This is a genomic window from Flavobacterium sp. ZB4P23, from assembly GCF_003970375.1.
In the GTDB taxonomy this organism is placed as follows: Bacteria; Bacteroidota; Bacteroidia; order Flavobacteriales; family Flavobacteriaceae; genus Flavobacterium.
The window spans coordinates 230685-281503 of sequence record NZ_RYDK01000006.1; the positions used below are offsets into that span (position 1 = coordinate 230685).

General features: G+C 36.0%; 42 protein-coding genes and 2 pseudogenes (1 of these 44 only partly in view). 13 read left to right on the forward strand and 31 right to left on the reverse strand.

The annotated features are described in order from the left end of the window. From EKL99_RS11515 to EKL99_RS11535, 5 genes are all read right to left on the reverse strand, one after another. A protein-coding gene (locus tag EKL99_RS11515; RefSeq protein WP_126457950.1) for an SGNH/GDSL hydrolase family protein crosses the window boundary here: on the reverse strand, nucleotides 1-607 show its 5' end (the start). It extends 863 nt beyond the left edge of the window; the window shows 607 of its 1470 coding nt (coding positions 1-607); the start codon lies at nucleotides 605-607; its stop codon lies off the left edge, out of view. A gap of 33 nt (nucleotides 608-640) precedes the next feature. After that, the gene (locus tag EKL99_RS11520; protein ID WP_126576987.1) at nucleotides 641-3466 is read right to left on the reverse strand and encodes a carboxypeptidase-like regulatory domain-containing protein; all 2826 of its coding nucleotides are present in this window, start codon (nucleotides 3464-3466) and stop codon (nucleotides 641-643) included. Between the two features lie 387 nt (nucleotides 3467-3853). After that, on the reverse strand, nucleotides 3854-5701 hold the full coding sequence (gene glmS / locus EKL99_RS11525; protein ID WP_126457944.1) for a glutamine--fructose-6-phosphate transaminase (isomerizing): 1848 nt from the start codon (nucleotides 5699-5701) through the stop codon (nucleotides 3854-3856). 9 nt (nucleotides 5702-5710) lie between these two features. Further along, a complete protein-coding gene (locus tag EKL99_RS11530) occupies nucleotides 5711-7300 on the reverse strand; it encodes a DUF4270 domain-containing protein (protein ID WP_126576988.1) in 1590 nt (529 codons plus the stop codon). Nucleotides 7301-7320: 20 nt separating this feature from the next. Further along, entirely contained in the window at nucleotides 7321-8127 is an 807-nt protein-coding gene (locus EKL99_RS11535) for a glycogen/starch synthase (RefSeq protein WP_126457938.1), read from the reverse strand. A gap of 108 nt (nucleotides 8128-8235) precedes the next feature. Between EKL99_RS11535 and panC the strand changes: the two genes are divergently transcribed. From panC to EKL99_RS11555, 4 genes are all read left to right on the forward strand, one after another. Next, nucleotides 8236-9084: a pantoate--beta-alanine ligase gene (gene panC, locus EKL99_RS11540; protein WP_126561311.1), complete on the forward strand. Its 849-nt coding sequence runs from the start codon at nucleotides 8236-8238 to the stop codon at nucleotides 9082-9084. Between the two features lie 14 nt (nucleotides 9085-9098). Then, a complete protein-coding gene (gene panD / locus EKL99_RS11545) occupies nucleotides 9099-9449 on the forward strand; it encodes an aspartate 1-decarboxylase (RefSeq protein WP_126451936.1) in 351 nt (116 codons plus the stop codon). Nucleotides 9450-9684: 235 nt separating this feature from the next. Then, entirely contained in the window at nucleotides 9685-11046 is a 1362-nt protein-coding gene (gene radA, locus EKL99_RS11550) for a DNA repair protein RadA (RefSeq protein ID WP_126576989.1), read from the forward strand. Nucleotides 11047-11424: 378 nt separating this feature from the next. Further along, nucleotides 11425-13392: a biosynthetic peptidoglycan transglycosylase gene (locus EKL99_RS11555; RefSeq protein ID WP_126576990.1), complete on the forward strand. Its 1968-nt coding sequence runs from the start codon at nucleotides 11425-11427 to the stop codon at nucleotides 13390-13392. Nucleotides 13393-13443: 51 nt separating this feature from the next. Here EKL99_RS11555 and EKL99_RS11560 read toward each other — a convergent pair whose 3' ends face one another. From EKL99_RS11560 to EKL99_RS11570, 3 genes are all read right to left on the reverse strand, one after another. Further along, nucleotides 13444-14481, reverse strand: coding sequence for an aldo/keto reductase (locus tag EKL99_RS11560; RefSeq protein WP_126576991.1), 1038 nt, complete (start codon nucleotides 14479-14481; stop codon nucleotides 13444-13446). A gap of 355 nt (nucleotides 14482-14836) precedes the next feature. Further along, nucleotides 14837-15778, reverse strand: a complete 942-nt coding sequence (locus tag EKL99_RS11565) for an OmpA family protein (RefSeq protein ID WP_126457923.1) — start codon at nucleotides 15776-15778, stop codon at nucleotides 14837-14839. Between the two features lie 172 nt (nucleotides 15779-15950). After that, on the reverse strand, nucleotides 15951-16712 hold the full coding sequence (locus EKL99_RS11570; RefSeq protein WP_126457920.1) for an exodeoxyribonuclease III: 762 nt from the start codon (nucleotides 16710-16712) through the stop codon (nucleotides 15951-15953). Nucleotides 16713-16911: 199 nt separating this feature from the next. On the opposite strand from EKL99_RS11570, the gene EKL99_RS11575 reads away from it, so the two are divergent. Then, a complete protein-coding gene (locus tag EKL99_RS11575; RefSeq protein WP_126457917.1) occupies nucleotides 16912-18714 on the forward strand; it encodes a lysophospholipid acyltransferase family protein in 1803 nt (600 codons plus the stop codon). 275 nt (nucleotides 18715-18989) lie between these two features. Here the strand turns inward: EKL99_RS11575 and EKL99_RS11580 are convergent, their stop codons facing one another. Together EKL99_RS11580 and EKL99_RS11585 are read right to left on the reverse strand one after the other, a co-directional pair. Further along, the gene (locus tag EKL99_RS11580) at nucleotides 18990-19271 is read right to left on the reverse strand and encodes a TM2 domain-containing protein (protein ID WP_126451929.1); all 282 of its coding nucleotides are present in this window, start codon (nucleotides 19269-19271) and stop codon (nucleotides 18990-18992) included. A 443-nt stretch (nucleotides 19272-19714) separates the two neighbouring features. Next, entirely contained in the window at nucleotides 19715-20662 is a 948-nt protein-coding gene (locus tag EKL99_RS11585; RefSeq protein WP_126576992.1) for a 2-hydroxyacid dehydrogenase, read from the reverse strand. Nucleotides 20663-20806: 144 nt separating this feature from the next. On the opposite strand from EKL99_RS11585, the gene nhaA reads away from it, so the two are divergent. Further along, nucleotides 20807-21976 (forward strand): Na+/H+ antiporter NhaA, encoded by a 1170-nt coding sequence (gene nhaA / locus EKL99_RS11590; RefSeq protein ID WP_126576993.1) that lies wholly within the window; start codon nucleotides 20807-20809, stop codon nucleotides 21974-21976. A 70-nt stretch (nucleotides 21977-22046) separates the two neighbouring features. On the opposite strand, the gene EKL99_RS11595 is transcribed toward nhaA, so the two are convergent. From EKL99_RS11595 to serS, 11 genes are all read right to left on the reverse strand, one after another. Beyond that, nucleotides 22047-22463 carry a hypothetical protein gene (locus tag EKL99_RS11595; RefSeq protein WP_126576994.1) on the reverse strand — a complete coding sequence of 139 codons (417 nt, stop codon included), beginning with the start codon at nucleotides 22461-22463 and terminating at the stop codon, nucleotides 22047-22049. Between the two features lie 75 nt (nucleotides 22464-22538). Then, on the reverse strand, nucleotides 22539-23135 hold the full coding sequence (locus EKL99_RS11600; protein WP_126576995.1) for a hypothetical protein: 597 nt from the start codon (nucleotides 23133-23135) through the stop codon (nucleotides 22539-22541). A gap of 55 nt (nucleotides 23136-23190) precedes the next feature. Next, complete coding sequence (locus EKL99_RS11605; protein WP_126576996.1) at nucleotides 23191-23571, reverse strand: Dabb family protein; 381 nt, start codon at nucleotides 23569-23571, stop codon at nucleotides 23191-23193. A gap of 143 nt (nucleotides 23572-23714) precedes the next feature. Then, nucleotides 23715-24491: a pyrroline-5-carboxylate reductase gene (proC, locus tag EKL99_RS11610; protein ID WP_126576997.1), complete on the reverse strand. Its 777-nt coding sequence runs from the start codon at nucleotides 24489-24491 to the stop codon at nucleotides 23715-23717. Nucleotides 24492-24660: 169 nt separating this feature from the next. After that, nucleotides 24661-26013, reverse strand: coding sequence for a magnesium transporter (gene mgtE, locus EKL99_RS11615; protein WP_126552959.1), 1353 nt, complete (start codon nucleotides 26011-26013; stop codon nucleotides 24661-24663). Then, complete coding sequence (rsmA, locus tag EKL99_RS11620; RefSeq protein WP_126457893.1) at nucleotides 26003-26782, reverse strand: 16S rRNA (adenine(1518)-N(6)/adenine(1519)-N(6))-dimethyltransferase RsmA; 780 nt, start codon at nucleotides 26780-26782, stop codon at nucleotides 26003-26005. Before rsmA ends, mgtE begins: the two co-directional genes overlap by 11 nt. Before the next feature lie 116 nt (nucleotides 26783-26898). Continuing rightward, the gene (locus tag EKL99_RS11625; RefSeq protein ID WP_126567941.1) at nucleotides 26899-27189 is read right to left on the reverse strand and encodes a hypothetical protein; all 291 of its coding nucleotides are present in this window, start codon (nucleotides 27187-27189) and stop codon (nucleotides 26899-26901) included. A gap of 138 nt (nucleotides 27190-27327) precedes the next feature. Beyond that, nucleotides 27328-27639, reverse strand: coding sequence for a DUF4286 family protein (locus EKL99_RS11630; protein WP_126451918.1), 312 nt, complete (start codon nucleotides 27637-27639; stop codon nucleotides 27328-27330). A 69-nt stretch (nucleotides 27640-27708) separates the two neighbouring features. Beyond that, entirely contained in the window at nucleotides 27709-29487 is a 1779-nt protein-coding gene (locus EKL99_RS11635; RefSeq protein WP_126576998.1) for a tetratricopeptide repeat protein, read from the reverse strand. 53 nt (nucleotides 29488-29540) lie between these two features. Further along, on the reverse strand, nucleotides 29541-30122 hold the full coding sequence (locus EKL99_RS11640) for a TIGR00730 family Rossman fold protein (RefSeq protein ID WP_126576999.1): 582 nt from the start codon (nucleotides 30120-30122) through the stop codon (nucleotides 29541-29543). 29 nt (nucleotides 30123-30151) lie between these two features. Beyond that, on the reverse strand, nucleotides 30152-31423 hold the full coding sequence (gene serS, locus EKL99_RS11645) for a serine--tRNA ligase (protein ID WP_126577000.1): 1272 nt from the start codon (nucleotides 31421-31423) through the stop codon (nucleotides 30152-30154). A gap of 353 nt (nucleotides 31424-31776) precedes the next feature. Here serS and EKL99_RS11650 point away from each other — a divergent pair, with 353 nt between their 5' ends. Both EKL99_RS11650 and EKL99_RS11655 read left to right on the forward strand, forming a co-directional pair. Further along, nucleotides 31777-33597: a DUF1800 family protein gene (locus tag EKL99_RS11650; protein ID WP_126552951.1), complete on the forward strand. Its 1821-nt coding sequence runs from the start codon at nucleotides 31777-31779 to the stop codon at nucleotides 33595-33597. Between the two features lie 12 nt (nucleotides 33598-33609). Further along, nucleotides 33610-35217, forward strand: coding sequence for a DUF1501 domain-containing protein (locus tag EKL99_RS11655; protein WP_126552949.1), 1608 nt, complete (start codon nucleotides 33610-33612; stop codon nucleotides 35215-35217). Nucleotides 35218-35339: 122 nt separating this feature from the next. On the opposite strand, the gene EKL99_RS11660 is transcribed toward EKL99_RS11655, so the two are convergent. The 4 genes from EKL99_RS11660 to EKL99_RS11670 all read right to left on the reverse strand — a co-directional run bounded on the left by EKL99_RS11660 (nucleotide 35340) and on the right by EKL99_RS11670 (nucleotide 38348). Beyond that, nucleotides 35340-35879: a DUF4375 domain-containing protein gene (locus tag EKL99_RS11660; RefSeq protein WP_126552947.1), complete on the reverse strand. Its 540-nt coding sequence runs from the start codon at nucleotides 35877-35879 to the stop codon at nucleotides 35340-35342. Nucleotides 35880-35983: 104 nt separating this feature from the next. Next, complete coding sequence (locus EKL99_RS14545) at nucleotides 35984-36154, reverse strand: hypothetical protein (RefSeq protein ID WP_197037238.1); 171 nt, start codon at nucleotides 36152-36154, stop codon at nucleotides 35984-35986. 452 nt (nucleotides 36155-36606) lie between these two features. Beyond that, nucleotides 36607-37146, reverse strand: a complete 540-nt coding sequence (locus tag EKL99_RS11665) for a 3-hydroxyanthranilate 3,4-dioxygenase (RefSeq protein ID WP_126451913.1) — start codon at nucleotides 37144-37146, stop codon at nucleotides 36607-36609. Between the two features lie 89 nt (nucleotides 37147-37235). After that, nucleotides 37236-38348, reverse strand: a complete 1113-nt coding sequence (locus tag EKL99_RS11670; RefSeq protein ID WP_126567873.1) for an endonuclease/exonuclease/phosphatase family protein — start codon at nucleotides 38346-38348, stop codon at nucleotides 37236-37238. A 162-nt stretch (nucleotides 38349-38510) separates the two neighbouring features. Here EKL99_RS11670 and EKL99_RS11675 point away from each other — a divergent pair, with 162 nt between their 5' ends. The 3 genes from EKL99_RS11675 (at nucleotide 38511) to EKL99_RS11685 (ending at nucleotide 40801) form a co-directional block, all read left to right on the forward strand. Further along, entirely contained in the window at nucleotides 38511-39512 is a 1002-nt protein-coding gene (locus tag EKL99_RS11675; protein WP_126567872.1) for an LD-carboxypeptidase, read from the forward strand. Between the two features lie 164 nt (nucleotides 39513-39676). Further along, nucleotides 39677-40036: a YraN family protein gene (locus EKL99_RS11680; RefSeq protein ID WP_126577001.1), complete on the forward strand. Its 360-nt coding sequence runs from the start codon at nucleotides 39677-39679 to the stop codon at nucleotides 40034-40036. A 108-nt stretch (nucleotides 40037-40144) separates the two neighbouring features. Further along, complete coding sequence (locus EKL99_RS11685; protein ID WP_126451909.1) at nucleotides 40145-40801, forward strand: aspartate kinase; 657 nt, start codon at nucleotides 40145-40147, stop codon at nucleotides 40799-40801. 56 nt (nucleotides 40802-40857) lie between these two features. Here the strand turns inward: EKL99_RS11685 and mfd are convergent, their stop codons facing one another. Together mfd and EKL99_RS11695 are read right to left on the reverse strand one after the other, a co-directional pair. Further along, on the reverse strand, nucleotides 40858-44226 hold the full coding sequence (gene mfd, locus EKL99_RS11690) for a transcription-repair coupling factor (RefSeq protein ID WP_126577002.1): 3369 nt from the start codon (nucleotides 44224-44226) through the stop codon (nucleotides 40858-40860). Then, nucleotides 44219-44824, reverse strand: a complete 606-nt coding sequence (locus tag EKL99_RS11695; RefSeq protein WP_126515243.1) for a hypothetical protein — start codon at nucleotides 44822-44824, stop codon at nucleotides 44219-44221. The genes mfd and EKL99_RS11695 overlap by 8 nt, the downstream gene beginning before the upstream one ends. A 312-nt stretch (nucleotides 44825-45136) precedes the next feature. On the opposite strand from EKL99_RS11695, the gene EKL99_RS11700 reads away from it, so the two are divergent. Next, nucleotides 45137-46075 (forward strand): L-threonine 3-dehydrogenase, encoded by a 939-nt coding sequence (locus EKL99_RS11700; protein WP_126457859.1) that lies wholly within the window; start codon nucleotides 45137-45139, stop codon nucleotides 46073-46075. 600 nt (nucleotides 46076-46675) lie between these two features. On the opposite strand, the gene EKL99_RS11705 is transcribed toward EKL99_RS11700, so the two are convergent. Continuing rightward, the gene (locus EKL99_RS11705; RefSeq protein WP_126552939.1) at nucleotides 46676-47464 is read right to left on the reverse strand and encodes a hypothetical protein; all 789 of its coding nucleotides are present in this window, start codon (nucleotides 47462-47464) and stop codon (nucleotides 46676-46678) included. A gap of 24 nt (nucleotides 47465-47488) precedes the next feature. After that, nucleotides 47489-48847, reverse strand: a complete 1359-nt coding sequence (locus EKL99_RS11710; protein ID WP_126577003.1) for a hypothetical protein — start codon at nucleotides 48845-48847, stop codon at nucleotides 47489-47491. Nucleotides 48848-48933: 86 nt separating this feature from the next. On the opposite strand from EKL99_RS11710, the pseudogene EKL99_RS14695 reads away from it, so the two are divergent. Continuing rightward, nucleotides 48934-49053: pseudogene (locus EKL99_RS14695) on the forward strand (NAD-dependent epimerase); the annotation flags it as partial. Nucleotides 49054-49217: 164 nt separating this feature from the next. Here EKL99_RS14695 and EKL99_RS11715 read toward each other — a convergent pair. Continuing rightward, nucleotides 49218-50027: a hypothetical protein gene (locus EKL99_RS11715; protein WP_126577004.1), complete on the reverse strand. Its 810-nt coding sequence runs from the start codon at nucleotides 50025-50027 to the stop codon at nucleotides 49218-49220. 12 nt (nucleotides 50028-50039) lie between these two features. Continuing rightward, a pseudogene (locus EKL99_RS11720) lies at nucleotides 50040-50819 on the reverse strand (hypothetical protein); the annotation flags it as partial.

The window sequence follows — 50819 nt, forward strand, 5'->3', positions numbered from 1 at the left end:
TAGCGTACGTCAAGACATCATTCCCGCCAATCCACAAGGAGAAGAACGTTGGTGCTTGAGTCAGGGCATCTGCTAAAACAGTCGTTCCTGAAGCTGAAGCAAAACGAGCAAAATACGGGTTAGCCGCACCAGAAGCCACTCCGGCTACGTTTCCATAGCCCGGGGCTACTAAATGAAAACTTTTAGCCCCTGGAATTCCTAGGTTGTTAATAGGCCCAGCTACTTTATTTGTAACTACTGTGGTAGGAGTACCGCTTACCTGAACAGGTCCTGAACCATTAAAATACAACCTATTTGTTGCAATTACATTCCCTCCCAACAATAAGCCACCAATATTATCATTGGTGTATGGCGTTTTAAATTCACCACCACCTGCTAAAGCGAACTGTTGCGACAGGATGTTTACATACGAATTTTCTTGTCCTTTTTTGAAAAGAGCGCCATCACTATATCCTGCGGCAAATGAATCTCCTAAAGCAACGTATTTTGAAAAACTTGCTGTTCCGGAAGTTATAGGAACCTCAACTGGCCCAGCATTGTCATCCTCGTTATTACATGCTGCGAAGGTTAGCGAAATCAACAACAGCCATTTGAAATTTTTTATCATAATATATTTTTTAAAATTATTGACTTTTCTGAACTACGGATTAATTGTCCAAGAAGCAAACCATTGCTGTCCGATGGCACCCGCTCCAATTACCTGAATATAATCCCTTCCTCCAATATTAGTAGCTCCCACTTTAAGCACTGATTTTAAGGCCGGAAAACCATAATTAATCTGAGCATCTAAGACCGTGTTTTCAGGAACAATTCCATCAGCAAAAGAGGACTGCCATAAATATTCCGTATTGTATCTCGCATTGATATTAAAACCAAAATTTTTGAATAATTTATCATTTCCTACAGATGCTTTAACCCTATGTTTTGGCGTATTGAAACCAGCTACAAAACCTGGATCTTCTGCTTGATCAAAACTAAATTCAGCAAAATTATAATTTACACCAACCTCAAAATCTTTATACACTTTCTTAGACAAGCCTACACCAAAACCTTGAGACGTGATTTTTGCAGTAGTATTCGTATACACTTGGTACACTCTTCTATCTCCATTACTTAATGCAGAAAGCGTCGCTAAAGTTGCTGGATTTCCAAAATCAAATGTCGTGTTAACGTCCCCATAATAAGGACTAATTACTCTTGAAACATTCATGAAATCATTATACACATTGTAATATCCATTAATATCAATTGATAAGTCATTATTTACAACCGTACGATATCCTAGCTCAAGTGCCTGAACTTCTTCTGGCTTTACCAGCCCTATATTAGCCACTTGCAACAAAGCTGCTGCAGCCGGAACATTAGCTGGATTTGCCGCTATTGCCGCACTAAAAGCCCGAACTGAAGCTAGCGTAAACGAATTGTTATACGCATTTTGTCCTGTTAATGTTAACGTAGCAGGAACGCCCATTGCTTGTCCCGCCGCACTAACTCCTCTAACCTCTGTAAAACGATCTAAGTTTTCAGGAGCTGAACCAATTAAAGCAAATGGCCCTAAGTCAAGACCAATATACTGGTCTTGAGTTGTTGGATTTCTAAAACCAGTTTGATAAGAAACCCTGAAATTATGTCTTTTTGACTCTCCCGCAGAATACACTAAAGAGACACGAGGGGATATATTTCCATTAAAATTTTGACTTTTATCGTACCGTGCAGACCCAGTAAATTTCAATCGGTCATCTAAGAATTTTTTAGTTAATTGCGTATAAGCACCATACTCATTATAACGTAAAGGACCATCAAAATCAGTAAAGATTGTTCCCTGAGAATTCATTTCATATTGTCTGAATGACCCTCCTAATTGGATCTCTGCAAATTTTATTAGATCTTTAAAATTATAATTTACATCTGAATGGTAAATTTTTGATTGATCAATAAATTTAGCTCCTTTGGTTAGATCCGGTTCCGCGATTGCAGCCGCCAAAGCACGATTGAATTGTACCGAACCCGGTTCAAATCGCGCACTCCCTGTTGGAGTTGGCAAAAAAGGAAGTCCAGCCGGTTTAATATTGTAATCGGCATAGTTCCTTGCATTCGCAGCAGATAACTGTGCATTAGTTCCCAAAACTGCACCTGAAAGTTGATATGCTGTAGCATAGTTCGTAAACCATTCTGTATCTGATTTTGCCGCTCTATTAACATTCCAAGCAGCAAAACGCATGTCATAGGAATTCCCTGCATCTTCATCCGTTATGTACCCTCTTACAAAGAAATTTTTTCCTTTTACTTCTATTTTAGTTTGTTGCATAAAGAAATCATTGAGTGCATATCTATTCGCTCCTTGATAAATAGTGCTCCCCAAACCTATTTTGTGCTGTAATATAATTTCGGTTTCCCCTTCCCATGGTTTAAAATGTAAAGAAAAATCTGCCTTTACACTTCTTACTTTATTGTCATTCAGGTCTTGTTCCCGGTATCCCGTTCTGCTTACCTGACCAACATTAGTGATGAAAGTAGTTACCTCATCACCGTATAAATTTAATCCGTCATAATTTTGATTATTAGCATGACCTATTGATCCGCCAGTAACGCTTCTTTGATCAGCAGCAATCCATTCTGTAGCTCTCATAAAATTAAAATTCCCTTTGGCGGCAAAATGCTTGCTGAACGCTTTGGCAGCTCTAAGTCCAAAATCAAAATAATCATTAGTTCCTGCTACTTTCTGGGTTGTTTGTCCATATTTTACGTAGGTACTGATCCCTTGATTTGTGAACGGATTTTTACTGTTCATAAATAAAATACCATTGAAAGCATTTGCACCATACAATGCAGAGGAAGCTCCCGGCAGTAATTCTACATTAGCAACATCAATATCAGAAAGTCCTATTAAATTCCCCAAAACAAAGTTTAAGGCCGGAGATGAATTATCCATTCCGTCTACCAGTTGCATGAAACGCGTATTGGCGACAGTTGAAAACCCCCTTGTATTAATCGATTTAAAGGAAATACTACTGGTATTAAAATGCACCTCTTTCAGGTTTTCTAAACCATCATAAAAGGTTGGCGCCGTGGTGTTTTTTATCTGCTGAATTCCCATTCTTTCAATAGTAACCGGAGACTCGATCACTCGTTCTGGTGTTCTTGAAGCAGAAACAACGATCTCATCTAGCTTGTTCTCTTCATCTAAAAGCTTTATGAGTAGTTTTTGACTACTAGAAACAACACTAATTTGTTGAGAAACAAACCCCACACTGGTCACCTCAATTGAATAAGGTGGTTTTTTAGAGGATTGCAATACAAAAGAACCGTCTAGATCCGTAATTGTACCAGAAGCATCTCCAACTATCTTGATGTTGGCTCCAGGAATTGGTTGGTTGTTACTATCAGTAACAGTACCTGAAATTGAGTTTTGAGCAAAGGTTAGACTGCAAAAAAACAATAACAAAAAAAGTAAATACACTCTCATTGGGTTCTATTTTGTTGGTTTAGGAAGCCAAAGTACAAATATTTTTGATATTAATAAAAAATCACCTGTAAAATTTCATATTTATCAGTAATTTTGCCTCATTTGCAGTTATTCTACATTTATATTTTATTTCAAAATGTTAAAATTTAGATTAAAAAATCAAAATTTCACTATGCATGCATATAAAAAATACATTTATCACAAAATTATTATTGATTTTTGGATATATGATAAAAGTGTCAAAAGAGCAAAACATTTATGATTCGTTTGTATTTCGGAAAAAAATTAAAGACAAAAGAAGTACTAATAAAAAAAGCCTCGAAAGTTTTTCTTTCGAGGCTGGCACTACTAAAAAGGATATCAGTAATATCCCTATTATATTTTATTTTATTCTACAGTAACCGACTTTGCTAAATTACGAGGTTGATCTACATTGCATTCCCGCATAACAGCAATATGGTACGACAAGAGCTGTAACGGAATTGTAGTTATCAGCGGCGATAAAGCATCTGAAGTTTCTGGTATTTCGATAACATAATCTGCTAACTCCCTAACTTGAGTATCGCCTTTAGTCACCACTGCTATAATTTTACCACTTCTGGATTTTATTTCTTGTATATTACTTACAATTTTATCGTAATGGCCTTGTTTAGGCGCAATAACGACTACTGGCATGTGTTCATCTATCAGTGCAATTGGTCCATGTTTCATTTCAGCAGCAGGATAACCTTCAGCATGAATATAGGAAATCTCTTTTAGCTTTAAGGCTCCTTCAAGCGCTACAGGAAAGTTATAGCCTCTCCCCAGATAAAGACAATTTGGAGCATCTTTAAACATCGCCGCAATTTCTTTTGCTCTCTCGTTTGTCTCTAAAGCTTCTTTTACTTTTTCAGGTATAATTTCTAATTCCTGTAAATAAGCATGAAAAACAGAATTTGACAATGTCCCTTTGGCTTTAGCCAAACGCAACGCAATCATAGTCAAAACCGTAATTTGAGTGGTAAAAGCCTTGGTCGAAGCAACACCTATCTCAGGTCCGGCATGTGTATAGGCTCCAGCATGTGTTTCTCTAGAAATAGAAGAACCTACCACATTGCATACTCCAAAAACAAATGCCCCGTTTTCTTTGGCTAACTTAATTGCTGCCATTGTATCTGCTGTTTCTCCAGATTGAGAGATGGCGATCACAACATCTTTACTGTTAATTATAGGATTTCTATAACGGAATTCTGATGCATATTCAACTTCAACTGGGATACGGGCAAATTCTTCAAATATATATTCCGCAACTAAACCGGCATGCCAAGAAGTACCGCAAGCAACGATTATAATTCTATCGGCGTTTAAAAATTTTTCTAAATTATCTTCCACACCAGACATTTGAATCAATCCCTGATTAGCATGAAGCCTTCCACGATAAGTATCTTTGATAACACTTGGCTGCTCATAAATTTCTTTCAGCATGAAATGATCATATCCTCCTTTTTCAATTTGCTCCAAATTCATTTGAAGTTCCTGAATATTCGGATTTACTAAAGAATCATCTTTAATTTTTCGGATTTTCATCGGTTTGTGCAACCTGATATTCGCCATTTCACCGTCTTCTAAATAAATAGCATTCGATGTATATTCTATGAATGGGGAGGCATCAGAGGCAATGAAAAACTCTCCTTCTCCAACACCTATAGCCAATGGACTTCCCAGACGGGCAGCCACAATTTCATTTGGATTTTTTTTATCAAAAACAGCAATTGCATAAGCGCCCACCACTTGGTTTAAAGCGACCTGAACTGCTTTGCCTAATTTTAGATTGTCTTTTTTTTGTACTTCTTCAATTAGATTCACTAACACCTCGGTATCCGTATCTGAATGAAATACATACCCTCTTTTTATCAACTCTGCCTTTAAGGGCGAATAGTTTTCAATAATTCCGTTATGGATTATAGCTAGATCTCCCGAATTAGAAAGATGCGGATGCGAATTTACATCATTAGGAACTCCATGAGTAGCCCAACGTGTGTGTCCTATTCCAATTGTTCCGTTGGTAGTAATGCTAGAAGAAGCGCTCTCCTCCAGATCAGAAACCTTTCCTTTTGTCTTACACAGTTTCAAGTTTTCGCCATCATATAGCATGACACCGGCACTATCATACCCTCTGTACTCAAGCCTTTTTAATCCCTTTATTACAATAGGATAAGCTTCTCTATAACCGATATATCCAACGATTCCACACATAAATTTGACTTAATTTGGTTTTGTATAAAAAATTTCAAGTTTCAATCGTTTATCAACTGGGACGGTAGATTTTGAGCCATATAAAATAGTTCCCAAAGGACTCATAACAGAAGCTTTTGGCGCTCCGGTGATAAAAGAATTAGGAGTTCTCAATTTATGGGAAGGAAATACACTGATGTCTTCGGTAACAACAACACCTAATTTGACATTAGTTGAATCCTTAACATTGATAAGATTTCGTATTTGATTGGTTATTCTAATCTTGTATGTCAACCCTTTTTTGGAAGTAGCATTTACGTTAATATTCCCATCAAAAACTGTTTTTGCTTTTTTGAGATTGGCAGTATTAGACGTTAAGTCCATATAATAATCCACAATAGGCCGATTATTATTAAAATCATATAGATAGATCCTTTTTGGTTCATAACTACCTGACATAGCCTCCGCATCAATATGAAAAACAAGACTTGCTTCATTGATCAACCAGCCACTGTTCCTAATGGCTTCTAACTGACCCGGAGTGTTAAAAAGACTCAATACTGCAACGGATCCTTGGCCCCCTTTAAGGTATAATTTCTCGTCTCCTTCCGAAGTATTTCCCGTATTAGGCAAAGCATTATAGGCAAGTCCGCTACTTCCAAAATTGTTTTCTAACAAACTAACACAGTTTCCTGTCAGGTTCATCACTATGGTTTTTTTAACTCGTGTTGGGCTCCCTCCAGTAGTTGAGGCCAAATCTTCATTGTATTTTATCGTAATTTTTCCTGCTTTAAAGTCCAACATTGCTAAATTACCGGTACTTCCTGCCGCTTTCTCCATTTTAAAGTACAGGCCTCTAAAATAGTCTTTAAAAACATCATTTGTTGCTAATTTCCCCGAAGCAACAGCATCTATTATCCTTGTTTTAAAATAGCCTCTATTTAGACTAATTTGCATTCCTGGAGCCGTTCTTGTTGTGGTAACAGCATTAGTTAAGGAATCCGTAAGCGCAACTACATGCTCCGCAGGATCAAAGAAAAAAGCATCGTTTTGTGCTGTATCCACAGCGTCATTTAAACGACTGGATACTTTAACATTATCAAATTCTGTATTTTGGTTTGTAAAATAATTTTGAGCCTGTTGAAAACCACCTACCGGATCCGCATCTCTCATGTAGTAACCCGACTCATAGATGCTAATTTTCATTTTAGCTTTTTCAACACCATAAATTGAATCTAAGCGATACACATTTCCCGTTGTGGTAGATGAGGAGGTCAATGTGCTAAAATATGGAATTGTTAAGATTACACTTTCTATATAAGCATTTGCACCTATAGTAGATATAGGAGTGACCAATGTCAATTGTGTACCATAATTTGCTGTTACTTCGCCAAAATTAGGATTATTAAAAATCCCTAAAGGACTTACCGCAAGATTATTAGATTGTATTGGCCCCGTTTTTTGATTGTAGGCTATTACATCATACGTTTCTTTTTCCAGGTTAAAATTATTTTCACCTATTAAACCCGCTCCAATTTCATTATAATCTTTATCACAAGAATATAAAAAAGCAATACTTGCCACTACCAGAATTTTCTTAAAGAAAGAATTATTGTACATATTTAATAAAAAAGTTTAATTTAAAGAACCTCGTTTCTGTAGAAATTAGTATAAGCTTCCGCGAATGCATCTTTCGGGACGAAAGATAAAAAAGGTTTTCCTGAAGATTCTATAAATTTTGTTAAACTTGAAGACAGGTTTTCCGAGGCAATAATCACAGCGTCAGAATGTTTTATCGTGGCCTTAATAATATTTTCATAATCCGGGATTTCAAGATCAGCAATATCTTCTTTAGGTATGCCATCAAATTTTACTTTATTAATCATTCCAGCATCTAAAGTTCCTTCAAAAGACTGACTGTAAACCGATGTAACGATTTTTGTCTCTGAAAACAATGCTTCATTTTTATAATAATGTTTCATGTAAATGGGCAACATTGCCGCCATCCAGCCATGAACATGAATAATATCTGGCACCCAATTGAGTTTTTTCACGGTTTCTACCACTCCTTTTGCAAAGAAAATAGCACGCTCATCGTTATCCGGATACATCACGCCTTCTTCATCTGCAAAAGTCGCTTTGCGCTTGAAATATTCATCATTATCAATAAAATACACTTGTATTCGTTCCTTTGGTATAGATGCCACTTTAATAATCAAAGGCATATCCAAGTCATTCACTACCAAATTCATGCCCGAAAGTCTGATAACTTCGTGCAACTGATGTCTTCTCTCGTTAATATTTCCATACCTTGGCATAAAAATTCTTATCTGTCCGCCTTGATCATTAATCATTTTTGGAACGTCATAAGACATTAAAGAAACCTCGTTTTCAGCGAGATAAGGCACCACTTCAGATGATACGTATAATATCCTCTTATCTTTCATATTATAATTTACTTAATTTATTGGCAATAAAAACAGTGCAAAATTACAATAATTTATGCAGTTATTAACTAAAATAGTAAGTTTGCATTTAATTTTAATAATACAGTCATGCCTATTTTCTACGGAAAAGCATCTTTAATGAACTATTTGAAACCTATAAAAGCACTTCACTCCACCATTGGATTTGTTCCAACTATGGGTGCTTTACACCAAGGTCATCTGGCATTAATGCAAAAATCATTGTTGGAAAATGAGAATACGGTAGTGAGTATTTTTGTCAATCCTACTCAATTCAACAATTCCGAAGATCTGGCAAAATACCCAAGAACATTTGATGAAGACGTAAAAAAACTTACGGCTTTGAATCCAAATATCATTTTATACGCCCCTGAGGTGGTCGATATTTATGATGGAACACCCCTTGCTGAACATTTTGATTTTGATGGACTTGAAAATCAAATGGAAGGCAAGTTCAGACCCGGACATTTTAATGGTGTCGGTACAATTGTAAAACGTCTTTTTGAGATTGTTCAACCTACAAAAGCCTATTTTGGGGAAAAAGATTTTCAGCAATTGCAAATCGTAAAAAAAATGGTAGCTAAAAACCATTTAAACATAACCATAATTGGCTGCCCCATTTTTAGAGAGCCTAACAATCTGGCCATGAGTTCCAGAAATGAGCGTTTATCAGCTCTGGAAAGAGCCGAAGCAGCTATCATCTACAAAATATTAACTTCTGTAAAAGCCCAGTTTTTTACAAAAAGTACCGCAGAAATTTCAGAATGGGTTCAAAAATCATTCCGGAACAATCCTACTTTTGTATTGGAATATTTCGTTATTGCTGATGAAGCAACCCTGCTTCCGTGTACCCGAAAATATAAAAATAAAAAATACCGTGCCTTTATTGTTGTAATAGTCAACAATATTCGTTTGATTGACACCATTTCATTAAATTAATTTACTTTTGTAGCATGCAAATTCAAGTTTTAAAATCAAAAATTCACCGCGTTAAAGTAACGGGAGCCGATCTGAATTATATCGGAAGTATTACCATTGACGAAACGTTACTGGATGCTTCTAACATCATTGAGGGGGAGAAAGTGTCTATTGTAAACATCAATAATGGTGAACGTTTTGAAACCTACGCCATCAAAGGCGAAAGAAATTCAGGAACCATAACCCTCAACGGACCTGCGGCCAGAAAAGTGCAAAAAGACGACATCATCATCATCATCTCATACGCAACAATGGAATTTGAAGAAGCCAAAACCTTCAAGCCTTGGGTTGTTTTTCCCAATGAAAAAGACAATTCTTTGACCTAAAACATTCCATTCTAAAACGGCTCTTTATGGTATCGTTTATGATACGCAAAAGGCCCTTGTCACTTCCAGCCACTGATGCTCTATTTTTTAAATAAGAAAAAGAAAAGCAACAGTGGCTAATTTTTTATAATGTAGTATATTGCTTCTCCTAGTGAGCGTGAAATACCCGTACTTTAACCAAACGGTTGCTACTAGAAAAACAGGATGCTATGAAAAGCCAAATACCAAAAAAATAATGTCAAAAGTAAAAACAACTTTTTTTTGCCAAAACTGTAGCGCACAATATGCCAAATGGCAAGGACAATGCAATTCCTGTAAAGAATGGAATACAATAGCAGAAGAAATTATACAGAAACAAGAAAAAACAGCTTGGAAAAGCGAAACTACTTCTAGCAGTAAAGCACCAAAACCGTTACGAATAAACGAAATTGATTCTGCTCAGGAAATCCGAATGGACACGACAGATGGCGAACTAAATCGCGTTCTGGGTGGCGGAATCGTTCCCGGCTCCTTGATCCTTTTAGGTGGTGAACCCGGCATAGGAAAAAGCACACTGTTGCTCCAAATCTCTTTAAAATTACCGTATAAAACTTTATATGTTTCAGGCGAGGAAAGTCAGAAACAAATAAAAATGCGTGCCGAAAGAATCACGCCCAGCGGTTACAATTGCTATATTCTTACCGAAACCAAAACCCAAAACATCTTCAAGCAAATTGAAGCCATACAACCGGAAATCGTGATTATCGATTCCATTCAAACCTTGCATACGGATTATATCGAATCCACTCCCGGCAGTATTTCTCAAATACGGGAAACCACTGCCGAACTAATCAAATTTGCCAAAGAAACTAATATTCCAGTGATTCTGATTGGTCATATCACCAAAGACGGTAACATTGCCGGACCAAAAATCCTAGAACACATGGTGGACACAGTTTTGCAGTTTGAAGGTGACCGAAATCACGTATATCGCATTTTACGTTCGTTAAAAAACCGTTTCGGATCCACTGCTGAAATTGGTATTTATGAAATGCTGGGCAATGGTTTACGCGAAGTTTCGAATCCATCCGAAATACTGATTTCGCATAAAGACGAGGAATTATCGGGAACAGCAATTGCTTCAACTTTAGAAGGCATGCGCCCGTTGATGATTGAAATTCAAGCCTTGGTAAGCACCGCCGTTTATGGAACGCCACAACGCAGCACGACGGGGTATAACGCCAAAAGACTTAATATGATTCTAGCCGTTTTAGAGAAAAGAGCCGGTTTTAGGCTTGGCGCCAAAGACGTTTTCCTGAACATAACCGGAGGAATTTCAGTAGATGATCCGGCGATAGATTTGGCTGTAGTTGCCGCCATTTTGTCCTCGAATGAAGATATAGCAGTCAATAAAGATTTTTGCTTTGCCGGCGAAGTGGGACTTTCCGGTGAAATACGTCCGGTAAACCGTGTAGACCAACGCATTCAGGAAGCGGAAAAATTAGGTTTTTCGACCATTTTTGTTTCTAAATACAATAAAATTGCATTGAAAAATACCGGAATTAACATTCGATTAGTAGCCAAAATTGAAGATGTGGCGAGTGAGTTGTTTGGATGATATTTGTTGACAAATCTAAAATAACGTTTCTCTTATACATTTAGTGTTGCAACTAATTGTGATTATTTGGTTTACGACGCAGAAGTTGTAGTCTTGATTTGTTTTCAAATACTCTAAGGGCACGGATTGCAAATCCGTTATCGGGATATAAAAAACCGAAATCCAATTACTAATAGCACTGCTACCGAGAATATCAAAAACTACAACGCAGAAATGTTGTAGTTTTTTTATGTCCTAAAATGGAATAGCATTCATTTTATACAATCAAAACTATAAAGAAAATTATAAAAAACTCTGCTTTAGTATTATTTTCCTTTTCTTTATGACTAATACTCCAAACGCATTGTATTTTAGATTCTTTTATTTTTAAAACTGTTTATGAAAACCAAAAAACAAAACATAATTCTAGCAACAAAAATACTTTTTGTATTGTTTACCACTATAATTATTGCTTTTTACCTCTTTCGTGATGCCGTTTTACAGCAAACCATTGCAAAAGTTTCCCATGAAATGAAAATGGATTACAACAGTACTTTTACGATAAAAAAAGCTTCTTTTGAAGGATTGTCCGGTCTAAATCTTACTGAAATCATTTTGGTTCCAAAAAATGCCGATACGCTTTTTAAAATTAAAAAATTAAAAACCAGCGTTAATTTGTGGCATTTGACAACCGGCGACCTACAACTTGGTACTTTAGAGGTTCAGAATGGTTTTATTCAATTAGTAAAAAAAGGAAAAAAGGGAAATTACGATGCTTTTTTAAAGAGGGACAATCAAACACCAGTACAAAATGAGAAAAGAGATTACGCTCAATTTGCCTACAGAATCATCTCAAAAGTACTAAATTTAGTTCCAACTGATATGATTCTGAACAATCTTTCGATCCGAATTAACGATAACGAAAAAAAAACAAACATCAATTTCCAAAAATTGCGATTGGTCAACAAGCAACTTGAAACTGCTATTCAAGTGCAAACCAACACCTTTACTCAGCACTGGAAAATTAAAGGATTTGCCGATCCCAGAAATAAAAAAGCCGATATTAGATTCGTTAATATCGACACCTGTGCCATCAAAATGCCGTATTTAGACGAGCGGTTCAACCTAAAATCAAGCTTTGACTCCATTCGTTTGAATATTCAAAACATAGATAAAGACGGTGATGAATTGCATATCGATGGGTTTATGGCTATTGCTAATTTAAAACTCAACCATCCTAAAATCGCCAGCAAAGATGTATTGCTAAAAAACGCCAAATTTGACTACCGTTTTCTTTTGGGTTCTGATTTTATTTCGATTGACAGCACCTCAACAGTTCAGTTAAACAAGATAAAATTTCATCCTTATGTGGCTTATGAAACTGAAAAAGACACGATTTATAAACTCAAAGTGAATATTCCAAAAATGAACGCGCAGGATTTTATCACTTCGCTTCCAGACGGTTTATTTGCCAATTTTCAAGGCATGAAAGCCAGTGGTACTTTTGATTACAAATTGGACTTTGCATTCAACCAAAACAAACCCAATCAACTGGTTTTTGACAGCAAACTAAAAAAAGAAAATCTAAAAATTACAAAATACGGTGAAGCCAACCTGAACAAACTCAATGGCGAATTTGTGTATCGCGCACTTATAAAGAACGTGTTGCAACGTCCGGTTTTAGTGGGCTCTGCTAATCCAAATTTCACGCCACTGGACCGAATTTCACCCTATTTACGAAAGTCGGTTTTGACAACGGAAGATCCTTCTTTCTTTTCGCATCGTGGTTTTATCAGCGAAGCTTTCAAACAATCCATCATCAAAAACATAAAAACTAAAAAGTTTTCCCGCGGCGCCAGTACCATCAGCATGCAATTAGTGAAAAATGTTTTTCTGAGTCGGGAAAAAACTGTTTCCCGTAAACTGGAAGAAATTTTATTGGTTTATATTCTGGAAAACAACCGGATTGTAAACAAGGAACGCATGCTCGAAGTGTATTTTAATATTATCGAATGGGGTCCAAATGTATATGGAATTGGCGAAGCAAGTCAGTTTTACTTTCAAAAAGCGCCTTTGGAATTATCACTGAACGAATGCTTGTATCTCGCGCGAATTATTCCAAGTCCAAAAAAATTCATGTATCAGTTTAACGATCAAGGGATGTTGAAAGATTTTGCTGTACAACAAGAATCGTTCTTAACGAATATTATGTTTCGAAGAGGACTTTTGACTTCTGAAGACACGATTTACAAGTCCTTACCAATATTGATTTCAGGACCTGCAAAATCTTTTATCAAATTCAAAGTACAAGATTCCACGCAAATAAAAATGGATTCCTTAGCCGTTGATGATGAATTTGATCTTTAATTATTAAAAACAACCCTGTCAGATTTTGGAACTCTGACAGGGTTTATTAAATTAAGGTGCCGGATCCGGAATCACGGCTTGCACTTCATCAATCGCTTTTAAGATTTCATCCGAAAGTGACACTTGAATGGTATCAATATTTTCTTTTAATTGTTCCAATGTGGTTGCACCAATAATCGTGCTGGTTACAAACAGCTGTTGGGCTATAAATGCCAACGACAATTCCGTCAAGGTCAATCCGTTTTTCTTAGCGATTTCCTGATATAGCCGCGTGGCTTCGGTGCATTGTGGACTGTTGTATCTGGAATACTGCGGAAACAATTTGATTCTGGCATTTGGATGCGCTTCGCCAGTAAGGAATTTACCGGACAAAACGCCAAAAGCCATTGGAGAATACGCCAATAAACCAACATTTTCTCTCAGGCAAATTTCAGCGGACCCGTTTTCAAAAAGTCGGTTCAATAACGAATACGGATTTTGAATCGTCTTTATTCTTGGCAGATTATTGTATTTGCTTTCCTCCAGAAAACGCATAATTCCCCAAGGATTTTCATTTGAAAGACCTATGTGATTTATTTTTCCTTCCTTGACAAAACCGTCTAATGCTTCCAGCACATTATGAATATTATCTTCCCAAGCATCGTCTTGCACTTTGAAACCGCGTTGTCCAAAATAATTGGTTTTACGTTCCGGCCAATGCAATTGGTACACATCCAGATAATCAGTTTGCAGGCGTTGCAAACTACTGTCCAATGCAAACTTGATACTGGCGGGCGAAAAATCTAATTTTTCTCTCATGTAGCCAAAATTAGGATTGGGTCCGGCAATTTTGGAGGCCAAAACAATTTCTTCTCTTTTCCCTGTTTTCTTGAACCAGGTTCCAAGGATTTTCTCTGTACTTCCATAGGTTTCCTGACGCCCCGGAATAGAATACATTTCGGCAGTATCAAAGAAATTGACTCCGTTTTCTAAAGCATAATCCATTTGTGCGTGACCATCAGCTTCTGTGTTTTGTTGCCCAAAAGTCATGGTTCCAAGGCAAATTTTGCTGACTTTTATATCAGTATTTGGTAATGTTGTATATTTCATATTTAAGGAAATTGTATTTTATTTTCGAAAACAAAGATAAAATTAGTTTGCGGTTACGATTTAGTGTTAACAGAAAATTGACAAAAGTTTACAGGATGTTAAAAAAATAACCGCGAATTCGCAAATTAAAAGCCCTTGAAACGAAAGATAAAATTAGCGAATTAGCGGTTAAGAAAAGGTTCCTTTTTTAAATCATTAAGAGATTAAGTTTCATTAAGAATTCACGCATAATTTTCTTAATTCCTTAATGGTTAAACTTATAAAACTGGAGATTATTTTATAAAATATCCCGTAGAGAACAAAAAAAGGTTCAAAGCATACACTCTGAACCTTTCTATACTTTAACCTTTAAACCTTAATTTATTTCATTCAGCATTTCGGCAATTTCATCTAATCTTGGGGTAAGAATGATTTCGATTCTGCGGTTCTTCGCTTTTCCGTCAGCAGTTGCATTGCTGGCTAGCGGAGAGAACTCTCCTCGTCCTGCGGCGGTAAGACTTTGTTTGTTGATTTTTGAGTTTTCGCTCAAAATAGCTACGATTGCGGTGGCTCTTTTGGTTGATAAATCCCAGTTATCCGCAATTGGTCCAGAAGCTGAAAAAGCATCATCATCCGTATGTCCTTCAATAAGAACGGAGATTTCAGGATTGTCTCCTAAAACTTTACCTAATTCTACTACTGCCTTTTTCCCTTCGGAACCTACTGACCAACTTCCGGAATTGAAGAGCAGTTTGTTCTCCATGGATACGTATACTTTTCCATTTTTTTGTTCGACAGTCAGTCCTTTTCCTTCAAAACTATTCAAAGCATTAGAGAGTGTTTCTTTTAGTTTTTTCATGTTGGCTTCTTTGGCGGCGATCAAGTCTTCTAATTCTTGCAAACGCTGGGCACTTTTGCTCAAACGCTCTTGTTCTACTGCCAACGCTTTTGCTTTCTCATCCAATTGGCCTAGTAAATCACGATTTTTCTTCATGTTACTTTGTAAAGCCTCTCCGCTGTTTTTCTCTAAAGCGGCATAGGAATCCTGCAGGACTTCGAGTTTGTTTTGAGCAGCAGCATAATCTGCTTTCAATTTATCAAGTGCTGCTTTAGAAGCACTCAAGTCAGAAGTTAAAGCAGTTCTATCTAAATCCAATTGGTTTTTAGTTTTCAGCAAATCTTCATTTTCGTCCGTTAGGCTTCGGTTTTCCTTTTTGGAATCCGCATACTTGCTTTCTAAGTCATTGTATATTTTTTTTGACACGCAGGATGTTGAAAGTGCCAATACGAGTAATCCTAAGGAAAATTTTTTAATCATTTTAATGGTGTTTATATCGTTTTTATTGTTGTTTTGAAATCAAAAATTTAAATTGCATTCGGATGCCCTAGCCCCGATAGAAGTGAAAATCCTTTTCTCTCGTTTTTTAACGAGAGAAAAGATTGTAGCGGATAGCGGGAAATAGCTCCTCCTTTGGCTGCGCTAAAGATGATTACTCTAATTCTACCAAGACCGGGCAATGATCTGAATGTACGGCATCTGATAAAATAACGGCTCTTTTGAGTTTATGTTTCAAAGAATTGGCAACTAAATTATAATCGATGCGCCACCCTTTGTTATTCCCTCTGGCTCCAGCGCGGTAACTCCACCAGGAATACTGGTGCGGTTCACTGTTGAAATGGCGAAAACTATCGACAAATCCGGACTTTATAAATCCGTCAAGCCAGGTTCTTTCATGGGGTAAAAATCCGGAAACGGTCTTGTTTCTAATTGGGTCATGAATGTCAATTGCCTCATGGCAAATGTTGTAATCGCCACAGATAATCAAGTTTGGCGTTTCTTTTTTGAGTTCATCAATATAATTCTTAAAATCATCCATAAACATGAATTTATGGTCGAGTCGCTCCATATTTGTCCCAGATGGCAGGTACAAACTCATCACGGAAAAATCATCAAAATCAGCCCGAAGATTTCTTCCTTCAAAATCCATGTGGTGAATTCCGGTTCCGTGGACCACATTATTAGGTTTGATCTTTGAAAGAATCGCTACGCCGCTGTACCCTTTTTTAGTGGCTGAATAATAATATTGATACGGATACCCTGCCTTTGCAATAGCCTCCACAGGAATTTGATCCTCAGTGGCTTTGATTTCCTGTAGGCAAATGATGTCCGGATTTGCCTGTTGCAGCCAATCGATAAATCCTTTTGAAATTGCGGCTCTAATTCCGTTGACGTTGTATGAAATAATTCTCATAAAGTGTGTATTTGAATTTCTGTAGAAATAAATAATTCCCAAATGGTATTAGAAATGCATTTTTAGAATCTGTCAGAAAAAATCATGGTGTGTATATAACGATTTCAAATGTAATAAAAAAGTACAAGTTTGACTCAGAAAAATAGAGAAAATGGAGTTTTTTGCTATCTTTGTTTCTTGCTTTAAAAGAAAAAAATTCATGGGTTTAGTAACCGCCAAAGAAGTTGCAAAAGCAATAAATGCTGATAAGTATGGAGTTCTAGGTACCTTCTCAGGATGGATGCTTATGAAGGTGCTAAAGATTTCTACCTTAAACAAAATGTACGACAGAAATAAGCATTTGAAAGATGTTAATTTCCTGAATGGAATATTAGATGATTTACAAATAAAATTTGAAATTCCGGAAGAGGATTTAAAGCGCCTGCCAAAAGAAGGAGCTTACATCACGATTTCAAACCATCCACTGGGAGGAATTGACGGGGTTTTATTATTGAAATTAATGCTGGAGAGAGAACCCAATTTCAAGATTATTGCTAATTTTCTTTTACACCGAATTAAGCCGCTCAAAAAATACATCATGCCTGTGAATCCTTTTGAAAATCATAAGGATGCTAAATCAAGCGTGGTGGGAATCAAGGAAACACTGCGTCATTTAAGCGATGGAAAACCCTTAGGCATGTTTCCCGCAGGCGAAGTCTCTACCTATAAAGATGGTAAGTTAATGGTAGATAAGCCTTGGGAAGAAGGAGCTATCAAAGTAATTAGAAAAGCGCAGGTGCCTGTGGTTCCTATTTATTTTCATGCTAAAAACAGTCGATTATTTTATTTGCTTTCTAAAATAAGCGGGACTTTTAGAACGGCAAAACTGCCTTCGGAAGTCTTTAGCCAGAAACGCCGTGTGATCAAAGTGCGTATTGGTAAACCAATTTCCGTAAGCGAACAAAATGAGCACAAGACTTTAGAGGAATACTCTGAGTTTTTAAGAAAAAAAACGTACATGTTGGCCAATCCTTTTGAGAAAGAAATTCCTTTTTTGCCAACGCCTACTTTAAAAATTCCTAAAAGCCCAAAGACAATTGTCACTGCTGCCAACAGCGAAAAGATGATTGCCGAAGTTGATGCCGCCAGAAATAGCGATTGCCGACTTTTACAAAGTAAAAATTATGAGGTTTTCTTTTCTGAAGCCACTAAAATTCCAAATATCCTGCATGAAATAGGACGTCTTAGAGAAATCACTTTCAGAGAAGTAGGCGAAGGAACCAATGAGTCTATTGATTTAGACAAGCACGATAAATATTATCATCACTTGTTTTTATGGGATAATGAAGCCCATAAGATTGCCGGTGCGTACCGAATGGGATTGGGTTCAGAAATTTATCCGAAGTATGGAATCAATGGATTCTACCTCAACGATCTGTTTAGGTTTGAGCCCGAATTACATGATATGATGCACAAATCTATCGAAATGGGACGCGCTTTTATCATCAAAGAGTACCAACAAAAACCAATGCCGCTTTTCCTGCTTTGGAAAGGAATTATGCATACCACCTTACGCTATCCCGAACATAAATTTTTATTGGGAGGCGTGAGTATCAGTAATCAATTTTCAGATTTTTCTAAATCCCTAATGATTGAATTTATGAAATCCAATTATTATGATCCGTATATTGCGCAATACATTCATCCCAAAAAAGCGTATAAAGTAAAATTAAAAGATGCCGATAAGGATTTTATTTTTAACGAAACCGAATCGGATTTGAATAAGTTTGATAAAATTATCGACGAGCTGGAACCGGGAAGTTTGCGTTTGCCGGTTTTAATCAAAAAATACATCAAACAAAATGCAAAAGTGGTCGCATTTAATGTGGATCCGTTGTTTAATAATGCCGTAGACGGATTGATGTACATCAGGATTGCAGACATTCCGGAAAGTACCATGAAGCCCGTAATGGAAGAATTCCAGAAAGAATTGGAGCGGAAACTGAGCGAGAAAGAAGATTAATTTCAGAATCCCATTAAATAAGTAAGTCGAAAGTTTAAAAGTCGTAAAGTCAAAAGAATTAACTTTAAGTAAAACAGCTTTAAATCAGATTGTTACATAATTTTATCCTGATTTTAAAATACGACATTATACCATGGTTATTACTTAGTTGCTAGAAATTTTACAAATCAGCACAAAATTAATTCGTGGCAATTAGTAAAATTTGTGGTAGAAAAATACCCCCAAATAGTGTCTGACTTTTTGGGGACAGTCTAAAACCGGGATTTTTTTATGTTTTAAAACCAAGCCTTTTTACCTACTTGATACATTTGGTAAAACTCCTCGTCAGATTTTGTCAAATAAATTATTCCTTCGATAATACCTAAAATGTATGTCACCGTTCCGCAGGTAAAAAGACTAATTACCAGCCAAATTATCCCTTCAGTAGTATACCCCAATAGGAATTTATGAATCGCAAGAGGACCTAAAAGTATCGCTAAAATTCCGGCAGGCAGCTTTTTATTGTTTTGACGAACTGGCAGCGGATTATTCCAATTTTCAATCTTCGAATTTTGCATAAATAATTTGTATTAGATTGTTTTTCAATGGTTAAAAATATAAAAATTATTGAAACACTCTACCAATTGGTTCAAAAATTCGGTTTTATTTCCTCCACTATTCAAAACCCATCCGAATTTTCTAGGGTTACAAACCTTCATAACACACACAATTATTACACCTTCATCTGATAATTTTGCAATAAACGTTCTAAATCATCAACTGTAAAATTTTGCACGAACCGTTTTTCGCTTGGCTTAAAATGATTGGTACCATCCATAAACGGCTGCCATTGGATAGAACAATCCTTCCCGTTTTGTCTTTCCACCAAAAAGTAAACCGATACGAATTGACTTTAAACCAAGATGTTATCTTCGCAACAAGCGACGAGTTTTAGGAATTTTTACTTTAAAAAAGAAACTCCAATTCCCGTATTGCGCTGCTACGGCACGACAAATTTTACCTAACTAAGATACTTTGCTTTTATTTTATCAACGATTACTTGTGCCAATCGTTCATGGCTTTCGAAAGTCCAACCGGCAATATGTGGCGTCAGAATTGCGTTTTTGGCTTTCAACAAATACTGAAAAGCCTCTGGTGTGTTTTTATCGTTAAAAAGGGTTTCAAAAGACAACTTCTCATATTCCAGAACATCTAAACCTGCTCCGAGAATTTTCCCGGATTGCATGGCAGTAACCAAATCGGCAGTGACAATATTCTTGCCTCGAGAGGTATTAATAACCCAAAAAGGCTTAAGAAATCCATTGATAAAATCAGCATTCACCATTTTATTTGTTTCGGAAGTCCATGGAACATGCAAACTCACTACATCTACTTTTTGCTGAAATTCTGCTAAGGAAACCTGCTTCGCATTAGCATCACCCACATTTTCCTGAATGTCATAACACAAGACTTCGACATCAAAACCACGGAGTTTTTTGGCAAATGATTTTCCCATGTTTCCGTACCCGATAATTCCAACGGTTTTACCGTCAAGTTCCTGACCGCGATTGCTTTCCCGGTTCCAATGGCCTGCTCGTATCTCGCTGTCAGCTTGATTCAATTTATTAAAAATGGATAAGATCATACCCAAGGTGTGTTCAGCAACAGCGTTTCTATTTCCTTCTGGAGCGGCAATAAGTGTAATGTTTTTAGATGCTGCATGCTCGCAATCAATGCTTTCCAATCCGGCTCCAACGCGAGCGATGAATTGCAAATTAGTAGCTTTGTCCAAGAATGTTTTGTCAATCTTGAAACGGCTTCGAATCACAACTCCTTGATAATCCTGAATTTTAGCTTCGATTTCTTCTTTTGAAGAAGTAAAATCACTGTGATTGATAAACCCGGATTTTTGCAATTCATTCCACAGTAAGGAATGATTGCTGTCGATATGAAGTATTTTGATGGTCATAATTGCTTTGTTTTTGCTACATCAAAGAAACAAAAAAATTACGGTTTATACTTTTAAGAACGGAAATTAGCTTTCAAAAGCTTAAATTTGCAGAATTCCTATTCATCATTTATACTATTAATTATAGAAAAAGAAAAACAACAAATGAGATTAACAAAAACATTCAAAGCCTTTTTTGAAAACGAAAAAGCGGGAGGTCTTTTATTACTCCTAGTTACGATACTCTCTCTTCTATTTGCTAATTCCCCTTTTCAAACTGACTATATTGCCTTTTGGGAAACCAATGTCGGCAACCATTCGATCACCCACTGGATCAATGACGGACTGATGACTATCTTCTTTCTTTTGATTGGTTTAGAGCTAGAACGGGAGATCTACAAAGGAGAATTGTCGAGTATTAGAAATGCCACTTTACCTGTTTTTGGTGCTTTAGGCGGGATGATTGTTCCGGCAGGAATTTTTTTACTGCTCAATTTTGGAACACCCACACAAAATGGTGCCGGTATTCCTATGGCTACTGACATTGCCTTTGCAATTGGAGTTTTATCGCTTTTAGGAAATCGGGTTCCTACCTCGCTGAAAGTATTCCTTACTGCCCTTGCTGTAATTGACGACTTAGGGGCTATTTTGGTAATTGCTGTTTTTTATACAAAAACAATTGCTTTTACCAATCTGTTTATTGCTTTTGCCATTATGGGTGGTTTATTTATCCTGAACAAAAGAAAGGTTCACAACCTTATCCCCTATTTAATTGGGGGTGCTGCTATGTGGTATTTTATGCTGAATTCAGGTGTTCACGCCACTATTACAGGCGTCTTATTGGCTTTTGTCATTCCATTTGGAGACGGAGGCAAGAAAACATCCTCTTATAAATTACAGCATTTTTTGCACAAACCGGTTGCATTTTTGATTCTGCCGCTCTTTGCCATCGCCAATACCAGTATTGCCATTGGTTCTGATTGGTCAGAAGGATTGAATCATACCAATACAATTGGGATCATGTTGGGACTTGTGGTGGGAAAACCTCTTGGAATTTGGCTTTTCTCCTTTTTAGGAGTGAGTTTAGGCATTTGCACGTTGCCCAAAGATTTAAATTGGAAAAAAATAATTGGGGCGGGAATGCTTGGTGGAATTGGGTTCACCATGTCCATTTTCATTACCCTTCTTGCTTTCAAAGAAAGTGGTAAAGAGGTTATTACATACTCTAAAATTGCCATTCTGATTGCTTCTTTTGTTGCTGGTCTGACGGGTTTCTTCTGGTTGAAATATACCTTAAGAAAACAATCTAAAAAAGAGAAAACAGCACTAGTATAAAACATATTGTGATCCTAAAAAGCCTCGTTTAAGCAATTAAACGAGGCTTTTTTATGTTCAATAATTGCTTCTATTTTGAATAACTTATCGCAAAACTATTTTTAAAATCTCTTTTTTTAATAAATAAATAAAGCATGAATGGAATAATCATCACAGGAGAAAATTTTTGAAGTACTGCAAATTGAATAACCAAACCGGTTACCACCATTCCGGTCAGTATTCCGAATCCAAGATTGTACGTAAGACTAGGATTTATGCTCAGTACTTTCGTTTCTCCCGCCTTTAGCACTATCTCTTCTGTTTGAAAAGAAGTCCCATCACCAATTTCTATGGTATGTTTTCCGGGCAAAACACAGTATTCTTTCCGGTTGTTGCTGTAGTTCATTTCACACTCCGTTTTGCTATCAATACGTACTACATAGCGATTGGATTTATTGTAAATACCACTGCTTTTAGACATTCTGAAAACAATTGTGCTCTGATTCATATTTGATTTTTTACGGTTTTTCATGCTAACAAAACCTTATTCATGGTTCCTGTAACAAGTCTACACATATTTACCCTAAAAAGTATATCCAATTCCTAGGTGTAAATAAGGAATGTATTGGTTTCTATTGTATGATCCATCTGTGTTCTGGACATTACCGTTAACCGAATTCTCTTTCAAATAAACCACTCGATACCCAAATCCTACCGCAGTTTCATAGGTAAAATGATTCCCAATAGTACGCTTCAAACCCCAAGTGGGTACAATTGCTAAATCAGCCGTTTTTGTAACGTTATCTGCAAGATTAATCACAAACCAATCCGGATGGTAACTTGTTTTAATGGAAAAATAATTCCCGCTATTATTGGCGATTTGCTTCCCATTTGAATTCCTTTTTTCCAGATTATAGTAATACCTTGGTTCTAAAGTGACTACTGGCTGCAAAATAAAACCGGTTCCATCATAGTGATCTCCTACCGTAAAATCTTTTTCAAGACCGATTTCACTGCGCACAGCGATACTATTAGACACCTTACTTTCATTGTTAAACCAAATTCCTGCGTGTACTCCGAATCCGGTTTGTATACCAAAAATTGATTTTTCAACGGTTACTTCTTGGGCATTTGCATTTAGATTGAATGCTAAAATCAGGACTACTAAAACTTTTCTCATTTATTGATTATTAGTGTTATTCTCTGTTATTTAAATTTTTAAACCAGATTTCTGTTTACTTATTCGTCCAATAATCTACTACGGTAACTTTATCTGGTGCCGGACTCAAAACAGCCACAAAAGCTTTATGATCCGGATGAATTAAATATGCATCTCTGTCCGCTTCGCTGGTGAAAGCCAACACAAAACAATGGGTCAAACCATTATTCAGGTTTTCAGGACTGTTATTAATTCCCCATTCATACGCTTTGATCAATTTGATTTTATGTTCTAAGTTTCCAAAAGCAGTGACTACTTTGTCAATTGCTGCTGCATCTGTACCGGGTTTCCAACCAAACATCACTACATGTTTAAGGATTTGTTTTTGTTCGTCTTTTTGCGCATTCACAGTATAACTTGAAATTAAAATAAGGATTAATAGGAGTAGTTTTTTCATGGTTGTTTTTTTCAAATATAAGATTTATTTGAGTGTTAATACAAATATGAAATGTCAATATTCATCCCTTTTAAGAAAAAAATTGCGCAAAGTCGGAGACGTTTGCGCAGCATAATTAACGAAAAAATTACAAAACTATGCGCCTACCCCTTGATTTGTTTCAAGGATGTTTTGATGCCTCGTATCAGGGACGAACTGAATCCGTGCATTTCCATTTCGTTCAATCCGGCTATGGTACAGCCTTGTGGCGTGGTGACACGGTCAATTAATTGTTCCGGGTGTACTTTTTCTTCTAGTAGCATTTCGGCAGCACCTTTTACCGTTTGTGCCGAGATGGCTAAGGCGGTTTGCCAGTCAAATCCTATTTCGATACCGGCTTGCATTGAGGCCCGAATGTAGCGCAAGGCAAAAGCGGTTCCGCTGGCCGCCAAAACGGTTGCAGCATCCATTAATTTTTCGTCAATAATAGGAGCGGTTCCCAAATTCTGAAAAAGGGAAACAACATCTTGTGCCTGCTCTTTGTCTTTTTCATTAAACGCAATACAGGTGGCTGAGGCGCCAAACTGTGCCGCGATATTGGGCATGATTCGGATGGCACTATTAGCCGTACCGATTTTGTTTTGCAGATTTTCTATCGACAATCCACTCACTGCCGAGGCGATGATTTTATTAGAAATTACGGGAAGAATTTCGGCCAAAACAGTGTCTACTTGGTATGGTTTGATGGTCAAAATAATGACATCGGCTTCCTGAATCTGATGCATATTATTTGTAGAAACTGTTGCTCCTAATTTTTCAAGATACAGAATGCTGGAGGTGTTTCTTCGGGTTATGGTAACTTGGTCATCTGGCGAAAATTTTGATAATCCTAATGCGATAGAAACTCCTAAGTTTCCTCCGCCAATAATGTGTACTTTCATGCTGGTTGTGGTTTTTCCTCTCCCCTCCAGAAGCTTCGGGACTTTCCAAAAGAAAGCAAGCCGTCTGGAAAAAGTGTTGGTTGTATAGTTATAGATGTATTCGTTTGTTGTTGTATTTCCTATCTATTCTCTTTGTTCTCTATTCTTTTTCTCTTCTCTTACTTCTATCTTAAAACCCTAAAATCATTTTTGCTATCGAAAAATAAATCAAAATGCCACAAATATCATTACTGGTTGTAATAAACGGACCAGTTGCCAATGCGGGATCAATACCAAATTTATCCAGCAATAACGGGATAAAAGTCCCTATTAATGAAGCAATAATAATTACTGAAATTAATGCTACGCAGATAATAACGCCAATTATCATTTCAACATCCAATAGAAAATGACTTCCTAAAAATAATATTGTAGCCAGAATCAATCCATTTAATAAACTTAGGGAGACTTCCTTAACTAATCTATTAAATAGCGATCCGCTCAACGTATTATTAGCCAAACCCTGTACAATAATTGCCGAGGATTGTACACCGACATTTCCTGCCATCGCAGCAATAAGGGGCGTGAAAAAGAATAAATTACCATGTTGCAGCATTGCGCCTTCAAACAATCCCAACACTTTTACGGAGATAAAACCGCCTAAAAGAGCCAAAACTAACCAAGGCAACCGTGCTTTTGTATGTTCAAATATGCTGTCATCGGCTTCAACATCTTGCGAGATACCTGCAGCCAACTGGTAATCCTGATCGGCTTCATCCTTGATTACATCCACAATGTCATCAATAGTGATTCGACCCACTAACCTTCCTAATTCATCTACAACAGGAATAGCTTCTAAATCATATTTCTGCATAATTCGGGCTACCTCAACATCTTCTGTATCTACTTTTACGGAGTTTAATTTCCGGATGTACACATCATTAATTGGGGTTCTGGAAGAAGTGGTCAATAAATCCTTGAGGGATAAACGCCCTTTCAATCGGTCTTCATCATCCACCACATAAATCGAATGGACTCTGGAGATATTTTCGGCCTGAATGCGCATTTCTTTGACACAAGTAAGCACATTCCAATTTTCATTGACTTTTACCAATTCCTTGTGCATGATTCCACCGGCGGTATCTTCGTCATAGCGCAATAAGTCAACAATATCTTTGGCATGTTCTACATCCTGAAGTTCTGATATTACTTCGGCTTTCAAATCTTGTGAAAGCTCCGCTATAATATCAGCTGCATCATTGGTTTCCAGCTCATCTAACTCTTCTGCAATTTCTTTTGGCGAAAGCCTGCTTAATATATTTTCCCGCAAATCATCTTCTAGTTCCAGAAGAATTTCAGCAGTTTTTTCACTGTCTAATACTTTAAAAATATAGGTCGCTTCATTAAAATCAAGCTCATCGAGAATTTCAGCAATATCAGCATGGTGCATATCATTCAATAATACTTCCAGTTGCTGGTCGTTTTTGTTTTGAATAAGTTGCTCTAATTCCTGAATTAATCCTTTGCTGATTTTAAACTCCATCGGCTTCTATTTTTTGGGTGAGTGCTATAAACTGTGCTACATTTAATTGTTCTGGTCGAAGGTTGAAAATTTCATCCTCTCTCAAACTATCCGACAAATTTAAGGTTTTTAAACTATTTCGTAACGTTTTACGTCTCTGCTGAAAAGCAGTTTTCACTACCGTAAAAAACAATTTTTCACCACATGGCAAGCTGTAATCTTTTTTTCTGCGCAAACGTAAAACACCTGATTTTACCTTTGGCGGTGGAATAAAAACATGTTCGTCTACCGTAAATAAATACTCGGCATCATAAAAAGCCTGTACCAAAACCGACAGTATTCCATACGCTTTTGTTCCCTTTTTTTCACAAATGCGTTGTGCCACTTCTTTCTGGAACATTCCGGCAAATTCCGGAATTTGGTGGCGATATTCCAATGTTTTAAAAACAATTTGTGTCGAAATGTTATACGGGAAATTCCCAATGATTGCGAACTGCTTTCCTTCAAAAACTTCGTTAATGTTGTATTTTAGGAAATCTTTAGAAATAATTTTATCTTTTAATTTTGGATAATTTTCGTCTAAATACGTCACTGATTCCGCATCGATTTCAATAACGTAGGTGTTCACCGGTTTATCCAACAAATATTTTGTCAAAACGCCCATTCCTGGTCCTATCTCCAGTACATCATCATACCCTTCTAAGTTCAATGTATCTGCAATGTCTTTGGCAATACTTTCGTCTTTCAAGAAGTGTTGTCCGAGGTGTTTTTTTGCTTTTACTTTTTCCATGTTTGTCTTTGCGAGGCACGAAGCAATCTCACTTTATTGTTAGGTTTATTTTGCCCCTAAGGCACTACTGTATTGTATTAAATATCCAGAAAACTATCGCAAAATCAATATTGCAACTACTTCTTATATCCTATTTTTCCTCGTTCTGGAATGATTTCTTTCTTTTCCATAAGTTCATCTACATATTGAAAAATGAGTACTATGTTTTTTCCCTGATTTTCAATTTTCTTTTTCATTGTTTCAAAATCAATACGTAAATCCGAATTATCGGAGAGCATTTGCCTCGTTTTTGTAAATATCCGCATTATCTGAATATTGGTTTGAATTGCTTTTTCACTATTCAAAACACTCGATAACATTAATACGCCGTGTTCTGTAAAAGCCATCGGAGCATATCGCAAACCCATCTTTTCAGAATTGGAGGTCGCAAATTGCGACCTCCAATTATATTTACTTTTACAATTTGAACTTAATATCGCAATTTCCCATTTCAAGATTTATTATTCCCAAACTGAACACTAAAAAGACGAACACTGAACACTTTTTTAATAATCCGCAATCAATTCTAATTCCGTTCTAAACGCCAGCATTTTGTCTCCAAACAGCTTCGCTCCTTCTTCACGAAAAGCAGGTGCGTCCTCCAGATAATATTTCTCCAAAGTGTCTTTGCTGTCCGTCACATATTGAACGGAATAGGTAACTCCGCCCATTTCTTCTTCAATTAAAACCCGTACCATTCTTGCCGAAGAGAATTTTCCTGTAGCCAGAATTTCTGGAATGTGCTTGTGTTGCATCCAAATCATCCATTGATCGTGCACGCTTTCGTGTATGTTTGTAGTAACGTTGTATAATATCATTTTTTTTGTTTAACTGGTTAATTGTTTTTTCGGTTAATCGGTTAAACATTTAACCGATTAAACATTTACTTATAAATTAGTATCTCCCCTCAATTGCCTGAATTTCTTTCTGGCTTCCACAAAATAAATACTATCCTGATGATTAAAAATAATCTTCTCATACAAAGGTTTCGCTTTATCAGGCAATAGCAGTTCTTTTTTATATATCTCTGCCGAAAAATACAGCGCTTCGTCTATGTAAATCCCATCGCTATACTGATCCATAATCGTTTGGTATTGGCTTAAAGCCAAAGTAAAATCGCCCGTTTCTTCGTAAATATTTCCCAAACGCAACAACGTCACGGCTTCTATTTGCTGACCTTTATGATTTTTTAAAATCGATAGAAACTGCGTTATCGCTTCCTGATTCCTATTTTGATACAACAGATAATCTCCTTTGGCAAATTGTTTCAAAGCCGTTTGTGTCGAATCAACGACGGTATTGTCATTGATTAACAGAAAATATTCCAAAGCATCATTCGCAATCAACTGTGTATTGGCTGATTTCAATTCCTTAAATTGTTTCAACGCCCAAGCAAAATCAGCTTTAAAATAACTCGTTTTTGCGGCTTTCAAACTGGCTTCATGCGCCATTACATCATTCTTCAAGTCCAATTCAATCTGCGAATAATAGATCAACGCCTGATTGAATTTTTCTTCGTACAACAAAATATCTGCCAGTTCCATTTTGGCATCAGCCACCTGATAATCATTCAATTGCAATTCCAGCGCTCTCTTGATTATTGCCTTTCCTTCCTCCGGTTTTTTTAACTTAAATGCCGTGAAATGTGCCTGAATCAGCTGCAAAGATAAGGTAAAAGGACTTATTTCAAATTGTTTCATCAAACCGTCTAATTCTTTGCTGATAACGGCAAAGTCTTTTTCGGTTGCTTTTTCAATTTTCATCGCAATCAAATACGAATTCGCTTGGATCAGCAATTCTAAATCTAGTGTGTTTTGCAATACAAACCCTAAAATTTCCTTTGCCGCTTCCTCATTCTCTTCTTCAATTGCCAGTTGCCCTAAATTTACAATCGTAGCAAGCGATTCCGGATTGCGTTTATAAATGGCTTTTTGTTGAATAAATGCTTTCCCAAATTCCTTTTCCTGCACATAAAACCAACTCAGATAATGGTTCCAAAAAATGTCTTGATTTTTCTGCGTCCTTACAATTAAAGCTTTACGCAACAATTCATTGAAATTTGCATCGCCTTCATCAGCCATAAAACGAACCAGTTGATTTTGGATTCGAATGGAGTTTTGAGGATTAGCAAACGCTTCATCCAGAAAAGTGGAAATCATCATTTCTATATTAGACAATTGACCGTAAAGCAATCCTATTTGATAATTGAAATTAAAATTAGGCTCTAATTCTACTGCGATTTGGTAGGATTTCAGCGCGTATTCAAGTAGCACTTTTCGCTCAAAAGTGTTTGAAATTCCGTACACTTGATTTGGATTTTTTCTGATGCGGTCTAATGCCTGATCGTAGTACATCTTGGCTTTATCATCATTTTTTTGCAACTGAAAATTATATCCTAATTCTACCAGAAGATTTCCTTGATTGTACTTGTCAAGTCGTTCTTGAATGGCTTTTTCGGCACTTTCAAACTCTTGCAATTGCTGTGAACAATCGATTATTCTTAAAAAATACTGAGAGTTTAATGGAATCTCTTGCAGTAATTCTTCATAACTGATTTTGGCTTTTTCAAAATCGCCCTTGTCATAATAATACTGTGCCAATTGTTCGTTTTGGGCGAAAGCGAATAGCGATAAAAACAGGTGTATTAAGAGAACGATTTTTTTCATTTTTTATCTGTTTTTCTAATTCAGATTAGGTGTTGGAATACATATTCGTGTCTTTATTCATTTCCCTTTTTAATCCATTTTCCAACTTCCGGTGCGGTGTAATTTTCCATTTTGTTCAGCAATTCTTCCGCATTATCACTAACCAAAATCATCTTTTGATTGATTTCTTTTAAAAAACCGTTATCAACCATTTTTTGGATGAATTGCAATAATAAATCATAAAATCCATCAACGTTTAAAATCCCAATGGGTTTCTTATGAAGTCCGAGTTGCCCCCACGTGAGCATTTCGAAAAACTCCTCTAAAGTTCCAAATCCACCAGGCAATGCAATTACGCCATCGCTTAATTCATTCATTCTGGTTTTTCTTTCGTGCATACTTTCCACAATGATTAACTCGGTCAAATTATCGTGAGCCACTTCCTTAGACATCAAAAAACGGGGTAAAACACCAAATACTTTTCCGTTTTCACTCAAAACACCGTCAGCAACCGCACCCATTAAACCCACTTTTGCGCTACCGTAAACCAAATCAATGTTCTTCTTAGCCATTACCTGTCCCAGTACTATCGCTTGAACCTCATAATTTTTTTCATTCCCAAAACTGGAGCCACAGAACACCGTAATCTTTTTCATCAACAAAATATTTTTCAGTAGTGTTTTAACTAATTGATACTATCAAATCCGCAATACGCACGCAAAACCTCAGGAATTACGATTCCTTCCGGAGTTTGGTAATTTTCTAAAAGTGCTGCCAAAACTCTTGGCAAAGCCAATGAACTTCCGTTTAAGGTGTGTGCTAATTGATTTTTCCCATCTTTATCTCTAAAACGTAATTTCAACCGATTTGCTTGAAAAGTCTCAAAATTAGAAACCGAACTGATTTCTAACCAACGGTCTTGTGCAGTAGAAAACACTTCGAAATCATAGGTTAACGCTGCTGTGAATCCCATATCGCCGCCACAAAGACGCAATATTCTGTAGGGTAATTTCAATTCCTGCAAAATACTTTTTACATGCTCCACCATTCCGTCCAAGGCTGCATACGATTTATCGGGATGCTCTACACGAACAATCTCGACTTTGTCAAATTGATGTAAACGGTTCAATCCACGTACGTGCGCACCATAAGAACCTGCTTCACGACGAAAACAAGGCGTGTAAGCCGTAGTCAAAACCGGTAATTCACTTTCGTTTAAAATTACATCCCGAAACAAATTCGTTACTGGAACCTCAGCAGTTGGAATTAAGTATAAATCATCGGTTTTATCATGGTACATTTGCCCTTCTTTGTCGGGCAATTGTCCCGTTCCATAAGCAGATGCTTCGTTTACCATGTGTGGCACCTGAACTTCGTTATATCCTGCAGCGGTATTTTTGTCCAGAAAATAATTGATCAAAGCACGTTGTAATTTTGCTCCTTTTCCTTTATAAACCGGAAATCCTGCGCCTGTGATTTTTACTCCCAATTCAAAATCGATAATGTCGTATTTTTTTACCAATTCCCAGTGTGGTTGCGCGCCTTCATACAAAACTGGGATTTCCCCTTCTTCAAAAACGTTCAGGTTTTCCTCCGGTGTTTTTCCAATAGGAACAATATCAGCAGGAAGATTGGGTAAGGTATATAATTTTTCTAAAAGTTCAGCGGCAAGTGCATCAGCAGTTTCGGCTAATTTCTTGCTTTTCTCTTTATTTAAAACAGTTTTTTCTTTTAAGATTGCGGCTTTAGATTTCTCTCCCGCTTTCATCAATTCGCCAATATCCTTGGATAATTTATTAGATTCGGATAAAATGCTGTCTAGCTCCACTTGCGTAGCGCGACGTTTTTCATCCAGTTGTACCACTTCTTCAACAACACTTGTAGCATCGATATTTCTCTTTGCCAAAGCGGTGATTACTTTTTCCTGATTCTCTCTAATAAATGCGATTTGTAACATAGCTTGATTTTTTTAACGCTAACTTATATATTAATGGAAGCAAATTTAGGGAAATGTTTGGTAGTATGAGATAAAAATTTTATCAAAAATCGAATTAAAAAGGGGAATTGCACCGCCATTTTTTGCGCGCCTATAGATTTAAATAAAATAAATAATCGAGAAAGTTTTTTGTGTAGTTTTAATGACCCGATTATAAATTTTTGCAGCAATTTGAACAATACATTATTTAAGTACAACATTTATAGCACGTTGAACGTATTGTAAAAAAACATAATTTTGAGTAGCTATTTTTACTTATTAGAAAATAATAAAGTAGTAGGGAGTCGATTGTACAAATCAAATTTGAAATCGTTATGAGTAATACTATTAACCGTAGAAATTTATTTAATTTAATACTAAATAAATTAAAAATTAATCAGGATACCAAAGATCCATTATTTGAAAAATATTCCCGAAAAATATTTACAGGCAGAAGATATCAAAGCGTTAAAAGCGCTACAAAATCGGCTTTTACCGATAGAGTAGTTCCTGTTAACAGTGGATTAAATCCCTACAGCGGTAGTTGGGGCAAGCAAGAAGTACTGCATTTGCTAAAACGTACTGGTTATGGTTTTAGAAAAGCCGATGTTGATGTGTTACTCGCTTTAAATATGACAAATGCAGTCAATGCCGTGTTGAACATCAGCACTACTGCGCCTGCGCCTCCCGTAAATTCATACAATAATTATTCTCCAGATGAGAGCAACTTGCCCTACGGAGCTGACTGGACAAATGACCCATTGCCTGCGGGAACCAATACCACTAACTCGAGAAGAATAGATTCATTATCACAGTGGAATTTTGGTTTAGCTTGTAATCAAAATTTGACTATTAAGGAAAAAATGACTTGGTTTTGGTATCATTTTATTCCAGTAGATTTTGACACCGTACGCAGTACACCATTTTCGTATGCGGGCAGTAATTCATGTCGCATATTGTACTCCTACATGAAAATGTTTCGAGATAATCCGCTTGGAAATTACAAAACACTGATCAGAAAAATGGCTACACAGCCCGCTATGATGTACTATTTAAATAATCAAGCCAACACAAAAACATCTCCAGACGAGAATTTTGCGCGAGAGCTTATGGAGCTTTTTACGTTAGGAAAAGACCCATTAAGCCAGTATACTGAAGCTGATGTGTTACAAGCAGCAAAAGTTTTAACAGGATGGAGAGTTGTAAATTTAAATACAGCTACACCCAGCACTAATTTTGATACCAATTTTCACGATACAAGCAATAAGCAGTTCTCCTCGTTTTTTAACAACACCGTCATTAGCAATGCTGGTGCTTCAGAGTTAGATGCTTTGATTGATATGATTTTCACAAAATCACAAGTAGTTTCAGAATATATTTGCCGCCGATTATATCGCTATTTTATATATTACGATATCGATGCCACAATAGAGTCAAACATTATTAGACCATTAGCACAAACATTTGTAGCTAACAATTGGGAAATTGCACCGGTATTAAACCAACTTTTCAAAAGCCAACATTTTTATGATATGGCCAATAGAGGCGTTTACATTAAATCGCCTTTTGATCTGGTCATTGGTAGTTTGCGGACTTTTAACTTGAATTATACGGTTACAGACGCAACTAATTTTGAAGCGCAATACAGAGTTTGGAGTTACTTCAACAATACTGTTTTGAGCGGTTTAGAACAAACTATGGGGAAAATTCCAAATGTTTCCGGTTGGGTTGCTTTTTATCAAAATCCGTCTTTTCATGAATATTGGATCAATTCCAGTACCACTCAAAAAAGATTCGATTTCTTAAATAAAATTTTCAACGGTTACAATCTTACTTACAACTTGCTCACAACTCGGATAGAAGTAGATATAATAGGTTTTATTCAACAATTTAGTCCTGCTATTTGTGCTAATCCAGATTTATTAGTTGCTGAATCTATACAGTACTTACTGCCCATTGATATTAGTAGTACACAAAAAGAGCAAATAAAAATTCAATCGCTACTTTCCAATCAAACAAGCAATGATTACTGGACCTCAGCTTGGACACTTTACCTAAATGACACGTCAAATACAACCAATCGAAACATTGTGAAATCTCGACTTAAATCCTTGCTTGTGACTCTCACTCAACTTGCTGAATACCAATTAATGTAATCTTTTGAAGTTATGAAAAGAAGAAGTTTTATAAAAACAAGTGCATTAGCCTCCATCCCTTTAGCTTTGAATGGAATTCCTGTAATGGCGTCAGCTTCAATTGAAAGTAATGCATTAGATGTTTTGGCAAACGCAGCGGTAAATTGCGGAAAAATTTTGGTTATCATTCAAATGAATGGCGGTAACGATGGGTTAAATACCGTTTTCCCTTTAGATAAATGGACAAATTTAAATAACGCACGTTCGAATATATTGATGAACCAAAACTCTGTTCTGCCACTGGCCAATAATACCACTACTGGCATACACCCTGCAATGTCTGAAATGAAAACTTTGCATGATAATGGCAAATTAATGATTATTCAAGGGGTTTCCTATCCCAATCCAAGTTTCAGTCATTTTAGAGCAACTGATATTTGGTTTACAGCTTCTAATAGCAATCAAACCCTTGATGATGGCTGGCTAGGGCGATCGCTAGATACCATATATCCTAATTTCCCTATTGGTTATCCTAATAGCGCCATGCCTGATCCATTGGCTATTCAAATAGGTTCTACTTTGCCTTTTTCTTTACAGGGACCTACTATTAATATGGGTTATAATGCTCCTGATCCAAATGCACTTTTGAACGTTATTAATCAAATTACGGATCCCGCACCTAATTCTGATTACGGAACGGAGTTGACTTTTTTACGTTTAATGAAAGACCAAAGCAATGTGTATCGCACTGCAATACAAACTGCTTTTAACACTGCTCAGTCACAAACCGCAACATATCCCAGTGCTAATAAACTAGGTGATCAATTAAAAATTGTTGCTAAATTAATCAACGGCGGATTACAAACTCCTATTTACATTGTCAATCACCCTAATACATCTGATTTACACAGTGGTCAAGTGGATGCTGCTGATAAGACCAAAGGTGCTCATGCTACAAATCTCAGTATTTTATCGCAGGCAATACATGCATTTCAACAAGATTTAGAGCTTATGGGGAAATCAAATTTAGTAACAGGAATGACTTTTAGCGAATTTGGTCGAAGAATTAAAAGCAACGGTAGCCTTGGTACCGATCATGGAGCTGCTGCACCTGTAATTTTCTTTGGAGCCGCCTTGAATACTGGATCTAGTGCTATAACCGCTCAAAATCCAGTTTCAGGAATGATGGGAACCTCACCAAACATACCTTTAAACCCAACCGTTTCAGACCAGATTGCGATGCAATTTGACTTTAGACAAATTTACTCTTCGATTATGCAAGATTGGTTGTGTATGAGTGAAGCACAAACTGCGGAAGTTTTGGGTGGCACTTTTACAAAATTAGCCCTGTTCAAAACTGCAACTTTAGACACCGTTTCTTATGAAAATGAGCACTTTTTTGTTGTTTATCCAAATCCAATTATAAACAATACTATCAATATTAATTTTAAAGACAGTTTAAGTGATTACATAAATGTGCAGTTGTTTACGATTCAAGGAACAAAAGTCTTCCAAAAATCGTTCAAAGTATATGGAAATACCTTAACATTTTCGCCAGATAATACCTTGGCATCTGGAATCTACATCTTAGAAATAGAATACAACAACTATAAATTTCACACCAAAGCGATTGTGTCTTGATAGATTAAGAATGGAATGCTTTAAGTTACTTCATAGAAAAACACAAATGTAAAACACAGAGATTCGCTACGTTATACTTTAACTCTCTCCACGTTTATTTGTACTTTTTCTATGTAAAATAACTACTCCCTTTTAATCTCATGTCCCACAAATTCTTCTAAGGTTGCAAACATATCATCTACAGAAAGAACTTCAAAATCTGGGTGTGTTTTTAAGAAAGTAGCATTCAACGTAATCAAGTTTTCTTCAATTTCGAAAAAAGTGTCGTTGTTAAGCAAATCTCGAGTAGGATTTACGCCTTCGAGTTTTCCTTTCAGGAATTTATTCAGCTTGACACTGCTCATTAATTTCACTTTTTTGGATTGTTGTTGAAACAATTCCAAGTGCTTTTCAGTACCAATCAAAGCCAAACCTTCTTCGATCAATTCGTTTAGTTCTTTATCCCAACCCGAATTGTGAACAAATTGAGCAAAATTTCCTTCGGTATATTGTGAGGTATAATAATCTAAATAATAACTCATTATGGCATCTTCGTGAATCAAATCATCGTTCACGCCTTCCTCACGCATTAAGTTGATTACCGATATATTAGAGTGAATTACATCTTGGAGATTTCCACTGTTCATTGCTGTTTCTGAAATAATTATTCTACCGAATTCCATAGGTTTTGTATTTGAATATGTGCTGCAAATTTCGGGCAAAATAGTGAAGAATCGAAATGTTTTTTTTTAGCCACAGATTAGCACCGATTGATTAGCGCAACCATTTAAATGACATCAGATTCGTCACTACGCTTTTTCTGATTCATTTTGGTAACCAACGCTTTCAAACGCATCGCTTTTTCTTTTTTTTCTTCTTGAAGTTTGGTCTTTTTCCGATTGAGCAATTTGGTATGCAACGCCTTATTTTTGGTGTTTTTTTCGGGTCCTTTTGCCATAATGTAGAAACTTTGTTAATTACCGTTACAAAGATATAAAAGAGACCACTCTTTCTGGATTTGTTATCTATAAAACAGAAAATATCTTTTAAAAAAATAAACTATCTTAACTTTATGAAAATGAAAGAGTCTATACAAATGAGATTAGCGGAATTTTTAACATTATGCAAAAGTCATAATGTTAAAAATATTTATGCTTTTGGCTCTGCTGTGACTGAAAATACCAAATCCCCTAGCCCCGATAGCAGTGGAAATCCCACGCTTTTGGGCGTGGATTGCAACGAATAGCGGGAAATAGCTCCAAAAAATACAAACAATTTCTCCGTAGTACAGACAAGTCGCGAGCTGTTCTTATCCTAAAAAATATTTTATTTTTTGCTGCCAAAAACATATAATTTTCAGAAATATTGGGACATGAAGGAAGCGAACTGACGCTAAGCAGCGACTTAAAATTATTTTTTGGCTACAAATCTGGTGTCGGTTTCCATTATGGTTCCACATTTTTCACAAGTTCGCATCTTTGTAGAAGTATAGAACTGTTCAAAATGAGGCAGGAAATCTTTCTCGATATTATGAAGTTCAAAATAGACCTCGTGCAGCTTATGATTACAAGTATCACAAAACCAAAGTAATCCGTCCGTGAATCCTTTTCCAGCTCTTTTTCTTTCGATGACAAGTCCTATAGAACCCTCGGAACGCACTGGAGAATGGGGAATTTTAGCAGGATGAAGATACATATCACCCGCATGTAATTCCATTTCTTTGCGTTCCCCATCTTCTTGAATAATCACTTTGATGGAGCCTTCAAGCTGGTAAAACAATTCTTCAGTTTCGTTGTAATGATAGTCTTTCCTGGCGTTTGGGCCGGCAACAACCATGACGATATAATCACCGGATTCCGTGTATAAATTTTTATTACCAACGGGTGGTTTCAGCAGATGACGGTTTTCGTCAATCCATTTATTGAGGTTGAAAGGTTTTGCAATTGCCATTTTTTCTGAAGGTCAAAGTTTTTAAGGTACTAAGGTACTAAGATTTTAAATGATAGAACCTACTAATTCTCTCCAAAAGTACAAGCACTTTAGTTCCGTTTTTCCTTAATCAAATAAATATACACGGGAAAATGGTCGCTAAATCCTATTTCGGTGGGGGAATGCCGCAACGGATAGCCTTTGTATTGTCCGCTGGTTTGTATCAAAAAAGATTTGTTGTAAATTCCGGCTTTCCAATACCGAAAGCTAGAATAGTCTGATTGCAGTAAGGTTTCGGAAACCATTATTTGGTCAAAAACATCCCATGCATCACGAAATGCGATAGTTCCAAATCCTTTCTTGGCCATTTCCTCGAAGGGATTATAAATCCCAAACGGTAGCACATCTGCTTTTTTTGCTTTGGCGCCAAGCCCAAATTTGACACTTTTATTATATGGTCCGTCATTTAAATCACCTAAAGTAATCACTTTTGCTTCTGGATTTATGCGTTGCAAAGAATCGATTATTTTTCGGTTTAATGCTCCAGCGGCTTCCCGGAACGGACTTGATTTTTTCTCGCCGCCAGAACGCGACGGCCAGTGATTGACTATGATATTGATTTCCTCTCCGTCCAGAAATCCGGTTACCAATAGCTGATCTCGTGTGTAAACCCGATAATTTTTGGTGCTTATTTGCAATTCGTCATCTGTTTTTTCTTCGGAATTGGCTTTAGAATTTTCGTTTGTGGTGGTTCCTTCTTTATAAATGTACAACGGAATGTTACTATAACTCGTGGGCTGAAATTTCTTTTTTTGATACAACAGCGCCACGTCAATTCCTCTTTTGTCCGGTGAATCAAAATGGATGATTCCGTAGTCTTTATCAATAAGTTTGGGCTGTTTTACTAAATCTTCTAAAACGCCTCTGTTTTCTATTTCACAACCGCCAATAAATGTGGGCGAATCCGTGTTTTCAGCTGAACCAATTTCAGCTAACACTCGGGCTAAGTTTCCCAATTTTTTTTGGTACTTCCCATAATTCCAGCGTTGCAACCCTTTTGGAGTCCACTCTTCGTCAAAAGTATCCGGATCGTTTATGGTGTCAAAAAGATTTTCAAAATTATAAAACGCAACGGTATGAATAACATATTTTTTTGGTTGCGCAGTATTTTTTGCAATTGGAAAGAATAAAAAAAGAATAGGAATCCAGTACGTAATTCTCATAAATATCATTTATTTACCGCTGTTGCTGAGATCCCTTTTAGAATCTGGTTATTGTAAAAATAGTCATTTGAGTGTGAACTTAGAATTATTTTCTAAATGTCTATCTTTGTTTTTGTCATTTAACGCCTTTATCATTAGAATTTCTCAGAAAAGCAATACCGCATGAATCAAAATCAATTTACTTTTACATCCCGTTATTCTATTTTATATCAATTGCTATTGCTTATTTTTGTGTTACAATCTTTCAACAGTCAAGCCCAATACAATATGATTACACCCCCTAGTTTACAAAAAGGAGATACCGTAGCTATTTTGGCAACAGCCCGAAAAAACACAGATGATAACTTGAAACCCGCTATTGATTTGCTGCGCAGCTGGGGCCTGGAAGTGGTCATAGGCAGCACAATAGGTTTAGACAACAACCAATTAGCTGGGACTGACGAACAGCGAGCAACTGATTTTCAGCAGCAACTGGACAATCCAAACATCAAAGCCATTTGGTGCGTAAAAGGCGGATACGGAACCGTGCGTATGATTGATTTGTTAGATTTTACTGCGTTCAGAAAAAATCCGAAATGGATTATTGGCTTTAGTGATGTGACTGTTTTACACAATCATTTGAACACTATGGGTTTCAAATCCATTCACGGAATCATGCCGATAACCGCTCCAAGAGCCACTCCTGAAGCTATAAAAACTATGCGGACTGCTTTATTTGGTGAAAAACTATCCTACAATATAACGCCTTTTGTAATGAATAGACCCGGGAAAGCTACCGGAGAATTAGTGGGTGGAAATTTATCCATTCTATACAGTTTGTTGGGTTCACCCTCTGCGATTGATTGTTCCGATAAAATCTTGTTTCTAGAAGATTTAGACGAATATTTGTATCACATTGACCGCATGATGATGAATTTAAAACGAAATGGTTGCCTGGAAAGCGTCAAGGGAATTGTGGTAGGTTCGATGACAAAGATGAAGGATAATGATATTCCGTGGGGGAAAAATGCCATCGAAATTATCGAGGATGTAACCAAAAAATACTCTATTCCTATTTTGTATAATTTCCCGGCGGGACACATACAAGACAACAGAGCCTTAATTTTAGGCAATACTGTAACGATCAATGTCAGCGAGAAAAGCAGCACACTAGTTTTTGAATAAAGAAATCCTCCCTCCGGCTCCCTCCGAATGAGGGAGAGACTAAACAGAAATAGACTCAGGATAATTGTTTGTAATATTACATATCATTTTGGGTTTTTGGTTATAAATTACCATTCTGAATTGTAGGAATTAATTTCACAGGTTTATTAACTGAAAACTTTTTTATGGCTGCACATAATGAACTTGGAAAACTAGGAGAAGAAATGGCAGTCGAATTTCTACGGAAAGACGGCTACACGATTTTGCAAACCAATTGGACCTTCCAAAAAGCCGAAATAGATATTCTCGCCCAAAAAGGAAACACACTTGCTGTTGTTGAAGTCAAAACGCGTTCCTCATTAGAATTTGGCTTACCACAAGATTTTGTAAAACCAAAAAAAATCCAGCTCCTTGTAAAGGCCGTTCATGCCTTTGTCAACAAAAGAAATTTAGATATAAATGTCCGTTTTGACATTATTGCAATACATAAAGAAGGCAAATCTTATGTCATTGAGCATCTTATCGATGCGTTTTATCATTTTTAATTCGTTTTTTTAATGTTATATTTGTAACAAATTGTTTTTTTATTTACATTTGCGTTATATGTACACACTGACTACGCGTATATTTACAACCACTAAAAAAATTAAATTATGAAAACTGTTTCTTCCATTGTAGAGAACTACATCAAAACAAAGCCATTTTTGTTGAATGCGTTATCATTAGGGATCATTAATCTGACCTCATTATCCCGGAATATAATGACTGAATTAGAAAGTGAATTTGGAAAGGAAGTAAAACAAGGCGCAGTGGTTATGGCTTTAAAAAGACTCACTGAAGAACTGGATTTCAGACTGAATCACAAGATCAATAAAGTAATTAAAAATATTGGGGAAATTACCGTTCGTTCTGCTTTGACGGATTATACATTTGCTGCTTCTGACACTGTTTTAAATAAACAAGCAGATTTAATTACCGATATTAATACGCTGCCGGATATTTTTTACACTTCGTCCAGAGGTGTGAATGAAACAAATATTGTGGTCAGCAACAGCATCAACAATTTGGTTGACAAGCATTTTGCTTCTGAGAAATTAATTCAAAAACTGGATAATCTGGCTTCGATTACCGTGAAATTACCGAAAGAAAACATCGTTGTTCCTGGGATTTACTATTTTATTTTCCAGCGTTTGGCTTGGGAAGGAATCATCATAAACGAAGTAATTTCGACTTCTAATGAATTCACAATTTTAGTAAGTGAAGAACAAGTAGATGTGGCTTTCAAAGTAATTAAGGATTTGAAGAATTAGAAAATTCGGTTAATCAACAAAGCTTCCAGCCTTCAAAAGACTGGAAGCTTTGTTATTTATTCCCCACCCAATAGCTCCATCAATTCCAAAGCTCTCCTGGTGTTCTTCACATTGTCAAAAGTCAACAGTAATCGCAAACCAGCCGGCGTTTGTTTTTCTTTCATTTTACAAATAGAACTGTTTTTTTGCACAAACAGTAGGGCTTGATTAAAACGTTTCGATTGGTAATAATCGGATTGTTGATCCGAAATGAAATACCCAATCATCTTGCCTTGTTTCATTACTAATTTTTCAATTCCAATGCGGGTAGCGATCCATTTGATACGAATACTGTTCATTAATGCTTTGGCACGTGGCGGCATTGGGCCAAAACGATCAATCAATTTATTTTGGAAAATGATGAGTTCTTCTTCGTTTTTTACAGCGCCTAATTCATTGTACAAACTCAATCGTTCCGATACATTATTGATGTATTCATCCGAAAATAATAACTCAAAATCAGTGTCGATTTGAAGGTCCTTGACATATTCTTTGGTTTCCAAATTATTTTCCTCCGGATACAAATCCTTGAATTCATTTTCTTTCAATTCATCAAGGGCTTCATTCATAATTTTTTGGTACGTATCAAAACCAATTTCGTTGATAAAACCGCTTTGTTCACCGCCCAATAAATCTCCGGCACCACGAATCTCAAGATCTTTCATCGCAATATTAAATCCACTTCCCAATTCACTAAATTGTTCCAAAGCCTGAATTCGTTTTCTAGCATCGTCTGTCATTGCGGAATACGGCGGGCAAATAAAATAACAAAACGCTTTCTTGTTGCTACGTCCTACACGACCGCGCATTTGATGTAAATCAGACAATCCAAAATTATTCGCATTATTGATGAAAATCGTGTTCGCATTAGGAACATCCAAACCGCTTTCGATGATGGTCGTGGCCACCAAAACATCAAATTCTCCGTTCATAAAAGCCAACATTAATTCCTCCAGTTTTCGTCCTTCCATTTGGCCGTGACCAATTCCAACTTTGGCATTGGGTACCAAACGCTGGATCATTCCGGCCACTTCTTTGATGTTTTCTATTCTGTTATTGATGAAAAACACCTGTCCGTTACGCTGAATTTCATACGAAATCGCATCCCGAATCAACTCTTCGCTAAAACCGACTACATTGGTTTCAATAGGATAACGATTGGGCGGTGGAGTTGTAATTACGGATAAATCACGCGCTGCCATCAACGAAAATTGTAATGTTCGTGGTATTGGAGTTGCGGTCAATGTCAGTGTATCAACATTGGCAGCTATGGTTTTCAGTTTGTCTTTTACATTAACTCCGAATTTTTGTTCCTCATCCACAATCAACAATCCAAGGTCTTTAAAAACTACATTTTTGTTGACCAGTTGGTGTGTTCCTATCACAATATCGAGTTTCCCTTCGGCTAGTAATTTTAAGGTTTCTGCTTTTTGTTTGGCAGTTCTAAAACGGTTTAAATAGCCAACGGAAACTGGCATATCTTTCAATCGTTCCGTAAAAGTACGGTAATGCTGGTATGCCAAAATAGTTGTAGGCACTAATATCGCCACTTGTTTGCTATTATCCACAGCTTTGAAAGCCGCTCGAATAGCGACTTCTGTTTTACCAAAACCTACATCACCACAAACCAAGCGATCCATTGGACGGTCACTTTCCATATCCGCTTTTACTTCTGCCGTTGATTTAGTTTGGTCCGGCGTATCTTCATAAATAAACGAACTTTCCAGTTCATTTTGTAAATAACTGTCGGGCGCAAACTGAAATCCTTTTTCGAGCCTTCTTTTGGCATACAACTGAATCAAATTGAAGGCAATATGTTTGACACGCGCCTTGGTTTTTTGTTTTAAAATCTTCCAGGCGTTCGAACCCAATTTGTAAATTTTGGGTGGCGTTCCGTCTTTTCCGTTGTATTTTGAAATTTTGTGCAGCGAATGAATACTCACATACACAATATCATTATCGGCATACACGAGCTTGATGGCTTCTTGCGTTTTGCCTTCGACTTGTATTTTTTGCAAACCTCCAAAACGTCCAATTCCGTGATCGATATGCGTCACATAATCCCCAACAGAAAGTGTTGTCAATTCCTTTAACGTAATATTCTGTTTTTTAGAATAGCCATTTTTGATGTTGAATTTATGATACCGTTCAAAAATCTGATGATCCGTGTAACAGGTAATTTGGTTTTCCTCATCAACAAATCCTTGATACAAAGGAAAAACAACCGTGTGATACTGCTTGCGGATATTCTCGGAATTGGCTTCATCCAAAGTTTTGAAAATATCATGAAATCGTTTGGCTTGGGCGTCATTGGAACAAAACAAATGATTTTTATAGCCATTAAAATGATTTTCATTCAGATTATTCAACAACAAATCAAATTGTTTGTTGAACGACGGCTGTGGTTGAATGTGAAATTCGAATTTTTTGGTGGTTCTAAAAATAGGTTTTGAACTCAATTCTACAATCGAGAAATCCAAGGCTCGTTTTATAAATTCGGCTTGATTCAAGAACAATTGCTCCGGAGATGACCGCTTTATTTCTTGCGATAATTTTGCGAAAGCTTCTTCGGCTTTGCCAAATTGTTTGTCTAATTGTGATAAAAAATCTTCAGTATTCTGGATGAAAATCACCGTTTTCTCTGAAATATAATCCAAGAAACTTTCTCTGTTTTCCTGAAAAACTTTGTTTTCCACATTAGGGATTATCGTAATTTTCTTCTGTTGTACCATTGACAATTGGGTCGCAACATCAAAGGTACGAATGCTCTCCACTTCATCTCCAAAAAACTCAATTCGGTACGGATTATCATTCGAAAACGAAAAGACGTCGACAATGCCGCCACGAACCGAAAATTCTCCGGGTTCAGTAATAAAATCGACTCTTTTGAACTCGTATTCGAACAATACTTCATTGATAAAATCGATAGAAATTTTGTCACCAACAGCAACCTTCAACGTGTTTTTATCTAATTCTTTCCGGGTGACCACTTTCTCGAATAAGGCTTCGGGATAGGTGACAATAACGGCTGGTTTCTTGCGGGAATTGATCCGGTTGAGGACTTCGGCGCGAAGCAAAACATTCGCATTATCCGTATCTTCAATCTCGTATGGACGACGGAATGAACCGGGATAAAAGAGTACATCTTGTTCGCCAATCATTTGTTCCAGATCGTTCAAGTAATACGCTGCTTCTTCTTTATTGTTTAGAACAATTAGAAGAGGAAGTTCGGCTTTCTTAAAAACGGATCGAATTACAAATGAAAGTGCAGAGCCCAAAAGTCCCGACAGCTGTATTTTGATTTGCTTGTTTTCTAATAAACGAGCAACGATTTGCTGGGTTTTTGGCGAATTATCGTAGGTGTTGTATAAGGCTGTTTTACTCAACGCGTGGAATATTTGGGTCGATTATAGGTGTATTGGGAATGGCTCTTGTAGTATCCATCATTTTCATTAACTCAGATTCCCCTTCCTCGATGGGAATCTTACTTTTCTCGGTGATTTTGTCCATCTGTCTTTGAAGCGAAACCAATTCTAAATTGATTTCTGACACTAGCTGCGTTACTTTTTTATCTGGAATAGCATCTAAATTAATAAATAAATCCAACAATCGTACCTTAGTAATTAAGGTCGAAATTCTGCTTTTTATTTGAGGTTTACTGTATTCATAAGGGATATTTTCGTTTAAATCCATTACTTTTTTAGAAAGTGCTTTTGATTTTTGTTGGAACGCTTTAATTGATTTTCTGGGTTTCAGCGCTAATTCAGCCAAAAAAATACGCCAGGCATTCCAAGTAGCCAAACTTTTTTCAGAAGCCTCCGTAACTGGAGTATCATAAAAAACCCAACCCTTCTCTATGTTTTTAAAAATAATTTCTCTTCGCTGCATCTCTTTTTTATTTTCGGAAAGGCGTTTTTGATTATTATCCTGACAGGAAAACAAGAGCAAAGCAAGAGCAAAGAAGATTGCTGTTTTATATTTCATGTGTGGCAATTTGTTGTTTTTTACTGGCTGAATGCAATCGCTATACGCTCTTACTTTTGCAAACGAAAACCCATTATGCTCGTTTAAAAATCGCCATTAATTTAGGTGCAAAGTTACAAAGTAAATTTACAATTACGAATTACGGCATCGGAATAACTATCTAATATCCCTAAAGCAGTTTTTATATTTAAAACCTATAAAATTAAGAAACATAGCTTGTTTTTAATTACAACTTTAAGAATTTAACAGTATTTTTTATCAAAATTATGTTATTTACGAAAACGTTATCTTTGTTTTTTAAAACAGACAAAAATGAGTACTAAAATATTAATTATTGGCGCTTGCGGCCAGATAGGAACGGAACTTACCCAAAAATTACGAAAAATATACGGAACAGAAAATGTAATTGCTTCGGATATTCGAAAGTTAAATATTGACGTTGTCAATTCCGGTCCATTTGAAGTGGTAAATGCCTTGGATTTCAATCAAATTGAACATCTGGTGGAATTGCATCAGATTGACGAGGTCTATTTGATGGCAGCACTTTTATCAGCTACAGCAGAAAAAAACCCAGCTTTTGCTTGGGATTTGAATATGAATTCGTTATTTCACGTTTTGAATTTGGCGAAAGCCGGAAAAATAAAAAAAATATTCTGGCCTTCGAGTATTGCTGTTTTTGGTCCAACAACACCCAGAGAAAATACGCCGCAATACACAATCATGGAACCTTCAACGGTGTACGGAATCAGTAAACAAGCTGGCGAAAGATGGTGCGAATACTACCATAATATTTTTGGTGTAGATGTAAGAAGCATTCGTTATCCTGGTTTAATTAGCTGGTCATCGCCTCCTGGTGGCGGTACAACGGATTATGCGGTAGATATTTTTCACAAGGCGATTTCGGATAAAACATACGAATGTTTTTTATCTTCCGAAACAAAAATGCCCATGATGTACATGGACGATGCCATTGCTGCGACCATCCAAATTATGCAAGCTCCGGTAGAACAAATAAAAATTCATTCTTCATATAATTTGGCGGCAATGAGCTTTACACCAACGCAGATTGCTGCCGAAATCCAGAAACACATTCCTGAATTTACCATCACTTATGAGCCAGACTTCCGTCAAAAAATAGCCGACAGCTGGCCGGCGAGTATTGATGACGCTGAGGCTAGAAAGGACTGGGGATGGAAACATGAGTTTAATTTAGAAACGATGACTGCCGATATGTTGGAGCATTTGAAGTAAATCATTTAACAATATAAAAAATGCCGAAAAATGGATGTTTTGCGGCATTTTTTATATTCATTTTTTATTTTTTGCAAGTAGCACTTGCAGCTTCTTGTGCTCGCTTTCCGATTGAATGTCGCTAATTGTAAAAGATTAGCTTAATTGAATTAGAATTAGTTAATGTTGTTGTATTCCTATTCAATAACGTACATTGGTTGCACTTGAATGTAATCACAATCATTCTCTTTTTTATTAACAAAGAACAATACATAATTACTCAAAAATGACCCAAGATTCCGTTTATCTAAAGTTTTATCCTTTATATTAAAAAAAATTGATTGACGAATATACTTCTCGAAATCTAAAACAATTGGATGATTGACAGGCTTTTCATTATCTATTCTTTGAAAATATAACACTCCCAAACCTTCGTTTCCCCCATCTTTAATTAAAAAAGTAGTTTTATCGTATTTTTAAGAGTATAAATACACATTGTCTACGTTGAAACACAAGGTTCGAAACCCTGATAGGATTGTAATTATTATTTAACCTCAAATTCTAATTTTTCTCTTATTCTTTGTTCCTGTTATCTGTATAAACGTACCTTATCGAAGCATATCAATCATAAATCACAGTAGTTGTATTTACATGAAGATATTCACTATTATTTTTAATCAAAAATACTTCATAATTATTAAGATATTGACTGAGTCCAAAATAATCTAATTTAACAAATTTATTTTCATCAAAAAAATTTGAGTGTCTTACAAATTCTTTAAGATGCAGTATTTTTTTTGGCTTTAGACCAAATATGGTTTTCATTTTCTCGAAGAAAATGATTTCACTCCCTTTACTATCTTCAATTAAATAACTCCCAGGAGTAATCTTTGATTCATAAACATAATCATTATCCAACTTAAAAAAAAGTGTATCTTTTATTTTATTGGTAATGGCATTTTCTCCTTTACCAATTGGATAGTAAGAATGATACTCTAAATATCTAGGCTGAATAAATTCATTGCCATTGACAAAGTATATTATGTATTTATCGGTCAATGAATCTTTTAGTTTCCATTTGTCTATTATTCGGTTATATTTTCCATCAAAATAGAATTTTCTGTTTTCAATGTAGTTTTTTATATATAGGATTTTTTTTGGCTTTAGTCCTTTTGTTAAAAAACCATTACCAACAAAGAATATATAGCCATTTGTTTTTGTATGATTCATTTGCTGTTTTTCAATTATCATCCTTTCAAGATAAGTTTGTTTCGAAAGATTTGGAATTATTGTAGGAGATATTGTGTAATATTTATCTATATTAAAAAAAAGCGTATCTTTTTTTCTTTCTTGTGCCTTTAGGACAGCAATAGAAAAGAAAGTTAGCATAAATAAAATATATGTTTTCATAAATCAAATAGTTTTTATAATATACTAATTAGGGCAAAGAACTATTTTGCTTAAACGAGGGACTCTGTCAGCGAGTGCCTCTATTGCAACTCTTTTCTCTGCGGGTAAATCTGTCCAAGCTTTAACAGAATTTTCTCTTAGACCGCCCCAAGCCATAGCCTCATAAAAAGCATCTGTTGGTGTTTCTCCATAATAATTAGTATATTTATTATAATCATCGGTAAGTACATTTTGATGAAACTCTTTTAAAGCTTCTTTCATGCTGTTAAGGTATAGTTCTGCTATAGTCCCGTGTTGATTCCCGTATGCTTCATACGTTTTTTTAAAATCCAAAGTTCCGCTTGCATCGTATATCGTATTTAGCTTTCTAAAAATATCTGCATGTATGTATTCATGTAAAATGGTTCTTGCACCCTCTAGAGCCGCATTATCATTTGTTTTAGAAGTACTAATTTCAATTACTATTACGTTATTGTTTGGAGGTAAAGTTTTCCCGTTAACTTCTAAACCAGTTTCTGTAGAAAACACATTATCTTTAGAAACAATTTTAATATCAAATTCTGATTCTCCTTGAAAATTAGATAATAAATTTTTCACAAAAGAATCTCCGTTTTTGTTTAAAAGATCATTTATACATTTGGCTTTTCCGTTTAACTCATCAGAATTAATTTTAAACTCTAATTCTTCATTGTCGCTTGGGTTTGGATCACCACCACTGCCCAAAGAGTTCCAACTAATAGTTATGGGTACTTCTTTGCCCATCTCGTTTAATGAAACAAAAGCACTAGGGTCTTTATAGCTATTGATTACTATTACTTCGTGTAAGTCGCCACCATCAATAGTCCTACTCGTATTTTGGGTTCCTTTTTGTCCCGATTGATTTTTTTTATTTGGTACCAAATCAACTACATACTTATTGTTTTTTAAACGATATGCTCTAATAAAGTCACCATTTAATCGCGTCATAAGTACAATACCACTAAAAGTATCGTTGGTAAATGAACTTTCTGCAAACTCATGATAAATCATCGATTCAATTTGCGATCCTACCCGTAAAAAAAGAGCACGACGGCGCTGCTGTTGTGCTTTTGTTTTTATAGGAATGACTGTCAATAACTCAGTGGTATTGGTTAGTTTTTCTTGGGTAATTTTATCAAAGTCAAAATCATTTTGTAAACCACTACTTTTAGCTGTTGTTCTTTGTTCATCATAGCGATTTTTAACGAAAGAAACTGCCTCGCTTTTAGAAACGGTTTCAATAGTCAATTGTTGTTCAATTACAAGATCTTCCATACTACAAGACTGCATAAAACACAGCGAAAAACTCATAAAAAGTACAAGGACTTTTTGCTTTATTTCGTTCGTTTGTTTGTTTGTTTTCATAAAATAATTGGTTCGTTTATATTTCATAAAAATAGAGTATATTTCACAAGCTACAATACCCACTTTTAGGGATATTTTAAAAAATAAAAATAGCCGACAGCTGGCTAGCAAGTATTGATGATGCTGAAGCAAGAAAGGACTGGGGTTGGAAACATGAATTTAATCTTGAAAGCATGACTAAAGATATGCTGGAGCATTTGAGATAGGTTGTTACCACAAAAAAAGCCGCAAAATAGATGTTTTGCAGCTTTTTTTCATTCATTTTTTTTCTTTAATTTATGGCGCTTTTAGCTCTTTGTACTCGTTTTCAGATTGATTGTCGCTAATTATTAGCTTAATTGAAGTAGAATTAGTTGCTGTTGTTATACTCCTATTCAATAACAAACATTGGTCGCACTTGAAAGTAATCACAATCATTCTCTTTTTTAGTAACAAAGAACAATACATAATTACTTAAAAATGATCCAAGATTCCGTTTATCTAAAGTTTTATCATTTTTATTAAAAAAATTTGATTGATTAATGTACCTCTCCAAATCCAAAACAACCAGATTATTAATAGGCTTTTCATTTTCTATTCTTTGAAAATTTAGCATTCCCGAACCTTCATTACCCCCATCTTTAATTAAATAAACAGTTTTATCGTATTTTGAAGGGTATACATACTCATTATCTAAATTGAAATATAAAGTATCCTTTTTTTCGTTTGGATTTGCAATCCAGTCTCCTTTTTTATTACGTCGTGGATAATAGGACTTGTATTCTAAATATCTGGGTTGTATAAACTCATTATCATTAACAAAGTATATCACATATTTGTTAAATAATGAATCTTGGAGTTTGTAATTATCAACTAAATTATTATATCTGCCATCATAATAAAATTTTCGATTTTCGATATACTCTTTCATGGAGCGTATTTTTTTGGGGCGAAGACCGGTTGTTAAATAGCCATTGCCAACGAAATAAATGTAGCCATTAGTATTGGTGTGTTTTATTTGCTCGTTGGTTGCTGTCGTCCATTCTGAGTAATTTTGGTTGGACAAGTTGGGTGTAATGGTTGGGGAGATGGTATAGTATTTATCAATGCTAAAATACAATGTATCTTTTGTCTTTTCCTGCGCGTTTATTGAGATATAGCTAAATAATATACTAAGCGATATGGTTATGAGCTGTTTCATTTTTTTCAAGTTTTAATTTGTACACGGACTGATCTTGCCAAGCTTATCTATCCTACTGCCCATGTTGTTAATCTCCTCTTTTTTCGCCTCTGGTAATTTAACCCAAGCGTCAACATTATTATCTTTTAGACCAACCCAAGCTAAAGCTTCATAAAATGCATCATTAGGCTCTTCCCCATAATAATTTATGTATGCATCATAGTCATTAGGCAATTGCATTTTATGAAATTCTTTTAATGCGGCTAACATGCTATTGATGTATAAATCCGCCATAGCACTATGATCTTTATCTAAGTTGTCAGCGTACAGCTCAAATATTTTTTTAAAATCTTGTATCTGTGGTAATGAAGTATCATTTGTTTTTAGCTTTCTAAAAATATCTGCATGGATGTACTCATGCAAAATTGTTCTAGCAACCACCAAGTTGGGGTTTAGATTGGCTTGCGAAGTACTAATTTTGATCACAATTACGCTGTTGACTGGTTCTGTTGTGCTTCCGTTTATTGGCTTTCCACTTACATTCGAAATTATAACGTCTTGTGAAACAATTTTAATATCAAATTCTGATTCTCCTTGAAAATTAGACAATAAATTTTTGACGTACGAGGAGTCTTTTTTGTTTAAAAGATCATTTATACATTTGGCTTTTCCGTTTAACTCATCAGAATTAATTTTAAACTCTAATTCTTCATTGTCGCTTGGGTTTGGATCACCACCACTGCCCAAAGAGTTCCAACTAATAGTTATGGGTACTTCTTTGCCCATCTCGTTTAATGAAACAAAAGCACTAGG

What these genes read in the sequence shown, in the direction of transcription:
- EKL99_RS11520 (WP_126576987.1), bottom strand. Translation starts at nt 3,466, where the DNA reads ATGAGAGTGTATTTACTTTTTTTGTTATTGTTTTTTTGCAGTCTAACC.
- glmS (WP_126457944.1), bottom strand. Translation starts at nt 5,701, where the DNA reads ATGTGTGGAATCGTTGGATATATCGGTTATAGAGAAGCTTATCCTATT.
- EKL99_RS11530 (WP_126576988.1), bottom strand. Translation starts at nt 7,300, where the DNA reads ATGTACAATAATTCTTTCTTTAAGAAAATTCTGGTAGTGGCAAGTATT.
- EKL99_RS11535 (WP_126457938.1), bottom strand. Translation starts at nt 8,127, where the DNA reads ATGAAAGATAAGAGGATATTATACGTATCATCTGAAGTGGTGCCTTAT.
- panC (WP_126561311.1), top strand. Translation starts at nt 8,236, where the DNA reads ATGCCTATTTTCTACGGAAAAGCATCTTTAATGAACTATTTGAAACCT.
- panD (WP_126451936.1), top strand. Translation starts at nt 9,099, where the DNA reads ATGCAAATTCAAGTTTTAAAATCAAAAATTCACCGCGTTAAAGTAACG.
- radA (WP_126576989.1), top strand. Translation starts at nt 9,685, where the DNA reads ATGTCAAAAGTAAAAACAACTTTTTTTTGCCAAAACTGTAGCGCACAA.
- EKL99_RS11555 (WP_126576990.1), top strand. Translation starts at nt 11,425, where the DNA reads ATGAAAACCAAAAAACAAAACATAATTCTAGCAACAAAAATACTTTTT.
- EKL99_RS11560 (WP_126576991.1), bottom strand. Translation starts at nt 14,481, where the DNA reads ATGAAATATACAACATTACCAAATACTGATATAAAAGTCAGCAAAATT.
- EKL99_RS11565 (WP_126457923.1), bottom strand. Translation starts at nt 15,778, where the DNA reads ATGATTAAAAAATTTTCCTTAGGATTACTCGTATTGGCACTTTCAACA.
- EKL99_RS11570 (WP_126457920.1), bottom strand. Translation starts at nt 16,712, where the DNA reads ATGAGAATTATTTCATACAACGTCAACGGAATTAGAGCCGCAATTTCA.
- EKL99_RS11575 (WP_126457917.1), top strand. Translation starts at nt 16,912, where the DNA reads ATGGGTTTAGTAACCGCCAAAGAAGTTGCAAAAGCAATAAATGCTGAT.
- EKL99_RS11580 (WP_126451929.1), bottom strand. Translation starts at nt 19,271, where the DNA reads ATGCAAAATTCGAAGATTGAAAATTGGAATAATCCGCTGCCAGTTCGT.
- EKL99_RS11585 (WP_126576992.1), bottom strand. Translation starts at nt 20,662, where the DNA reads ATGACCATCAAAATACTTCATATCGACAGCAATCATTCCTTACTGTGG.
- nhaA (WP_126576993.1), top strand. Translation starts at nt 20,807, where the DNA reads ATGAGATTAACAAAAACATTCAAAGCCTTTTTTGAAAACGAAAAAGCG.
- EKL99_RS11595 (WP_126576994.1), bottom strand. Translation starts at nt 22,463, where the DNA reads ATGAATCAGAGCACAATTGTTTTCAGAATGTCTAAAAGCAGTGGTATT.
- EKL99_RS11600 (WP_126576995.1), bottom strand. Translation starts at nt 23,135, where the DNA reads ATGAGAAAAGTTTTAGTAGTCCTGATTTTAGCATTCAATCTAAATGCA.
- EKL99_RS11605 (WP_126576996.1), bottom strand. Translation starts at nt 23,571, where the DNA reads ATGAAAAAACTACTCCTATTAATCCTTATTTTAATTTCAAGTTATACT.
- proC (WP_126576997.1), bottom strand. Translation starts at nt 24,491, where the DNA reads ATGAAAGTACACATTATTGGCGGAGGAAACTTAGGAGTTTCTATCGCA.
- mgtE (WP_126552959.1), bottom strand. Translation starts at nt 26,013, where the DNA reads ATGGAGTTTAAAATCAGCAAAGGATTAATTCAGGAATTAGAGCAACTT.
- rsmA (WP_126457893.1), bottom strand. Translation starts at nt 26,782, where the DNA reads ATGGAAAAAGTAAAAGCAAAAAAACACCTCGGACAACACTTCTTGAAA.
- EKL99_RS11625 (WP_126567941.1), bottom strand. Translation starts at nt 27,189, where the DNA reads ATGGGTTTGCGATATGCTCCGATGGCTTTTACAGAACACGGCGTATTA.
- EKL99_RS11630 (WP_126451918.1), bottom strand. Translation starts at nt 27,639, where the DNA reads ATGATATTATACAACGTTACTACAAACATACACGAAAGCGTGCACGAT.
- EKL99_RS11635 (WP_126576998.1), bottom strand. Translation starts at nt 29,487, where the DNA reads ATGAAAAAAATCGTTCTCTTAATACACCTGTTTTTATCGCTATTCGCT.
- EKL99_RS11640 (WP_126576999.1), bottom strand. Translation starts at nt 30,122, where the DNA reads ATGAAAAAGATTACGGTGTTCTGTGGCTCCAGTTTTGGGAATGAAAAA.
- serS (WP_126577000.1), bottom strand. Translation starts at nt 31,423, where the DNA reads ATGTTACAAATCGCATTTATTAGAGAGAATCAGGAAAAAGTAATCACC.
- EKL99_RS11650 (WP_126552951.1), top strand. Translation starts at nt 31,777, where the DNA reads ATGAGTAATACTATTAACCGTAGAAATTTATTTAATTTAATACTAAAT.
- EKL99_RS11655 (WP_126552949.1), top strand. Translation starts at nt 33,610, where the DNA reads ATGAAAAGAAGAAGTTTTATAAAAACAAGTGCATTAGCCTCCATCCCT.
- EKL99_RS11660 (WP_126552947.1), bottom strand. Translation starts at nt 35,879, where the DNA reads ATGGAATTCGGTAGAATAATTATTTCAGAAACAGCAATGAACAGTGGA.
- EKL99_RS14545 (WP_197037238.1), bottom strand. Translation starts at nt 36,154, where the DNA reads ATGGCAAAAGGACCCGAAAAAAACACCAAAAATAAGGCGTTGCATACC.
- EKL99_RS11665 (WP_126451913.1), bottom strand. Translation starts at nt 37,146, where the DNA reads ATGGCAATTGCAAAACCTTTCAACCTCAATAAATGGATTGACGAAAAC.
- EKL99_RS11670 (WP_126567873.1), bottom strand. Translation starts at nt 38,348, where the DNA reads ATGAGAATTACGTACTGGATTCCTATTCTTTTTTTATTCTTTCCAATT.
- EKL99_RS11675 (WP_126567872.1), top strand. Translation starts at nt 38,511, where the DNA reads ATGAATCAAAATCAATTTACTTTTACATCCCGTTATTCTATTTTATAT.
- EKL99_RS11680 (WP_126577001.1), top strand. Translation starts at nt 39,677, where the DNA reads ATGGCTGCACATAATGAACTTGGAAAACTAGGAGAAGAAATGGCAGTC.
- EKL99_RS11685 (WP_126451909.1), top strand. Translation starts at nt 40,145, where the DNA reads ATGAAAACTGTTTCTTCCATTGTAGAGAACTACATCAAAACAAAGCCA.
- EKL99_RS11695 (WP_126515243.1), bottom strand. Translation starts at nt 44,824, where the DNA reads ATGAAATATAAAACAGCAATCTTCTTTGCTCTTGCTTTGCTCTTGTTT.
- EKL99_RS11700 (WP_126457859.1), top strand. Translation starts at nt 45,137, where the DNA reads ATGAGTACTAAAATATTAATTATTGGCGCTTGCGGCCAGATAGGAACG.
- EKL99_RS11705 (WP_126552939.1), bottom strand. Translation starts at nt 47,464, where the DNA reads ATGAAAACATATATTTTATTTATGCTAACTTTCTTTTCTATTGCTGTC.
- EKL99_RS11710 (WP_126577003.1), bottom strand. Translation starts at nt 48,847, where the DNA reads ATGAAAACAAACAAACAAACGAACGAAATAAAGCAAAAAGTCCTTGTA.
- EKL99_RS11715 (WP_126577004.1), bottom strand. Translation starts at nt 50,027, where the DNA reads ATGAAACAGCTCATAACCATATCGCTTAGTATATTATTTAGCTATATC.